The 57,671-nt window shown below is 38.5% G+C and carries 51 protein-coding genes, 1 pseudogene and 2 riboswitches (2 of these 54 running past the window's edge); of the genes and pseudogenes, 14 read left to right on the top strand and 38 right to left on the bottom strand.

Annotation, left to right across the window (positions count from 1 at the left end; all coding sequences use genetic code 11):
- Positions 1-2,480, top strand: partial view of a copper amine oxidase N-terminal domain-containing protein gene (locus LBYS11_RS07235; RefSeq protein ID WP_103117742.1) — the 3' portion only. The gene continues 619 nt to the left of window position 1, outside the view; only the last 2,480 of its 3,099 coding nucleotides appear in the window; its start codon lies off the left edge, out of view; the stop codon is at positions 2,478-2,480.
- Between the two features lie 151 nt (positions 2,481-2,631).
- On the opposite strand, the gene LBYS11_RS07230 is transcribed toward LBYS11_RS07235, so the two are convergent.
- The 7 genes and pseudogenes from LBYS11_RS07230 to ribE (LBYS11_RS07200) all read right to left on the bottom strand — a co-directional run bounded on the left by LBYS11_RS07230 (position 2,632) and on the right by ribE (LBYS11_RS07200) (position 9,136).
- Positions 2,632-3,477, bottom strand: coding sequence for a GNAT family N-acetyltransferase (locus LBYS11_RS07230; RefSeq protein ID WP_103117741.1), 846 nt, complete (start codon positions 3,475-3,477; stop codon positions 2,632-2,634).
- 13 nt (positions 3,478-3,490) lie between these two features.
- Positions 3,491-4,039 (bottom strand): histidine phosphatase family protein, encoded by a 549-nt coding sequence (locus tag LBYS11_RS07225; RefSeq protein ID WP_066037654.1) that lies wholly within the window; start codon positions 4,037-4,039, stop codon positions 3,491-3,493.
- 99 nt (positions 4,040-4,138) lie between these two features.
- Positions 4,139-5,446: an ATP-binding protein gene (locus LBYS11_RS07220; RefSeq protein ID WP_103117740.1), complete on the bottom strand. Its 1,308-nt coding sequence runs from the start codon at positions 5,444-5,446 to the stop codon at positions 4,139-4,141.
- A gap of 321 nt (positions 5,447-5,767) precedes the next feature.
- Positions 5,768-7,207 carry a spore germination protein gene (locus LBYS11_RS07215; protein WP_103117739.1) on the bottom strand — a complete coding sequence of 480 codons (1,440 nt, stop codon included), beginning with the start codon at positions 7,205-7,207 and terminating at the stop codon, positions 5,768-5,770.
- Between the two features lie 138 nt (positions 7,208-7,345).
- Positions 7,346-7,828, bottom strand: a complete 483-nt coding sequence (ribE, locus tag LBYS11_RS07210; protein ID WP_048389922.1) for a 6,7-dimethyl-8-ribityllumazine synthase — start codon at positions 7,826-7,828, stop codon at positions 7,346-7,348.
- A gap of 27 nt (positions 7,829-7,855) precedes the next feature.
- Positions 7,856-8,473, bottom strand: a pseudogene (ribB, locus tag LBYS11_RS07205) (3,4-dihydroxy-2-butanone-4-phosphate synthase); the annotation flags it as partial.
- Positions 8,474-8,497: 24 nt separating this feature from the next.
- Positions 8,498-9,136 carry a riboflavin synthase gene (gene ribE, locus LBYS11_RS07200; RefSeq protein ID WP_103117738.1) on the bottom strand — a complete coding sequence of 213 codons (639 nt, stop codon included), beginning with the start codon at positions 9,134-9,136 and terminating at the stop codon, positions 8,498-8,500.
- Between the two features lie 199 nt (positions 9,137-9,335).
- Positions 9,336-9,461, bottom strand: a riboswitch (FMN riboswitch).
- Between the two features lie 116 nt (positions 9,462-9,577).
- Positions 9,578-9,703: riboswitch (FMN riboswitch) on the bottom strand.
- Positions 9,704-9,923: 220 nt separating this feature from the next.
- On the opposite strand from ribE (LBYS11_RS07200), the gene LBYS11_RS07195 reads away from it, so the two are divergent.
- The 3 genes from LBYS11_RS07195 to LBYS11_RS07185 all read left to right on the top strand — a co-directional run bounded on the left by LBYS11_RS07195 (position 9,924) and on the right by LBYS11_RS07185 (position 12,679).
- The gene (locus LBYS11_RS07195) at positions 9,924-11,048 is read left to right on the top strand and encodes a YibE/F family protein (protein ID WP_103117737.1); all 1,125 of its coding nucleotides are present in this window, start codon (positions 9,924-9,926) and stop codon (positions 11,046-11,048) included.
- The gene (locus LBYS11_RS07190; RefSeq protein WP_103117736.1) at positions 11,045-11,821 is read left to right on the top strand and encodes a YibE/F family protein; all 777 of its coding nucleotides are present in this window, start codon (positions 11,045-11,047) and stop codon (positions 11,819-11,821) included. Before LBYS11_RS07195 ends, LBYS11_RS07190 begins: the two co-directional genes overlap by 4 nt.
- 240 nt (positions 11,822-12,061) lie before the next feature.
- Positions 12,062-12,679, top strand: a complete 618-nt coding sequence (locus LBYS11_RS07185; RefSeq protein ID WP_048389915.1) for an HAD-IA family hydrolase — start codon at positions 12,062-12,064, stop codon at positions 12,677-12,679.
- Between the two features lie 46 nt (positions 12,680-12,725).
- On the opposite strand, the gene LBYS11_RS07180 is transcribed toward LBYS11_RS07185, so the two are convergent.
- The 4 genes from LBYS11_RS07180 to LBYS11_RS07165 all read right to left on the bottom strand — a co-directional run bounded on the left by LBYS11_RS07180 (position 12,726) and on the right by LBYS11_RS07165 (position 16,398).
- Positions 12,726-13,550 carry a methyl-accepting chemotaxis protein gene (locus LBYS11_RS07180; protein WP_103117735.1) on the bottom strand — a complete coding sequence of 275 codons (825 nt, stop codon included), beginning with the start codon at positions 13,548-13,550 and terminating at the stop codon, positions 12,726-12,728.
- Between the two features lie 97 nt (positions 13,551-13,647).
- Entirely contained in the window at positions 13,648-14,628 is a 981-nt protein-coding gene (locus LBYS11_RS07175; protein ID WP_103117734.1) for a VanW family protein, read from the bottom strand.
- A 300-nt stretch (positions 14,629-14,928) separates the two neighbouring features.
- Positions 14,929-15,537: a CAP domain-containing protein gene (locus LBYS11_RS07170; RefSeq protein WP_103117733.1), complete on the bottom strand. Its 609-nt coding sequence runs from the start codon at positions 15,535-15,537 to the stop codon at positions 14,929-14,931.
- Positions 15,538-15,768: 231 nt separating this feature from the next.
- The gene (locus LBYS11_RS07165) at positions 15,769-16,398 is read right to left on the bottom strand and encodes a transmembrane-type terpene cyclase (protein ID WP_016995451.1); all 630 of its coding nucleotides are present in this window, start codon (positions 16,396-16,398) and stop codon (positions 15,769-15,771) included.
- Positions 16,399-16,555: 157 nt separating this feature from the next.
- On the opposite strand from LBYS11_RS07165, the gene pgeF reads away from it, so the two are divergent.
- Positions 16,556-17,320 (top strand): peptidoglycan editing factor PgeF, encoded by a 765-nt coding sequence (gene pgeF, locus LBYS11_RS07160; RefSeq protein ID WP_103117732.1) that lies wholly within the window; start codon positions 16,556-16,558, stop codon positions 17,318-17,320.
- 36 nt (positions 17,321-17,356) lie between these two features.
- On the opposite strand, the gene LBYS11_RS07155 is transcribed toward pgeF, so the two are convergent.
- The 10 genes from LBYS11_RS07155 to LBYS11_RS07110 form a co-directional block, all read right to left on the bottom strand.
- Positions 17,357-18,469 (bottom strand): Ger(x)C family spore germination protein, encoded by a 1,113-nt coding sequence (locus tag LBYS11_RS07155; protein ID WP_054550733.1) that lies wholly within the window; start codon positions 18,467-18,469, stop codon positions 17,357-17,359.
- Positions 18,466-19,548 carry a GerAB/ArcD/ProY family transporter gene (locus LBYS11_RS07150; protein ID WP_054550732.1) on the bottom strand — a complete coding sequence of 361 codons (1,083 nt, stop codon included), beginning with the start codon at positions 19,546-19,548 and terminating at the stop codon, positions 18,466-18,468. Before LBYS11_RS07150 ends, LBYS11_RS07155 begins: the two co-directional genes overlap by 4 nt.
- A 28-nt stretch (positions 19,549-19,576) precedes the next feature.
- Positions 19,577-20,971, bottom strand: coding sequence for a spore germination protein (locus tag LBYS11_RS07145; RefSeq protein ID WP_054550731.1), 1,395 nt, complete (start codon positions 20,969-20,971; stop codon positions 19,577-19,579).
- 153 nt (positions 20,972-21,124) lie between these two features.
- A complete protein-coding gene (locus LBYS11_RS07140; RefSeq protein WP_054550730.1) occupies positions 21,125-22,498 on the bottom strand; it encodes an amino acid permease in 1,374 nt (457 codons plus the stop codon).
- Between the two features lie 255 nt (positions 22,499-22,753).
- Complete coding sequence (locus LBYS11_RS07135) at positions 22,754-22,963, bottom strand: hypothetical protein (protein ID WP_016995612.1); 210 nt, start codon at positions 22,961-22,963, stop codon at positions 22,754-22,756.
- Between the two features lie 45 nt (positions 22,964-23,008).
- Positions 23,009-24,523: an NCS1 family transporter gene (locus LBYS11_RS07130; protein ID WP_103117731.1), complete on the bottom strand. Its 1,515-nt coding sequence runs from the start codon at positions 24,521-24,523 to the stop codon at positions 23,009-23,011.
- A 124-nt stretch (positions 24,524-24,647) separates the two neighbouring features.
- Positions 24,648-25,910, bottom strand: coding sequence for an NAD-dependent dihydropyrimidine dehydrogenase subunit PreA (gene preA, locus LBYS11_RS07125; protein WP_048389894.1), 1,263 nt, complete (start codon positions 25,908-25,910; stop codon positions 24,648-24,650).
- A 193-nt stretch (positions 25,911-26,103) separates the two neighbouring features.
- Positions 26,104-27,471: an NAD(P)-dependent oxidoreductase gene (locus LBYS11_RS07120; protein ID WP_054550728.1), complete on the bottom strand. Its 1,368-nt coding sequence runs from the start codon at positions 27,469-27,471 to the stop codon at positions 26,104-26,106.
- Positions 27,472-27,569: 98 nt separating this feature from the next.
- On the bottom strand, positions 27,570-28,973 hold the full coding sequence (gene hydA, locus LBYS11_RS07115; RefSeq protein ID WP_048389890.1) for a dihydropyrimidinase: 1,404 nt from the start codon (positions 28,971-28,973) through the stop codon (positions 27,570-27,572).
- A 44-nt stretch (positions 28,974-29,017) separates the two neighbouring features.
- Positions 29,018-30,262, bottom strand: a complete 1,245-nt coding sequence (locus LBYS11_RS07110) for a Zn-dependent hydrolase (protein ID WP_054550727.1) — start codon at positions 30,260-30,262, stop codon at positions 29,018-29,020.
- A gap of 140 nt (positions 30,263-30,402) precedes the next feature.
- On the opposite strand from LBYS11_RS07110, the gene LBYS11_RS07105 reads away from it, so the two are divergent.
- The 3 genes from LBYS11_RS07105 to LBYS11_RS07095 all read left to right on the top strand — a co-directional run bounded on the left by LBYS11_RS07105 (position 30,403) and on the right by LBYS11_RS07095 (position 34,640).
- Positions 30,403-31,572 (top strand): PucR family transcriptional regulator, encoded by a 1,170-nt coding sequence (locus LBYS11_RS07105; RefSeq protein WP_048389885.1) that lies wholly within the window; start codon positions 30,403-30,405, stop codon positions 31,570-31,572.
- A 172-nt stretch (positions 31,573-31,744) separates the two neighbouring features.
- Positions 31,745-33,106, top strand: coding sequence for an aspartate aminotransferase family protein (locus LBYS11_RS07100; RefSeq protein ID WP_054550726.1), 1,362 nt, complete (start codon positions 31,745-31,747; stop codon positions 33,104-33,106).
- A gap of 13 nt (positions 33,107-33,119) precedes the next feature.
- A complete protein-coding gene (locus LBYS11_RS07095) occupies positions 33,120-34,640 on the top strand; it encodes a CoA-acylating methylmalonate-semialdehyde dehydrogenase (RefSeq protein WP_103117730.1) in 1,521 nt (506 codons plus the stop codon).
- 92 nt (positions 34,641-34,732) lie between these two features.
- Here the strand turns inward: LBYS11_RS07095 and LBYS11_RS07090 are convergent, their stop codons facing one another.
- The 5 genes from LBYS11_RS07090 to LBYS11_RS07070 all read right to left on the bottom strand — a co-directional run bounded on the left by LBYS11_RS07090 (position 34,733) and on the right by LBYS11_RS07070 (position 37,984).
- The gene (locus LBYS11_RS07090; protein ID WP_048389879.1) at positions 34,733-35,050 is read right to left on the bottom strand and encodes a DUF378 domain-containing protein; all 318 of its coding nucleotides are present in this window, start codon (positions 35,048-35,050) and stop codon (positions 34,733-34,735) included.
- Positions 35,051-35,232: 182 nt separating this feature from the next.
- Positions 35,233-35,718 carry a methylated-DNA--[protein]-cysteine S-methyltransferase gene (locus LBYS11_RS07085; protein WP_048389877.1) on the bottom strand — a complete coding sequence of 162 codons (486 nt, stop codon included), beginning with the start codon at positions 35,716-35,718 and terminating at the stop codon, positions 35,233-35,235.
- Positions 35,705-36,619: a DNA-3-methyladenine glycosylase family protein gene (locus LBYS11_RS07080; RefSeq protein ID WP_066037634.1), complete on the bottom strand. Its 915-nt coding sequence runs from the start codon at positions 36,617-36,619 to the stop codon at positions 35,705-35,707. The genes LBYS11_RS07085 and LBYS11_RS07080 overlap by 14 nt, the downstream gene beginning before the upstream one ends.
- Complete coding sequence (locus tag LBYS11_RS07075; RefSeq protein ID WP_054550722.1) at positions 36,616-37,191, bottom strand: bifunctional transcriptional activator/DNA repair enzyme AdaA; 576 nt, start codon at positions 37,189-37,191, stop codon at positions 36,616-36,618. The genes LBYS11_RS07080 and LBYS11_RS07075 overlap by 4 nt, the downstream gene beginning before the upstream one ends.
- Before the next feature lie 25 nt (positions 37,192-37,216).
- Complete coding sequence (locus tag LBYS11_RS07070) at positions 37,217-37,984, bottom strand: isocitrate lyase/PEP mutase family protein (protein WP_054550721.1); 768 nt, start codon at positions 37,982-37,984, stop codon at positions 37,217-37,219.
- A gap of 297 nt (positions 37,985-38,281) precedes the next feature.
- Between LBYS11_RS07070 and LBYS11_RS07065 the strand changes: the two genes are divergently transcribed.
- Entirely contained in the window at positions 38,282-38,590 is a 309-nt protein-coding gene (locus LBYS11_RS07065) for a GGDEF domain-containing protein (RefSeq protein WP_233732535.1), read from the top strand.
- Between the two features lie 150 nt (positions 38,591-38,740).
- Here LBYS11_RS07065 and LBYS11_RS07060 read toward each other — a convergent pair whose 3' ends face one another.
- A complete protein-coding gene (locus tag LBYS11_RS07060) occupies positions 38,741-40,039 on the bottom strand; it encodes an MFS transporter (RefSeq protein ID WP_233732532.1) in 1,299 nt (432 codons plus the stop codon).
- Between the two features lie 22 nt (positions 40,040-40,061).
- On the bottom strand, positions 40,062-42,095 hold the full coding sequence (locus LBYS11_RS07055) for a CocE/NonD family hydrolase (RefSeq protein ID WP_054550720.1): 2,034 nt from the start codon (positions 42,093-42,095) through the stop codon (positions 40,062-40,064).
- Positions 42,096-42,418: 323 nt separating this feature from the next.
- Here LBYS11_RS07055 and LBYS11_RS07050 point away from each other — a divergent pair, with 323 nt between their 5' ends.
- On the top strand, positions 42,419-43,069 hold the full coding sequence (locus LBYS11_RS07050) for a TetR/AcrR family transcriptional regulator (protein ID WP_103119060.1): 651 nt from the start codon (positions 42,419-42,421) through the stop codon (positions 43,067-43,069).
- Positions 43,070-43,151: 82 nt separating this feature from the next.
- Here the strand turns inward: LBYS11_RS07050 and dinG are convergent, their stop codons facing one another.
- The 5 genes from dinG to panB form a co-directional block, all read right to left on the bottom strand.
- Entirely contained in the window at positions 43,152-45,923 is a 2,772-nt protein-coding gene (gene dinG, locus LBYS11_RS07045) for an ATP-dependent DNA helicase DinG (protein WP_103117728.1), read from the bottom strand.
- A gap of 182 nt (positions 45,924-46,105) precedes the next feature.
- Positions 46,106-48,256, bottom strand: a complete 2,151-nt coding sequence (locus LBYS11_RS07040) for a 5'-nucleotidase C-terminal domain-containing protein (RefSeq protein WP_103117727.1) — start codon at positions 48,254-48,256, stop codon at positions 46,106-46,108.
- A gap of 228 nt (positions 48,257-48,484) precedes the next feature.
- Positions 48,485-48,868: an aspartate 1-decarboxylase gene (gene panD, locus LBYS11_RS07035; protein ID WP_009370842.1), complete on the bottom strand. Its 384-nt coding sequence runs from the start codon at positions 48,866-48,868 to the stop codon at positions 48,485-48,487.
- Position 48,869: 1 nt separating this feature from the next.
- Entirely contained in the window at positions 48,870-49,724 is an 855-nt protein-coding gene (panC, locus tag LBYS11_RS07030) for a pantoate--beta-alanine ligase (RefSeq protein WP_103119059.1), read from the bottom strand.
- A complete protein-coding gene (gene panB, locus LBYS11_RS07025; protein WP_066037629.1) occupies positions 49,724-50,560 on the bottom strand; it encodes a 3-methyl-2-oxobutanoate hydroxymethyltransferase in 837 nt (278 codons plus the stop codon). The genes panC and panB overlap by 1 nt, the downstream gene beginning before the upstream one ends.
- A gap of 427 nt (positions 50,561-50,987) precedes the next feature.
- Here panB and LBYS11_RS07020 point away from each other — a divergent pair, with 427 nt between their 5' ends.
- Genes LBYS11_RS07020 through LBYS11_RS07010 form a run of 4 tightly spaced genes read left to right on the top strand, consistent with a single transcriptional unit; the run spans position 50,988 to position 52,742 of the window.
- Positions 50,988-51,308: a PadR family transcriptional regulator gene (locus LBYS11_RS07020; RefSeq protein WP_004232706.1), complete on the top strand. Its 321-nt coding sequence runs from the start codon at positions 50,988-50,990 to the stop codon at positions 51,306-51,308.
- The gene (locus tag LBYS11_RS23520) at positions 51,301-51,561 is read left to right on the top strand and encodes an HAAS signaling domain-containing protein (RefSeq protein WP_233732529.1); all 261 of its coding nucleotides are present in this window, start codon (positions 51,301-51,303) and stop codon (positions 51,559-51,561) included. Before LBYS11_RS07020 ends, LBYS11_RS23520 begins: the two co-directional genes overlap by 8 nt.
- The gene (locus LBYS11_RS23515) at positions 51,534-51,905 is read left to right on the top strand and encodes a hypothetical protein (RefSeq protein ID WP_233732526.1); all 372 of its coding nucleotides are present in this window, start codon (positions 51,534-51,536) and stop codon (positions 51,903-51,905) included. The genes LBYS11_RS23520 and LBYS11_RS23515 overlap by 28 nt, the downstream gene beginning before the upstream one ends.
- Complete coding sequence (locus LBYS11_RS07010; RefSeq protein WP_048389854.1) at positions 51,906-52,742, top strand: DUF4097 family beta strand repeat-containing protein; 837 nt, start codon at positions 51,906-51,908, stop codon at positions 52,740-52,742.
- A gap of 607 nt (positions 52,743-53,349) precedes the next feature.
- Here the strand turns inward: LBYS11_RS07010 and LBYS11_RS07000 are convergent.
- The 5 genes from LBYS11_RS07000 to dapB all read right to left on the bottom strand — a co-directional run.
- The gene (locus LBYS11_RS07000; RefSeq protein ID WP_103117726.1) at positions 53,350-54,333 is read right to left on the bottom strand and encodes a biotin--[acetyl-CoA-carboxylase] ligase; all 984 of its coding nucleotides are present in this window, start codon (positions 54,331-54,333) and stop codon (positions 53,350-53,352) included.
- 155 nt (positions 54,334-54,488) lie between these two features.
- A complete protein-coding gene (locus LBYS11_RS06995) occupies positions 54,489-55,661 on the bottom strand; it encodes a CCA tRNA nucleotidyltransferase (RefSeq protein WP_048389850.1) in 1,173 nt (390 codons plus the stop codon).
- A complete protein-coding gene (bshA, locus tag LBYS11_RS06990) occupies positions 55,648-56,793 on the bottom strand; it encodes an N-acetyl-alpha-D-glucosaminyl L-malate synthase BshA (RefSeq protein ID WP_004232695.1) in 1,146 nt (381 codons plus the stop codon). Before bshA ends, LBYS11_RS06995 begins: the two co-directional genes overlap by 14 nt.
- A 33-nt stretch (positions 56,794-56,826) precedes the next feature.
- Complete coding sequence (gene mgsA / locus LBYS11_RS06985) at positions 56,827-57,231, bottom strand: methylglyoxal synthase (RefSeq protein WP_004232690.1); 405 nt, start codon at positions 57,229-57,231, stop codon at positions 56,827-56,829.
- A 19-nt stretch (positions 57,232-57,250) separates the two neighbouring features.
- Positions 57,251-57,671 carry the 3' portion of a 4-hydroxy-tetrahydrodipicolinate reductase gene (gene dapB, locus LBYS11_RS06980; RefSeq protein WP_103117725.1) on the bottom strand. It continues 377 nt past the right edge of the window, so 421 of the gene's 798 nt are visible here — the last part of the coding sequence; its start codon lies off the right edge, out of view — the gene reads right to left on this strand; the stop codon is at positions 57,251-57,253.

The raw sequence follows: 57,671 nt of genomic DNA, 5'->3' as shown, positions 1-57,671 counted from the left end.
CTTCTAATTATTCGGTGGTATCGACTTCAAATGCGAATCGTGCCGTAACTTTATCGCAAAACTCGCGAGATGTGGACGGAGACTACATAAAAAATGATCAGTCTTATGTGGTTTATATACTTGCCATTGGTAAAGGTTCTTATTCTAGCGTATTATCAACTTCTTCTCCGAAGATTACTCTAACAAACATGTCTACTGTTACCGCAGTAACAAATGTGAAGATTAGCGATATTAACGATTTTGGCGATGGACGTGATGTCTCAGTTAGCTTTACTCGTCCACAAAATGATAGCAATACTTCCAATTACCGTGTGTTTATAGTAAAGACCAAGGATGCTAACAATTTTAGTCTTACCACTGCGAATAATTTATCCAGCAATTATTATACAACAGTGGACAAATCAGGAAGCAACGGCAGTACGTTGATAGCAACTCTGTCTTCCTCAACACGAGATACTTCAGGTGACTTTATAAAGAATAACGAATCCTACACAGCGTTCGTTATGTCTGTAAGTAATACGAATTCTGGCATGAATAAACTCTCGCCTGCTTCATTAGCAGTAACGCTTACTGTATCTACTCCAACTATTACACAAGTAGATGATGTTAATGATTTTGGCGATGGACGCGATTTGAGAGTTAGCTTCAACAAAGTGTCTGACGAATCTAATGTTAACTCTTACCGAATTTTTGTTGTAAGAGCTAACAACTATACGAACTTTACATTGACAAAAGCCAACAGTTTACCTAGCACTTATTACACACAAGTGAACAAAACAGGCAGCAATATTACTCAGGTGCTCTCTGCAGGGGCAAAAGATACTGACGGTTATGCCATTCAAAATGGCGTTAGCTATCGTGTATTTATTATGGCAGTAACTAATAACTCTGCAAATAATGTGCTTTCTTCAGCCTCCAATATGATTTCGCTGCTTAGCAACAATGTGGGTGCAGTGTCGAATATCATTGCCAGCGATGTGAGCGATTATGGTAACGGTCGTGACCTCTTTGTGTCATTCAATAAAGCTGTTGATGAGGCACCTATTAATCACTATCGAATTATGGTGGTACCAACAGCAAATTACAATAATTTTAGTCTGACGGATGCTAATAGCGTATCCAGCAGCAATTACACAACTGTTAATAAATCTGGGAAATCCACATATGAGCAAGCGTTATCTGAAAATACTCGGGATGTGCGCGGAAATACTATTAAAGAAGGTACGAACTACCGTATCTATGTACTGACTGTTGCCAATGGAAATACATTAGGAAACAATGCGCTAACTGCCGCAACGTCTACAGTTACACTAACTAAGAACTTCACTGTGCAAGCTGTAACTAATTTGAATGTTGCAGATATCGATGATAAAGGGGATGGCCGTGATGTGCAAGTAACATTCACGAAGCCTACAGATGAATCGAATGTTAATCATTATCGGATTTTAATGGTACCAACTGCATATTACAGTAGCTTTAATCTTTCACAAGCCAATAGTAGCTCTTATTACATCACAGAAAGCAAAGGTGGAAATTTAGCAGCAAATAGAACATTGGATGGGATTAGGGATGTACGAGGTAATTTTATTACAGAAGGAACTAGCTATCGCGTCTATGTACTGACTGTTGCAAATGGTAACTCTTTAAATGCCTACGCTTTATCCTCTCCTTCACCTGTGATTACAATTAGTAAAAGCAAAGTCGTTCAGGCAGTAAGCAATATTAATGTTAGCGATGTTGGTGATTATGGAGATGGTCGAGATCTACAGATTTCGTTTACAAAACCTTCTGATGAATCAAATATAGATAGTTACCGTATTCTAGTTGTGCCCGCATCAAAGGCAAATGACTTTGATCTGAATACAGCTATTAGAGCAACTAATTATACAGGTTGGAGTAAAGGCCTGTATAGTGTGAAATTGGGTGCTGATAGTAGAGATACAGACGGAAGACTTATAACGAATGGCCAAGAATATCGCGTATATATCTTGTCTGTAGGTGGTGGAAATTCTAAGGAAATGTATAGCTTATCCTACCCATCTTCCTACATTGCTTTGGAAGACCTTTCAGCCCCTGGATCAGTGGAGAAAGTAACACTCAGTCTTCAGGGCGACGGATATAAATATAACAATATAAACATTAGCTTTGATGTCAAAAATGGTCAAAGCGTAACGGAGTATAGAGTGTTTATGTTACCTAAGGATAAAGCAGATAGTTTCAAATTGCAGGATGCTATTAGCAATCCAAATAGCACCAGAATTTATCCGAATAATCTCTCTAACGTCAGCCAAGCGCTAAGCATACCAGTAGATGCATTCGGTAATCAACTTGATTCATCTACAGAATATGTTGCTAAGGTTCTGACTTTGGCGAAAGGAACTTCTTCGCTATCGAACACATCCAATAATTCGGTGCAACTCAATAAATCTCCTGATAATAACAATAATGAGGCACCCCAAGACCCTCAAATTAATCAATAGGTCAATTATTTTTTCATAGCTGGGACTCCTTATGACGCTTCATGTACCATAAGGAGCCCTTGTTGTTTTGTAATTACTTTTCCCTCTGCTTTTTACATACGTCGCTCTATTTCCACTCTTTATTGATTCGAATACTGAACGACAGCTTGGCTTATAGTTGCTTTGTCATCTGTACCTGCTCTGTTGTCACCTTTAATCCATGCTTTAACAAATAGCTCGTTGCTGGATTGCTCGCTAAGAAATTCACTGTCGTCAAATGGACTTTATGTGTTGTAATACTTGCTAAAAACTGTGTTATTAACTCTACATTACTTTCCTCTAGTATTACCATTTGATAAAGTAGAATACGCTCCACCTCACCATATTCATTCCACAATGTTTTGTATAGCATATAGCCAAGTGGTTCATTGTTATCATTATAAAACACCTTTGCTTCCCCATGCTTCACGCTCTGCCAGTTACACTGCCAAGGAACATCTTCCCGATAGAAAGATAGATGTGCTAGCTGCTCTGGGCGAATGGTCGCTATATGAAGGGCTACTGTAGATGTTACCTTGGCTTCATACTCGCCGCTTAAAAATAGTAATTGATTGGCAACCACATAACCATATTTTTCATACAAGGCAATGGCTACCTGATTTTCCTTAATGGCTTCTAACGTACCCAACTCTACATTTTCTCGCTTATAGATAGTTAGGGTTTCCTCCATTAATAGGCGCGAGACACCCTTACCACGATATGCTGGAGAAATACCAGTCCCACCATTCCAAGCTGTTTTTTGGCCATCGATGGTACGAAAGCCATTCATCACAATGGCAATCGGTTCCTCTTGATCAAAAACGACAATAGAATGCTCAGGAGATAAGCCCTCCCCCACTAGTCGCTGTAAAAACATTTCTGCTGTCATATTAATTTCAATAAAATAACCTTCAAAGCCTTTGTTCCATGCTTTCAATACTTCATCTAATGTACATTGTGCAACTGTTTTAATCTTCATACAATCCCTCTTTTCAAATGGAATCTAATGCTGCTAGATTTTCTAAGGTTAGTTTTCTCACAATCTCATAACCATGTCCTTGACCTTTAGGTTTTATGACAACCGTCCCCATATTCGAAATGATGCCCAGCCCTACATTTCTTGGAAAGCTATGCCCAATGATTATGTTGTTTATGCCCTCAGGTGGAATGATTTCCAGCATCGATGTAGAAATCGTTAATATACTGCTTTGCACTACTGTAGGAAGATTGCCACCTAACATAAAGATTTCAAACAAGAAGGGGTCAATTTGGAGATTGCTGTTGGGAAATGCCAAACGTGCTGTTTCAATGGTCCGACAAAAAGGACTGGTAGTGATGGTGGAAAGGATGGGAATTTGCCAATAGCGTAGCATTTGACCATAATAAATTGCCTCCCTACGACCTTGATCGGATAAATTCCGTTGATTTTGACAACTTTGAAATGTACCATATGCTTGATCTACACCAATAGTTGCTGTTCCGTGTCTTGCATATAAGGTTAGCCCACCTTTTCTCAATAACGCTAGGAGACCCTTTTCCATTTTCTTCATCTCCTTCATCATATCACTTTCTACTTTGTAATGTATGTGCTGTACATAGAAAAAAGCTCCCCACAACTTTTTGTAGGAAGCCTTTTTCTGTTATTTTATTGGAATTCTGACAATAGCAGTCGTTTCTAAATGTTTTGATGAATCAATTGAAATATGACCATTATATTTAGTGACAATTTCTTTGACAATAAATAAACCTTGTCCTCTTAGTCTACCATTCTCATGTTTTTTCGTTGAAAATCCTTGTTTGAATATGTGATCAGGATTCGCAATATTTGGCCCTGTATTGGTAATTTTAAATTCATACTGTGATTCATCTGCTGTACAGCAAATCTTAATCTTACGTTGTTCCTCAGGTAATTCAACAGCAGCATCAATCGCATTATCAATTAAATTGGATAGAATCTTGATTAAATCTGTCGTTTTAATCTTATTAAAATCATTTTGAGAAAGCGTAAAATCCATATCAATATGGTGATTTTGAGCCGTTAATTTCTTCGTTTGCAATAAGATGGACAAACCTGGATGATCAATATTTAATTTTAATGACTTGATCGCCTGAACTTCTTTTGATAGTGAGGATAAATATTGTCTCGCCTGATCTGTTTTTTCTAATTGTAATAAACCATGTAACACTTGGATATGGTTCGTAAAATCATGACGTAGGGACGACACCGAAGTAATCAATGTTTTGATTTCTGCTAGATATGTGTCCTCTGTAGCGCCAACTTCCTTCGCTACCTCTTTTTGATACCATCTTTGTAAAAATAAAAAAGAACCGATGACAATTAAAATAAGTACACCATTAAAAATAAAATTAAATAGGTTGTCTTCAATGACTTTACCCTTAATACCATTTAGCGTATCTGCACTAATGTCAATGCCTAAATACCCGATAATTGTTCCATTATCATCTTTGATGGGTGCACCAACAGATAAATAAGACCCATGTTCAGAATCATGAATTACCTCTGTAACATAGGTTTCACCATTATAGGCCTTTTCAACATGCTTTGCAGGGACAGTACAAACCACGCCAATACCGAAGCCCTCTTTCATTTCTTTTGGCATCCCTGTAATCATGGCTATAGATACTTCAGGATTATCCACCTTTAAGGTGTAAACAAATAGTGCACCTAATTTTATCCTTGCATCGTTTAAATAATTTCTTACTTTCCAATAATAATCATTTTCCTGTGGATTATTTAAAAATTGCTGATAGGCATCCGTATCTATGGATGCAGCAATAGAATGGGCTGCCTCTAAGCTTTGATTGGCAATCGACTCTTCAACGGTCTTTTTTATTTTTACATAGGATGTAAAGATGTTTAAACTTGTAAACAAACATAATAAAATCGTTGATAGAATTAATATTAGTTTTATTTTTCTATTTTTCATAAAAAACGGTACTTCCTCATCTATAAATATTCTAGAATATTATTATATTATAATTAACTCTATTTTTTGTTTGTAAAGCAAACATTGCTTGTATATCCTACATAAATTAAAACACAAAATCAATTTTTATTTTATTCATACCCAAAATTACACACTGTAACAAATAGTTTAATAATCCTTGACAAGAAAGTAAACTAAAAAGATAAGTAATAACTTTTTATGTCTCATTTCCTATTTAAATGGAAAATTGAAAAAACCACTAAAGCAAAGGTATCAAAAAAAGATCAGGTATCAACAATACCTGATCTCATCACAATATGCTTATTTTTTACTTGAAGTCCGTGTTTGATCTTGCGGCTTAAGAAAGGTAGGTCGTTTACTATAGCCCTTTGGAGATAGTCGCAATAGGGACTTACGTATATTGCCCTTTTCAAAATCGGCACTAAAGTTTACGTATGGCACTCCCAAGACTCTCATATTCGCAGTGTATAAAAGGATGAAAAACACGGATATAAAAAAACCAAATAAACCAAAAAACGCCGAAGCCATAATAATGATTAATCGAAAAATACTCATAGCCGTCACAAAGGATTGATTGACCAATGTAAATGCAGCGATACTGGAAATGGCAATCACAACAATCATTGAGGGGCTTGTAACACCTGCTTTAATCGCTGCATCCCCAATAATTAGTCCTCCTACCACACTAACTGAGCCACTGACGGCACTCGGAAGACGTAAGTTGGCTTCACGAAACAATTCAAACATAAATAGCATCATTAAAATTTCTAGAATGGTTGGGAAAGGCAATCCCGTTCTCGATTCGACAACCGTTGCCAGTAGTAGAAATGGAAGCTGTTCTTGATGATATGTCGTCAATGCAAGCCAAAAACCTGGCAGTAGCATACTTATTAATATCCCGACAATTCTGAGTAATCGTTCCATCGAGCTAACAATGAGTGGGTACTCATTATCCTCTGCTGATTTAAAGAGCAACATAATATTTGCAGGTGTAATTATGGCATAGGACACACCATCAATCATTAAGAGTATTCTTCCTCTAATTAAGGCCTGCATAGCAAAATCAGGTCTCCCTGTATAATCATGTCTTGGAAGAATTGTCGCTGTCTTTTCAATTTTTTCCATTAATAAGTCGCCATTGATAACAATATCCGTGTCAATTTTTTGTAATTGAAGTCGAATTTGTTCCAGCATATTTAAATTCACAATGTCTTCCATATATAGTATGGCTACGGTTGTTTTAGAACGCTTACCAATTTCTAATGTCTCTACACTAAAAGAATTAGTCGGTAATCGTTTTCTTAATAAAGCAATATTAATAAAAACATCTTCAATAAAGTCATCTCTAGGTCCCTTTACTACTAGTTCTAATGTTGTTTCCCCAGGCTCTCGATTGGGTCTTTTTGAAATATCACTAGAATAAAGTAATTGATTTTCTTCAAAATACAGTAAAACATGGCCTTTATAGACCCTAGTTACCGCATCCTCTTTCGATAAAATCTTTTGTAAATAGGGAATGTGTAAATGCTGTTCAATTTCTTCCTCTAGCATGTCCTCCGTGACATTGCTTAACAAAGATTGAACACGTTGAACAACCACAGTTTGAAGAATTTGCTCATTGACCATTGCATCACAAGTTATAAAATGTACTGTATATTGCTGAAAATTATATTGTTGGAAAATCACATCAGCAGAGCGTTGAAATAGTGATTTCAACATTTTCAAATTAATTTGTTCCATTGATGAAATACTTCTCATCTCCTACTGAGCCAGCTCAAGATTAGTACATTTATGAAAACAATCACCTTCAATAAATACACTTAAGCATATTTTTCCCATGGTTGTTCAAAATATTCAAAGAAACAAATGTTGTGACGACTATTCAAATTGTCCTGATCCAATCATTTTCTTTAGATTTGCCATCTCAATTGCAGACATTGCCGCATCATAGCCTTTATTACCAGATTTCGTTCCTGCACGTTCAATTGCCTGTTCAATATTTTCGGTAGTAACAATTCCAAAAATAACAGGTACATTCGTTGACAATGACACATTGGCAATGCCTTTTGCCGATTCATTACAAACATAGTCATAGTGTGTTGTAGAGCCACGAATAACAGTACCTAAACCAATAATAGCATCATATTTCTTGGTTTCTGCCAGTTGTTTCGCTATAAAAGGAACTTCAAAAGCTCCTGGCACCCATGCAACATCAATAGATGCAGAATCAACCCCATGACGAGTTAAACCATCCATTGCCCCATCCAATAATTTGCTAGTAATGAACTCATTAAAACGACCCACTACTACTGCAATTTTCAAATCCGTTCCAATTAATTGTGCTTCAAATGTTTGACCCATTGTTCCTTCTCCTTTTTACATAGAAATTTTAGTTTTATTAGTGGATAATTGTTTACGATAAGCAACCAATGCTTCTATCGAGATCATTTTTAAGCCATGATGTGCAGCGTAATTTGTTAGTTCTTCAAACCGAAGCATGTGCCCATCATCACCCATAATTTCGCAAATAACACCTGCAGGTACGCTATGACAAAGCTTCGCTAGATCAATAGTGGCCTCCGTGTGCCCTCTCCGTTCCAGCACTCCTTGCTCTTTCGCAATCAACGGAAAAATATGGCCTGGTCGACGAAAATCAGTTGGCTTAGCTTGCTTTTCTATCATTCTTTGTATCGTTAGCGCACGCTCAAAGGCGCTAATCCCTGTCGTTGTTTCTACATGATCGATACTTACCGTAAATGCGGTTTGATGGTTATCTGTATTGTGCTGAACCATTGGATATAAATCTAGCTTTTGTGCAAGCTGCTGCGAAATCGGCGTACAAATTAAACCTCTACCATTGGTTGCCATAAAGTTGATTGTTGCTGGTGTGATGAATTCAGCGAGTGCCAGAAGATCTCCTTCATTTTCTCGATCCTCATCATCAACCACCACAATCATATTGCCCTGCCTTAAATCCTCTATGGCTTCTTCAATTGAATGTAGCACGATGATCAACTCCTATTCTGTGATTTAAAAACCATGTTGTGCTAAATAATCTCTTGTAATAGCTGGCGTTGTTTGCCCCTTTTTTAATTGCCCTATAATGTATTTTCCAACTAAATCGGTTTCGATATTAACGATTGCTCCAACCCTCTTCATACCTAAAACGGTTTCTTTGTAAGTATGAGGAATAAGTGAAATTGTGACACTCTTGGCTTCAACATGAAAAAGGGTTAAGCTTGTGCCATCAATTGTTATGGAACCCTTTGGAATACAAAAGTTGGTTAGTTCCTCTGACATTTCGATATCAATATAAACGGCGTTTGCTACTGGACGTTTTCGCAAAATTTTGCCGACTCCATCAACATGACCAGCAACAAAATGGCCACCAAATCGTCCATTAGCAGGCATGGCACGCTCCAAATTAACAGAATCGCCTATTGCCAGCTGCTGTAGATTTGTTGCTTTGACTGTTTCAGGCATAACATCCATCGTAAGCTGCTGTTGTGTGAAATTTGTCACTGTTAAACAAACTCCATTGACCGCTATACTGTCACCAAGCTTGACATCCTCCGTTATCTTAGCTGATTGAACCGTAATTTCCATACTGTCCCGATCGCTTTGCACGGCTTTTATGATACCAATATCCTCTACAAGTCCTGTAAACATTCCATCACCTACTCTACTTTATTAGCACTTCTATCCTTTACTTTTAAAGTTGATCCACCTGTTTTTGTGCCTTATCCTTCTCCCTTCTCTCGTTAGCAATAAAAAATAAAAACCCCTTTACATCAAAGGGGTTTTGGGAGTATAAGACATCAACAAATAAGCCTATTTGAAAACAATTTTTTCATAGACTGTCATCTCATTCGTTCTTCTCCCATCCAGACTATCACTGTCGGTTTTGGATTTGCACCAAATCAGCTTGCGCTCACGGACTTTGAATTGCTTCATCACCGCCGATTGGGAATTTCACCCTACCCCGAAGAACATCTTCTATTCGATTGTAGCTAAATAAAAAAACTTCCCACAAGATGATTGGGAAGTTTTGTAATAAATGCATAGTCAAATAAACCTTCTAAATTAGTATCAATTTAAAAAGTTCGCATTTTTACCCTTCTCCCATCCAGACTGTAACTGTCGGTTTTGGATTTGCACCAAATCAGCTTGCGCTCACGGACTTTGAATTGCTTCATCACCGCCGATTGGGAATTTCACCCTACCCCGAAGAATATTTTTATTTAGCTAGTCTTACGATAACACTATTTTATTATATTATCCATCCTTCTTTTTAAATTTTTTTCGAAGCATAAATTTTAAACAGCTCTGACTCGACTTGAAAAATGTAAAAGATATTATTAAAATGATGACATTTAACCTGTTTATGGAACTTCTTAATCAAAAAAACGTTCCTTTACAAGTGACTATTCAGTCTAGCAGTTTGGAGGTCATTTACTTGACATTTTTTAAAAATATACCTTTTAAACAAGCTATTTTCTATGCCCTATTAGCACTCTGTTGTGGGGTTTCGATCGTTTTCGTACATCATAACGAACAATTTTATGATCGACCGATAGCGGAAATAACGCAAGTGGATGTAACAGCATCAGAACCGATGACAGATATGTATGAAAATGAGGATTTTTTGTTTACACAGGAGATTATGGCCATTATCAAAAATGGTCAGCATAAGGGGCAATTCATTCATTTGACGAATGACTATTCTTCATCTGGTGCTTTTGATCAAGAATACCATGTAGGCAATGAAATCTTTGTCACGCTAGATGATCGCACAACACAATCTGTTTTAACAGGAACCATTCTCGATTTAAAACGAGATCAAACCATGGTAATGATTGCATGGATTTTTATTTTTGCCCTACTTATTGTAGGTAAAAGACAAGGCTTATTTTCTATCATTAGTTTGAGTGTCAATGCTGTGATTTTATCATTCGCATTAGATCTTTATGTGAAGCATGGGGGCGTAAGCCTGTTATTAGTCAGCGGCATTTGCGCCCTGCTATTTACGATTATTTCGCTACTACTTATTAGTGGATTGCATACAAAAACATATGTAGCCATCGTGTCCACACTTTTAGGCACTGTTATAGCGCTTATCATAAGCTCTATTGTAATGTGGTTGACAGGTGAAAATGGTCTTCGTTATGAAGAAATGCAATTTTTAACACGTCCCTATCGTACCGTCTTTATGGCAGGTTTATTTATTGGCTCACTTGGGGCAGTAATGGATGTTTCTATTACAATGGCTTCCTCAATTTTTGCTTTATACGAGCAAGATCCTACAATCTCTGTCAAGGCTCTTAAATCTTCGGGACATGAAATCGGTAAAGATATTATGGGTACCATTACAAGTATCTTATTCTTTGCCTACCTTTGCGGCTCCATACCTATGATTATTCTCTATTTAAAAAATTCTTCCACATTAGGGCTTACATTGTCCTTAAATCTTTCTTTAGAATTAGCCCGTGCCTTAGCAGGGGGTATTGGTGTTGTCCTTACGATTCCTATCAGTCAGTATACCGCTATATTTTTCATTAATCGAAAGAGGGTTCAAGGATGAATGTTGTCGTCTTATTAGCAGTTATATTATTCGTGTTAATGGTACTTGTCGGCGGTAGACAGGGGATACGCTCATTTCTTTCTTTATTCCTAAACTTTGGTGTGCTCTTTGTCACCATTTTTTTAATGACAAACCCTAAAAATAGCCCCATCATCTTGACGTTTATTGCCTGTACGGTCATTAGCTCTATTAGTCTTTTCTATATCAATAAAACAAACAGTAAAACCATTACAGCCTTTATCTCGACGATGGTGACGATAGGTGTGTTACTACTCTTTATTACCTTTGTAACGGAAAAGTCGATGATCCAAGGGTTTGGCGAAGAATCAACTGAAGAAATCAGCATCTTTTCTCTCTACATTGGTGTTAATTTTGTGCAGATTGGTGCATCAGTCATCATTATGAGTACGATTGGTGCCATTATGGATGTAGCCATTTCCATCGCTACCTCTATGCATGAGATTTTTTATCGCAATCCTTCGATTAGTAGAAAAAAATTATTTACAGCTGGCTTAAGCATAGGAAGAGATATATTAGGAACCGATACTAATACGTTATTTTTTGCTTTCTTTGGTGGCTATTTAAGCTTATTAATCTGGTTCAAGGACCTCTCCTATTCGATTGGGGAAATTATTAACTCCAAGGTTTTTAGTGCCGAAATGACAACCATTTTTTGTGCAGGAATCGGCATTGCATTGATTATTCCGATTGCCGCCTGCATCAATGCTTTTTATTTAATTCGAACACGCGAAAAAACAGAAAAACTTTTATAAAAATTACCAGTACCTATCATAAAACACAATAATGTCGAGGTGTCTCAATGGACTTTTGAGACACCTCCTTTTGTTGTACCATTTTCATTGCAATCGCCGTATTTTCTGATAATATTTACCATAAGATGTTTACGTACGCTCAAAATGGTTGTTATTTCAAGAATACTAGATGCCCATTCCATGTAACATTTTTTAGCATAGAACGTCAATACAACGAGATGAAAAAGGAGAAAGTTTGCAATGAAGCATATTATCTTTGATTTTGATGGGACGCTTGCAGATTCTACTGCTGTGTTTGCCTCAGCATGGAATACTTTAGCCCAAAAATATAAATTTAAAGGCATTGAATTAAAGGAAATTGATACATTAAAAAAATTATCAATTTCAGAACGCAGTAAATTATTCGACTTTCCAATGTATAAGTTGCCTATGATTTTACCGCAATTTTATAAATTGTATCGTCAATCATTAAATGATGTTCATCTTTTTGAAGGAATGAAGGAACTATTAATAGAGATTGATAAAAGAGGCTATAAAATCCTGATTATTTCCTCAAACTCTAAAGAGAATATTTTAGAATTTCTTAAAATGAACGGTATTCATTGTGTAGCGGATGTACTTTGCTCCAACCGCATTTTTGGTAAGGACAAAGTAATGAAAAAGTTTTTAAAGGAAGCAAATGTCGACTCGTCTAACGTCGTATACATTGGAGACGAGCAAAGGGATATTGTTGCTTGTAAGAAAGCCGGTATACCAATTATTTGGGTGGAATGGGGTTATGATGCCAAAGAAGTCGTGCAAAATGACGAACCTGAATACAGTGTCTCAACACCACAGGAAATTTTAGAGATCATTTAATCATGAAAAAGGATAATAGCACTTGTCTATTATCCTTTTTATATGCCTATCCTTTGATGTCACTAATTTGCATTAGCTTTTCTGCTGTACTATTAACCCCTTTGTAGGCATCTGTTAATTCATGCATACTCGCAGCAAACTGCTGTGTAAACGCAGCAATTTGATTTGTTGATGCATTGACCTGATCGATGGATTGTTTAATATTTTCTAGTTGCACAGTTATGCTATCAGCACTTTCTGTACTACTCTGGGACATTTTTTGTATTTCAGAAGCGACCACCGCAAAGCCACTCCCATGCTCACCTGAACGTGCTGCTTCTATCGATGCGTTTAGACCAAGAATTCTCGATTTCATAGCTAAATCTTTTACTAAATGGACAATCACATTAATTTGTTCAATATCGCCTGTCATCGATTCCGCGAAATTAGATAGCTCTTCCAAACGATTGGATACATCCTTACTGGCAGTGGCTAATCCTTCATTTGTAGCTGTCATTTCTTCTACAGCACTCGAAAGCTCAGTTGCCAATAGACGCATACTATCCATTTTTTCGTTGGAAATAATGGCACTTACTACGCCAATAATACGTCCTCCTTCAAAAATAGGCTGGGCAGAGGCGATATAGGCCATACCAAAACCTTCTGCGCTACGCTCCTCTTTCACAAATTTTCCTGAACTTAACGCTATTTCTGTTGCTGTACCTCGATATTTATGTACTGGGTCACCAACCCCAACTTTTAAGTCAACCTTTTTTCCTGGTTTGTAGGCAAGCACTTTTTCCGTATCTGCCACGATGACACAAGCATCCTCTGGGTAAGTTGCTTGGTATAAATCAATCGAATCAATCGTTGCTTGTAGTTTAGGATGCATTGTCTTTTCCCCCTAAAATTTTCTGAATTGTATCAATTTAACTATATCATGCGATCCGAAAAAAGACACCAATGTCCAGTGGTGTCTCCTTACAACATTATGGTTTTTTCAATAATTCTACATATTTTTCTGCCGTTCGAATTTCAATTGTTAGAGAATTCTCTCCATAACTTGCCTTAATTAAAAATGGTACATCATTTGAGTTTTGAAACCTAAAATCTAACGTATCATAAGAAACCGTAGCATCTCTTCCTTTTGGGACATATCCTACATCTAACGAATGATGATGGCGCTCGACATATTTGATGGGAATTTGGTCAACTGCATTAAACAAGGTGGAAGAAGTTTGACAGATTCCACCACCAATTCCCATGACTACCTTCTTATTAATAATTTCAGGTGCGGGTTGATAGCCATTTGCCTCATCTCTTGGACCTACAATTGTATTAAAAGAAAAATAATCGCCACTGCCTACGATCACATTATGAATGGCTCTGGCAGAAAGCTCAATATTTTTATTTCTTCCTAAATCAGCACGATTGAAATATGTCGTATAAGATGCAACAACTACTTCCTCTAATAATGGAAGGTCCTCAAAATAATAGCCACTTTCTGTTATATAGAGCGGCATTTCTACCTGACCCCCAGTCGCAGAAGCTTCGATTATACGCTCCACTAGCTCACTTTCCTTTAAAATGATTTGCGGCTTCCCCTTGATCACTTGCCCGTTTTCATCCAATCGATCAAGCATCATACGCTGATCATAGCCCTTTGATGTGTCTGTTCCTCTCGCCCATTCCCTTGCTAATTGCTCTAGATGTTTTTGATAGGCTTGTGGGTCTGTATCAAAGCCAAATTCCTTTGGAGATATCGTTTTAAGTACCTTACTCGTAGTTGGATCAACAACCTCTACAATAGGATCAATCATTTGTTCTTGTTCATATGTAACAGGTTGCTGTACTTCCTCACGTTGTTGAATTTCTTGTTCTAGCTTGTTATGATGGACTGCTTCTTTTTCACAACCTACTAGACCCATCATACAGATAACGCAGCATGTAGCTAACCACTTCTTTTTCAACCATAAACACCACCTCTATCTTCATACTACAGAGACATCTTATTCGTCTATTGCTCATAGTGTGTTGTTTTTTGGTTATTTTATTTGTCAAGGCAGCAAAAACTCGCTACATTATCCTTAGCCTGACATATCTAAAGATAGTTTGATGTGTATTCTTGTACTTAATTAACCTTTTAATGATTTAGGGGGATTAATTCTAGAAGAAGTAATATACGCTTCCAATACGGTATACTTTAGAATTTAACGCGAAAAAGAGCATCTACTAGCTATCACAAAAGCCAATAGATACTCTTTCTTTTTTTATTTTTGAATAAACATTTGTGTCCAGTAATTACCTTCCTGTACATAGCCTACACCAATATGTGTGTAGCTTTTATTAAGGATATTGGCACGGTGTCCTTCACTGTTCATCCAGGCCGTTACAACTTCCTGTGCGGAGCGTTGGCCCTTCGCGATATTTTCACCAGCAGATTTATACGTAATACCGAAGTTTTTCATCATGGTAAAAGGTGTACCATATGTTGGACTTGTGTGGTCAAAGTAATTTTTATCCTGCATATCTTGCGACTTATATTTAGCAACCCTTGATAGCTCCCAATCTTCTTGCAATGCTGGAAGACCTGCTTTTGCCCGTTCTGCATTGACAAGTTTCACAACCTCTTGTTCAACTGTTGCCTGTTCTTTTACAGGGACGTTAATTTTTTGACCTGGAGAAATTTGATTTGGGTTAGCGAGTTGTGGGTTGGCATCAATTAATTCCTGTACACCCGTTTCTGTTTTTAATGCTATTTTCCATAGCGTATCACCAGATGTCACTGTATAGGATTCGGCGGCCATTGCCGCAACTGGCACTAATAATGAAGTTGCTACTACTGAAGCTAGTGCTACTTTTTTTAATTTTTTAAACATGTTAATCACCCTTCCTAATTGCTCTACCATTATCGTAAATAGTTTCTGAGCCATAATCATCACAAAATATTTGGAAGGATTTTTACAATTGTATGACAAGCTCGCCATATGTTTGGTTAAAGCCCTTTCTTTCGCTATTCTTTCCCATTGGAATTGTCATCAAGTTGCAATATGTTTGTAATTGGCATACATTACTAATAGATTCAGTGATCAATTGCTGCACAAAATATCCTATTTTGCTAATTGCTTACGCTGTAATCGATAAATTAAGAGAATATAGAGCCAATCATAAAAGAGCGTTGCTACAGAAATAATGGTAATTAAAGGTGTGCGGAAGTATAGATAAAAGCCAACCGCTGCAAATAATGTACCCACCATCTTACAAACTGCTATCCCCATGGATTGACCAGCTAAATTCCCTCTTTGCAAGAGTAAAGCAATAAATAGTCCTGACATCATAAGATTTTGAAAGAATGCTACGTACTTTCCTTCGAAATCTTGAAATTCATAGACTATACCTAAAATGATCAGCATGCTAAAGATTAACGTGATCAAAAAGGAGAAATACAATAGCTTTTTTGATAGCATCTTTCGATATTCATTTGGAGCATAACGTAAAAATTGCATCAAAATAAAGACATCCAATACAAACCAAATCAGCGTAATATAGCGTTGCAGGTCATTTTGTGGGTAGAAAAAGGCAAAGATAAATTCCCATGAAATATTGGCACAAATAGCGACCATAGGCATGCCATAGGTTTTATCTTGCCATCCTTTGTAAATAACAAGTATATATGTAAAAATCCAAAAAAGACCCATTCCTACTTGGCAAATTAATAATATGTCTTGTTCACTCAACATTCACGCTCTCCCCCTCTCTAGCATTCCTTCTACTATATGAGGAAATCGATTCTTTATGTCTAAAAGTTTGATAGACGGGTAAAAGAGTGCTAAATAGTAAAAAACGGCAACCTATACATTCCACAAGCGATCCTATATAGTAAAACGAGGTGATTAAATGAAAATAAAAATGTATATAGATAATGAGCAATTTATCGCAGGAACGACCTTAAAAGATGAGATGGAGATTGAACACAATAATATGGCTTTGCATAGTTGCCATGATGTTCAAGCTATCATTAACAATCGTCAGCATTTAGCTGCGACATTGAACTGTGATTTACAAAATTTTATTTGTACAGAGCAAACACATAGTGCGAACTTTCATAAAGTCACATTAGCCGATCAAGGACGAGGAGCTGCGCAAATGGATACAGCGGTGAAGAATACAGACGCGCTTTATACACTTGAGCCTAACTTACTATTATGTAGTTTTACAGCAGATTGCGTGCCCGTTATTTTTTATAATGCTGTGAATGGACTCGTCGGTGTGATTCATTCGGGATGGCAAGGAACAGTCAAAGAAATAACACCCAAACTGTTTCAGCATCTTATGAATGAAGAACAGTGTCGACCTGAGGACTTTCATGTTCAAATCGGTATGGCACTGAGTCAGCAGAAATTTGAGGTAGACACAGATGTATATGAAAAATTTCACAGTCTTGGTTATGCCGAAGAATTTATGTATTACAATGCAGAAACGAAAAAATACCATATTGATAATCAGCAGACAGTCAAAAAGCAATGTGAGCTTGCGGGTATTCCAGTGAATCAAATACAAATTGATGAAACCTGTACATTCCTTAGTCCCGATGGCTTTTCTTATCGTCAAGATAAACAAGCTGGAAGACATTTAAGCTTTATTATGCGAAAAACACAATAACAGCAAAGACCCTTCTTATCGAATGGGTCTTTGCTGTTATTTTAAAGTACCTGTACTAATAATGGACGTTTCTACATGGACCTTCACGTCTAATTTTCTAATAAGCTCTCTTGTTTTTTTCGATGTCCATTTTCCATGATGATACATTCTAAATTCTTCACTTAAGCCAGCTGGATCTACCTCTGTTTTATTTAATCGCGCTAAAAATTCACTAATATCCTGTTCCAGCTGTTTATTCACATCTTTTTCCAAATCACTAATGCTTTCAACTGTAAATAAATGTGATTCTCTTTCTCCCTTATATTCGCTTAAAGTACCCTTTATTTTTAAGAAAATCGTTAATTTGGGTGATTCCATATTTTTATTACTCTCTTTTTTCACACTGCTCTCGATTAAATCAATCATTACCTTTTCTTCTCCATGTCCTGCATTTAAATCAAGGTGCAAAGGAGCAAGATTTTTCTGTCCACTTAAAGCTTGAATAACTAGTGCTTCCTCAGGTTTAATTAATTCATGCATCTGATTCCCTTTAAATATGGCAACGCCTTTAATCTCTAATTTCTCCTCTCGTTTTTCAACATAGGGTAATACTGTATCCACTACAGGATTTGTAATCGAGTACATAAAATCATGAATATTGGTATTGGGGTTAAAAGCAGTATTGATACTCGGCTCTAATAGATTGTTCAAATAAAAATTAATACTTGGCTTATCAGGATAATCTCCTTTTAAAATCGCTTCCGCATTATCCTTCACAACAGCTATCAATACTTTATTACCTACTTCCGCATTGCGATATAAGTGCTGAACAATTTTTCGAACATTCCCTTTCCGCGCAAAATCTTCGTTTACTAAGACAACTCGCAATTGATTGAAGACTATTTTCTTATCGGATTGCTTTTCTATTTCCACGATGCCGCTTGATACTAAATCTGTTGTGATAGAAAAAGTTTGTGTGTCTTTTTCTGCGTCTGGAGAATATTGGGGGATCGCTACTGTGAGTCTCATCTGATTCTCATCGATATAGTCAAAAGCCATCGAATCTACCATCCCAACATCCTCTAGAGGAACTTTTATTTCTTTTTTAGAACAGCCTGCAAGTAAAACGAAAATCAAAAAAGAAATGATGCATAGACGTTTATTTTTCATACCTGCACCTGCTTTTTTCGAATAACATATATCAGGATTAAAAACACTGGCCAGCTTACCAGCACATAGCCTACATAGTTACTTGCCATAAATAATTTTTCCTGGAATTCACGCGAAAAGGGCATTTTTACAATAAAGAAAATGATCAAGGCGATGATATACAACTGATAACTTTGCTTTTTCTTTTTAAGGAAGGTATCCATACCCCTTTTTGCACACCATACATAGGCTGTAATCGAGGATAAGATTAGAAAAACCCAAAGCGTAATGCCAATGATATCGATTCGCTCAATAAAGGTAAATTCTCCTGCCTTAAATAGGTTTAATACTGAAAACTCTACATTTTTTAATTGCCACTCTGAATAATACATGACGCTAATAGCTGTTGTGATAAAGCATAAAAATATACTAATCCAAATACCGATTAAGGAATGACGAAATGCCTTTTTTTGATCGATGATATATGGAAAATAAAATAGAATTAATTCGTAACCAAGGATAGAAAAATATCCTTGCTTTAACGCTTCATAAAATTCCTTAGGCGTAAAATTAAATAGAGGCAAAAAATGACTTGGATCACCTTTTTCAATGGCCCAGCGCGTAAAATAGAATAATCCAATGGTAATAAAAAATGTCATTATACAAAATCGTGCAATAGATTTAATACCCCCACTTACAATATAAATAAGTAGAAGTAAAAAGCAAAGGACAGGCATGGTGATGGTTTGTTCCTGCAATGCTGTACTTTGAATTAAGTGCATATAATTACTAATAATCCCTGCACTAAAAACAATAAATTGAATAATGACGAGTAGATTTATAAATTTTCCGAGCCATTTTCCCAATAATATTTCATTCATTCGAAATAAATCATCATTGGGAAACTTTGAACAAAGCCATACCATCGCAAATAGTGTCAGGCTAGCAATCACACCAAAGAGAAGAGGCATAAATGATTGTGTGTAGCCCATAGGACTTAATTTCTGAGGGAGCGAAAGGATACCGGTACCAATCATAATACTTTGCGCTAAGAAGATGACATGATAACGATTTAACACCTTTCCTTTTGTTGTATTCAAAGTTAACCACCTCATTCTCATTCTGACACTATTTTTTCTGTACTTTTGAAATACCAGTCTTACTTCTTATATATTTAGTTGGAAATCGGATGACACTATCCAATAAATCGCTTGGCTTTCTTGGAATAGCAGGTGTCATATAATGCGTTCCTAAGGATTTGAGACTTAATAAATGGTGGATTAACCACGCAAAGGCGAGCATCTGTCCAAACAAGCCAAATAAACCTGCTGATAAGATAAAAATATAACGAATAAATCGGCTAGTATTACTCATTAAGAAAATAGGCGGTAAGAAGGAAAGTAGTGCTGAGGTAGCGACTAACACAATGAGTATATTACTTAGTAATCCAGCTTCTACGGCCGCTGTACCAATTACAATACCTCCTACGATACCAATGGTTTGTCCGACTTTGGCAGGCATTCGAGAGCCCGCTTCTCGTAAGACTTCAATTATAAGCTCGATAAATAATACCTCAATCAGTGGTGGAAATGGTACCTTACTTCTTGATTCTTGAAGATTTAGTAATAATTCGTATGGCAAAATTTCTGGATGAAAGGTTAAGGCTGATATATACATTGGTGTAATCATGATCGTTAAGAAAAAACCAAAAAAGCGCAGCATCCTTAATAAAGATGCTGTTGTCCAACGGTTGTAGTAATCCTCAATCGACACGAACATTTCAAAAAAAGAAGTGGGACAGACAATGGCTAGTTGACTATTATCCATAAAAACGACGATTCTACCATCCAGAAGATAACGGCAAATACTATCTGGACGGACTGTCATGTAATATTGAGGAAAGGGCGATAATGGATTATCCTCAATTAATTGCTTCAACACGGATATATCCGTAAATAACGGATAATCTACCTGGTCAATACGGTTTCTTAAATCATCTAAATTTTCATGGCTCACGATATTATCCATATACATAATCGATATTTTAATATTGGCTTCTGACCCAACAATTCGGTTTTCATTTTTTAGCATGGAGCTTTGAATCCGTCTTCTCACTAACGATATATTCGTTTCCAGTGATTCTGTAAATGCATCCTGTGGACCAATTACAGTCGACTCTGTTTCCGTATCCGTAATGGCCCTTGTAGGCGCACTATACGTATCGATACTTAATAGGGCGTTGGTTTCGTGAAAAAAAAGAAGGGTTTGCCCAGCATTCAATTTTTTAACGACACCTTTCACATCTTTCGGGTCCACATATTGAGCCATTTGATGAATTTGTTTCAAATTATTAGCTAGTGGAATCGTCACCATGGTTTGTAAGGTCATTTTTTCGATGAGTGAGGAGAAATAAATGACCGTCACATCCCCTTCTTCTGTAGCGATCATTTTCAGTTTTACGTCATCGACTTCGTTAATCTCCTGCTTTAATTTAGTGACAATCTGCTCGGGTATCTCGTTCATTTTTGCTCCACCCCTTTTGTTCCGATAAATACCAGTCCATATCATTCATTTTTTAGTAGTTTGCCTTTTTATCATTTAATTATGTAAAAATTGTGCTAGCAAAAATAGCCATACAAAAAGGATGCATCCCAATTAGAGATACATCCTTAAAGGTTATTCTATAGAATCTTTGCTGTATCGGTTTTTACCAATACCAAATACGTAGTAGCTAATGGTTACAAGAATCAAGAAAATAATGCCCACTATTAATGACACGCGTGTATCATCATTGAACCACATGCCGACTAGTACCATGATTAAAAAGATAATTGTTACATAGTTTGTAATCGGTGCGAACGGCATTTTAAAAGGATGCTTTGCTAGCTGCGCTTCCTTTACTTTTCTAAAACGAATTTGACTTATTAAAATGATAAACCATGGAATCATCCCTGGTAAAACACTTGCACTATACACATAAACAAATAAGTTTTCAGGGGCAATATAACTTAAAATAACACCAACGACTAAGCCAACTAATACGCCCGCTGTTCCAAATAAAGGCACACCATTACTAGAAAGCTTTGCGAAAAATTTTGGTGCTTGTCCATTCATAGCAAGTGTATATAACATACGTCCAGCACTATAGATTCCACTGTTACACCCTGACATTGCAGCTGTGATGACGACGAAATTAATAATACCTGCGGCAGCTGTGATACCTACCTTAGCAAATGTCGCAACGAAAGGACTACCAATTGTGCCAAGCTCATCCCAAGGATACACTGTAACAATGACAAAGATTGCACCGATATAGAAAATTAAAATACGCCAAATAATGCTTTGGATGGCATTCGTAATCGTTTGTTGAGGATTTTTTGCTTCTCCTGCTGTAATCCCAATGAGCTCCACCCCTTGATAGGCAGCAACGACTAAAGATAAGGCAAAGAAAAATCCTGTCCAGCCACCTGTAAAGAAGCCACCGTGACTCCAAAGATTGGATAAGCCGATTGCTATTCCATCATTGCCAAAGCCAAAGAAGATGAGTCCGACCCCTGCAATAATCATTAAAATAATCGTAACAATTTTAATCATCGCAAACCAGAATTCAAATTCTCCAAACGATTTGACAGAAATGAAGTTTGCCACACCCAAAATCACCATTGCAATTAGACCAGGTATCCAAGCTGGTAATTCTGGATACCAATATTGCATATACGTTCCTACTGCTATAATTTCAGACATCCCAACAATAACCCATTGGAACCAGTTACTCCACGCTGTTAAATACCCTGCTAAAGGATGAATATATTTATAGCCAAATGTGGCAAAAGAGCCTGTACTTGGCTCCATATAAAGCATCTCACCCATTGCCCTCATAATGAAAAAAATAAAAATACCTGCAATACCATAGGCAAGGAGTACAGAAGGTCCTGTCCATTGAATAGCACTTGCTGAGCCCATAAATAGCCCAACACCAATCGTACCGCCAAGTGCAATCATTTGAATATGACGTGCTTCTAATCCTCTTTTCAATTCCTTATTGGCCACTCCATAACGCCTCTTTTCCTGTTGTTCTTTCTACGATGTTTTTACTTTAAAATAATAATCAATTTTTCTAAAAAGACAAATGTATTTTTAGGAAAAACAAAAAATATTACTATTTTAATAGAATAACAAAAAATAGGTAATAACGACGATTTAATTGATGTTTGTACGAAATATGATGTTACTTCAACATAATTAAAATCAGAAAATTCAAAAAACTCTATTCCGTTCAAGTCGAAAGGAATAGAGTTTACTTCGTTATTGTAATAAAGTTTGTTCCTGTAATTTTGCAGAAAAGTATTTACGTGCATCTGCTGTTAGAATTTGTAGCAAAGTCACTTCTTCTTGACGTGCAAACTCTACAAACATCCCACTTAAATTTTCGTAGACATATTTGATTTTAAAGCCACTATCTAAATAATGATCTACTTTTTGAATTTCCTCTGTGCTTTGTTGGAATTCAGACATGCCATCACCTCACCTTCTTTTGAAAATGTCTTGATGTTGTCTCACTTACTCGGCACCCTTCATCTCTAACAGAGGATCTGGTTGCTCCACCAGTTCATCTTCATCCGGAGTCGCCGTTGGAGCTGTTGGCTGGCCAAATATTTCGTCTAAATTATGTCCGACAGTAATACCTAAATATTTGGCATCACTTGGATCATCTAGCTCAGCTTGTGGATACTTTTTAAACCACCAATACTTCGCTAATACATAATATACAATCGCGCCTACAGCAAACCCTACTAAAGAAGAGTAAGTTGAAAATATATTGGCAACTGCACCACCGATTACCCAAGCGATTAATCCAGCCATATTAAAGCCCTTATAATATTTAAATTGCCCATCTAATTCATAAAGCTCTTTTACATCTACGCGCCGTTTACGAATCAGGTAGTAATCAGCAAATAAAATACCTACAATCGCTGTTAAAATACCGCCAATGATTAATAGGACATTGACCATGACATCAAATAGACTCCAGGGCTGTGCAAGAATACCAATAATCCCTGCAATAACTACCCCTACCCAGAATGGCACTTTCGGTCCACCGATATTAGAGAAAATAGTAGCTGCTGGTACAACGTTGGCAGAGGTATTTGTCGACCATTGTGCTAATACAATCATCAGCAATAGAATTCCAAGAATAAAGCCGCTTGCACTTTGCTGTAAGGCATTAATTGGGTCTGCCGAGGCAACTGCCATATAGCAAACTGCACCAATCGTAACAATGAATGTGTTTGTAATGGGCATGACAATTAAAGAGCCTACAAGCTGTGTTTTATTACGCTTGAACCAATTACGCTCATTTTTGGGTGCTTTAAAGAAACGGGACAAGGATGGCATATCTGCTGCTAAGGTTGCCCAAAAGCCCATATTTGCCATCACCACTACCATAAAGGCGGTAAAAGCAGCGAAGCCTGTTGTTGGGGTTTCCACCCACGTCCAAATATTTTTTCCCTGAGATGTTGCATTATCTGCCAATGTGTAATACATCCAACAAGAAATTAAAATTATGACAGGGGCTGCTAAATCAGCAAAACGCTCAATGGATTTAATACCAAGAGATGTATTAAAGAGTTGAAGCGCTGCAAACACAAGGAAGCAGATAAACCAATTATCAAAGCCAAACAATAAATTTAAAATTCCGTTTATCGCTAATGCACCAAAATACGTATTCAAACCAAACCAACAGGCAGCTGTAACACCACGTACAAGGGAAGGTATATGAGTACCGAATGTGCCAAATGGTGCACGCATATAAACAGGGAAAGATAATCCATGCTCTATTCCGATGTCACCAATTAACGTCATAAAGACGCCAATTAAACAAGAACCTACCAATGTTGCCACAATCACCATTGGTAAGGATAAATTCATGATAGCCGAACCACCAATGGCAAAAGCCGCTAATACAATTGCCATTCCTATCCAAATCACCGCAAAACCAAATGTTCCAATATTTCTTTGTTGATGTGTCACTGGAAGTAAATCTGGGGATTTTAAATAATTCCCTTCACGTTCCATAATGTTTCTCTCCTTTTTTTCTAATTTCCGTGACAACCTACTTGAAGTGCCTTCCTTCACCCAAAATGCTGAAGGAAGGTGGAATTTCGATTTTAATCTTTATTCAAAAATGAACAACGGTCCTTTATTTTGATAGACTGCTAAGAAGTGATTGGCGTTCATTCCATGTCATTGGCGGAATTGTAGATGGGCGTTCAACCATTGAAATGGCTCCATCGACAGGACAAACAATTGAGCATAAATTACAGCCTACGCAGTCTTCCTCACGAACCTTTAGCATTGGGCGACCATCCTCCGTATAAAGGTCAATACATTGATGGGATGTATCCTCGCAAGCAATATGACACTTATTGCAATTAATACAAACATCATTATTAATTTCTGCGACAATTTTATAATTTAAATCTAAATCACCCCAGTTTGAATACCTTTGTACAGAGCGACCAACTAAATCCATGACTGAAGCTAAACCTTTATCATCTAAGTAGTTATTCAGCCCATCAATCATATCCTCCACAATACTAAAGCCATGATGCATTGCTGCTGTACATACCTGTACGCCTGTCGCACCCATTAAAATAAATTCCGCTGCATCTTGCCAATTGGAGATCCCCCCGATGCCCGAAATCGGTACATTGACTAATGGATTACGAGCACATTCTGCAACCATGTTCAGTGCAATTGGTTTAACTGCTGGACCACAATAGCCCCCATGAGCTCCTTTTCCAGCCACATGTGGTACTGTATTCCAAGAATCTAAATCAACACCAGCTAAACTGTTAATCGTATTAATCATACTCACAGCATCTGCTCCACCTCGTGTTGCCGCTTCCGCCGTCACGGTAATATCCGTAATGTTGGGCGTTAGTTTAACAATAACAGGTGTACGCGCCGCTTCCTTTACCCAGTACGTTTGTTTTTCCACCAATTCAGGGACTTGACCAGAGGCAGAACCCATGCCTCGTTCTGCCATCCCATGTGGACAACCAAAGTTAAGCTCAAGACCATCAACCCCCACATCTTCTACTCGTTTCACAATTTCATGCCATTTTTCTTGCTTTGGTTCCACCATTAACGAGGCAATAATTGCGTGATTAGGAAATTTCTTTTTCGTCTCATAAATTTCTTGTAAATTCACTTCTAATGGTCGATCCGTAATTAATTCAATATTGTTAAAGCCTGCCACACGTTGGCCATTATAGCTAACTGCTGCAAAACGGGAAGACACATTTAAAATCGGTTCTCCTAACGTTTTCCAAACTGCGCCACCCCAGCCCGCTTCAAATGCACGTTGTACTTGATAGCCTGAATTCGTTGGTGGAGCAGATGCTAGCCAAAATGGATTCGGCGATTTGATGCCCGCTAAATTAATGCGTAAGTCTGCCATATAAGTTCCCCCTCTATCCGTACTAACAATCTTTTGTCAACTGAAAGCATAGTGCCAGATACAGGCTGTATGACCTCCATTTCAAAACATAGGCTAATGTAATCATTCAGATGGGGGATTAACAGCCTGTATAAACCCGATTGGTGAATCTAACAATCAGTGGAGGAAGAGCCTCCCTGATTGAAGGTTCACTTTATGCAATCTCACTTGGTTTTCTTAAACATTCATGAATCTTATATGCTGCATCTTTTCCTTGCTGTACAGCGGTCACTACCATCGCTTCACCCTGTCCATTACCAAAGACAACATCTCCACATGCAAATACTTTGTCATTGGACGTTTGCATTGTTGTCTCATCAATGTCTACGACACCATTTGTATGAGCTAAACCAAAGGCTTCAATTAACGATACAAAACGAGTTTGCCCGATGGCTTTAATAACAGCATCCACTTCAATGATAAAATTGGAGCCCTTTACTTCTTCAGGGCGTTGTCGACCATCAGGACCTGCCTCACCAAGCTTCATTTTCACACATTCAATGCCTGTCACCTTTCCTGCTTCATTGCCAATAATTTTTTTAGGTGCAGTTAGCCATTTAAATTCCACACCATCCTGCTTGGCAAATTCATATTCAAATTTGTATGCTGTCATTTCTTTTTCTGTTCTACGATAGAGAATTTGTACATTATCTGCGCCTAAACGCACCGCACTTGTAGCACCGTCTATCGCCGTGTTTCCAGCACCGATTACGGCTACTCGTTTCCCTACAATATCATTTGTAAGCGGTCCCATTTTTGTTTTTCGAATAAACTCAATAGCATCATGTACCCCTTCTAAATCTTCCCCATCAATGCCCAGATTTGGGACAGCACCCATACCGACAGCTAAAATCACACTGTCATACTGAGCCAAAATTTCATCAGCAGAAATATCCACACCTACAGCTGTATTCGTTTGAATGTCCACACCGAGCTGTTCAATCTGCTCTACTTCCCAATCTACGACATCATTTGGTAATCGGAATGCTACAATCCCATAGCTTCCTAAGCCCCCTGCCTTCGCTTCAGCCTCATAAATAGTTACTTGATAGCCTAAACGACTGAGCTCACGAGCTGCCGACAAACCAGCAGGACCTGCCCCTACAATGGCTATTTTCTGTCCATTATGTGGACCTGCCTTAAATAGCTGAGCATTGGTTTCCATTGCCCAATCCGTTGCATAACGTTGTAACTCACCAATTTTAATTGGCTTTGTTGAAGAATTTAAGACACACGCCCCTTCACACAGTTCTTCCGTTGGACAAACTCTTGCACAGCTTGCACCAATTGGGTTTGCTTCTAATATAGTCGTAGCAGAACCCTTCATATTACCAGATGCAATTTTTTTTATGAAATTTGGTATTTGAATACTTGTTGGACATGCTTTAATACATGGTGCGTCATAGCAATACAAACAACGATTGGCTTCCTCAATAGCCTCATTCTTTGTCATCTTACCTTTTAATTCCACAAAATTACGTCTAAGCTGCACGGTCATTGCATTTTCTTGAATCGGAACCATTTCCACATCCCCCTCATGTGTTCATTTTTTCCGTACCCTAATTACGAAACCGATTGTTTTGCTCTCCAGTCAAAACAATCGGTCTATCCTGTAGGAAGCTAAATGTTTAGAGCTTCCGCAGTTACTGTTTTTAATGGACGTTTAATGTATCGTCCACTGCCAAGTACACCTACAAATTCTTTATTTTTAATGACATATTCCCCACGTACGAGTACACTAACAGGCTCACCTGTTACTTCCCAGCCTTCATATGGGTTATAGTCCACATTCATATGATGTGTTTTAGCTGAAATTTGACGCTGTGCCTCTGGGTCAAAAATGACGATATCCGCATCTGAACCAATTGCAATCGTTCCTTTTTGCGGGAATAAGCCAAATATTTTTGCGGCACTAGTAGAGATCATATCAACAAATTCATTGATGGAAATTCTGCCTTTTGCCACGCCCTCAGAGTATAAGATACTGAAGCGGTCTTCAATGAATGGTCCGCCATTTGGAATTTTCGAGAAATCATTTAAGCCTAATTGCTTTTTACCTTTAAAGCTAAAGGAGCATTGGTCTGAGCCAATCGTTTGTAGCTGTTTTGCCTTTAAGGCATTCCATAAATGTTCTTGATGATATTTAGGACGAAGTGGCGGTGACCAAACATATTTGGCTCCTTCAAAGCCTGGTTGCGCTAATGCGGATTGATCGAGCGTTAAATACGGTGGACAAGTTTCACCATAAACATCATAGCCCTTTTCACGAGCGGCAATAATTTCATCTACCGCTTCTTTACAAGTCACATGCACCACATAGAGCTTCGCACCAGCTATATGCGCTAATTCGATAGCACGCTTTGTTGCCTCTCCTTCCAATTCCGCTGGACGAGTTAGTGCATGATAGATCGGTTCCTTATGTCCAGCACGTCTTGCCTCCTCTACTAGCTCATCTATAACAGAGCCATTTTCACAATGGACCATCACTATCGCACCAAGATCCTTAGCGATTTTAAAGGCTTTAAATAATGTACGATCTGTGGCTTGGAATTCTTTTGCATAAGCCATGAAGACTTTGACAGAAGTAATGCCCTCTTGCTCTAATAATTGTGGTAATTCAGCTTCGGTTTCAGGTGTTAGATCACCAATCATCAAGTGGAAGCCATAGTCAATAGCAGACTTTCCTTTTGCCTTGTCGTGCCATTTCTCTACGGCTGTCGATAATTTTTCTTCTCCTGCTGTTAAACAGAAATCTAAAATAGTAGTTGTCCCACCAAAAGCCGCTGCAATGGTGCCTGATTTCCAATCATCATCCGTCACCGTGTTATTGAATGGCATGTCTAAATGCGTATGGGGATCAATGCCACCAGGCAATACGTACTTGCCTGTAGCATCAATAATTTCAGCGCCAGCATCCGTTAAATTTTGTCCAATTTGAACAATTTTACCGTTCTCAATTAAAATATCTGCCTCAAATACATCAGCAGCAGTTGCTACTCGTCCACCTTTAATGATTTTTTTCACTATGCCTCTCACCCTTCATCACAAAATTAGAGAATGCTTGATAGTTAATGCAGTGTATATGTTTCGCCCATACTAAACTTCGTTTGTAGCGTTAACACCGTTTCCAATAAAATATCTGCGCCCTTTGCACAATCTTCAAAGGCTGTTTCCTCTTCTTCACAATGACTCTTCCCTTGAATGCTTGGAACAAAAATCATCGCGGAAGGAACCATACTTGCCATATACTGTGCATCATGTCCAGCGCCACTAAACATACGATGAGATGAATAGCCAAAGCTTTGACAAGCTCTTTCTACTTCATTGCAAATCGCACTATCAAAATACACGGTATCTCTGCCCCATAACTTGACAGGCTGAATATGGCATCCGCCCGCTGTCTCAGGAAGCGCGTTGAGAATATCCTCAACCTGTTGCATGACCTCTGGCTTTTGATGACGTGAATCAATTGTAAATGTCACCTTATTTGGGATAACGGTATGAATATTCGGGGAAACATTCATACGACCAAAAGTAAAAACAAGTTGTTCGTCAATTTTTCCTAATTGTTCATATAGCTCTTTAATGATGGTTGATGCCACAATCATTGGGTCTTTACGCATTGACATTGGGGTTGTACCTGCATGGTTTGATTGCCCACTAATTGTAATTTCATAGCAGACCATGCCTAGCACACCTTCAACCACACCAATTTCCTGCTGTTTTGCTTCTAATACTGGCCCTTGTTCAATATGCAATTCGATATAAGCAAGTGCCTCCTTCAGACGATTGGCTTGCTCTCCCTCATAGCCACTTGCTTGTAAAGCTTGTTGAAAACGAATGCCGTTTTTATCCGTAGATTGGAGCATTTTTTCTTTGTCAAATTTTGAGGTGATGACGCCTGAACTCATCATGGCTGGATCAAAACGTGCCCCTTCTTCATTCGTGAAATTGACAATCGTAAGAGGAATGTCCACTTCGATATCATTTTCCTTTATTGTTCGAATGGCCTCGATCGCTGTTAGTACACCTAACACACCATCAAATCTTCCACCTTTTTCTACTGAATCTAGATGGGAACCCATGACAATGGGTGGCACATTCTTTTTACCAGGAAGAGTGGCGTAAATGTTGCCCATATCGTCCACCTGAATATCCATTCCTAACGTTTTGCAACACTCACAAAAATAGTTTCTTGCTAATACATCCTCATTCGAAAGAGACAAACGTGTGACGCCACCATTTTCGGTGGCCCCAAATTGACTAAATTGTTCAATTAACTCTTGCAATCGTCTACTATTACATTTATACATATGCAAGTCCTCTCTTTCACAGTAGTTAATAAACATTCTAAAATAGATAAAATTTGTGAGATATGGATAGTAAACTAAAAAAATATGTGCAACTGCACATCATATATGGTAAGTTATGTTCATAATTAAGGGGGGAACGTATGGGGACGATTCGTAAAATTGTAGAGGGAGTTCATTTCCCAATGCTCACATTAGTCGCTGGACATAGTGGTACGTATCGCAGAGTTACTGGTATTAATGTTGTGGAAAGCAGTGATTTAATCATGTTTTGTAGACCCAATGAATTAGTCGTCACAACAGGTATTAATTTAGATGCGCAGCAAGACTCCTTGGAACATCTTGTCAAACAGGCATACACAAAAAAAGTAGCTGGCTTTATCATTAATACAGGACCATTCATTCCTAGCATTCCAGAAGCCGTCATCTCTTTTGCCAATCAACATGATTTCCCAATTTTTCAAATGCCATGGAATTATCGCATTGCTGATCTATTAAAAACTACCTTTCAATTTATTGCCAATCACCATCAAGAGCTTTCTATCGAAGAAAAGGTTCTTTTCAATCTACTATTTCATTACAAACAAAACACTAACACAATGAAAGATCAACTAGCACAGCTAGGATTTCCTCAAGGAAGAGAATTAGCGATCATAACTTGTACAACCATTGGCTCCAAAGCAGCTATTGACCGTTATGAGGTCATGATCCAATTCGCTTTTCAAAATCGCTATCAACGCTTCTTAAAATTAAAGCATAAAAATCACCTCATCTTTTTAATTGATAAAGCACAAATCAATACACCTAATATACCCTTCTCAAAAGTTGTAGAAGAAATCTATGAAAAAATCACGCTAAAAAATGGTTACTTGGATATTATTATAGGCAAAGGTAACTTTCATAAAGAGCTAGAAAATGTTCGCCAAAGCTATGATGAGTCCTTAACCGTCATCCATTTAGCACAGCTTCATAACAATCGTTATTTGTATAAATACAAAGAAATCGGTGCCTATAAAATATTGATGGCTGTGAAAAATCAGCCCCTAATGAAATCGTTTAGTCAGGATATTTTAGGACAACTTTACCGCTATGATGAACTACATGGGACAGACTATGTACCTTTTTTACGTATTTTTGTTGAGGAAAATGGCAGTACAAGCAGGATTAGTGAACGTCAATTTATACATCGAAACACCGTCCTCTATAAAATTAAGAAAATTGAAATGCTATTAGATATGGACTTAAGCAATCCCTTTACGAAGACTAATTTGTATATTGCCTTTTTAATTGAGGATGTCTTAATGCATCAATAGCCTGTCACAACATTAAATTAACTGAATTATCTTTCTCATTAAATACTCCTTCTAAAATTCTTGAAGCATACATATAAAGTACAAATGGGGGCGACTGCGCATTTTTGTTGTCCACATCTGAGGAAAACATATGCATGCTAATCAACTACCTGTTTAGAAGGAGTGAAGCTTCGTGACAAATGTAACAAGTCCCAATTGGCAAGTAAAAGATGAACAATTCGTATGGCATTCTATGAAGCCCTACAATCCAAATGCAACAATGATCGTCCAATCCTCTAAAGGGGCATGGATTACTGACATTGAAGGCAAGCGTTATTTAGATGCAATGGCAGGTTTATGGTGTGTGAACGTTGGCTATGGACGTGAGGAGATTGCCAAAGCTGCCTATGAGCAATTGCTAGAAAATACGTATACCCCATTATCTGTTGGGCATATCCCTGCTATTCAATTAAGTGAAAAAATTAATGAGCTTTTAGGGGATGATTATGTCGTCTTCTTCTCCAATAGTGGCTCCGAGGCAAATGAGGCAGCCTTCAAAATAGCTAGACAATATCATCAACAAAAAGGTCACGTCAATCGAACGAAAATTATTTCTCGTTACCGGGCCTATCATGGTAGCTCGATGGGTGCTCTTGCAGCAACTGGACAAGCTCAACGAAAGTATAAATATGAGCCACTGGCACCAGGTTTTTTACATGTCACTCCACCTGACGCTTATCGTGCCAATGAAGACCATATTCAAAGTAAGGACCCTTGTGCATTACCATCCGTCCAAGCAATCGATCATGTCATGACTTGGGAAATGTCAGATTCCATAGCAGCAGTCATTATGGAGCCTATTATTACTGGCGGTGGTGTAATTATGCCCCACGACAGCTACTTACAGGGAGTTAAAGCTGTTTGTGAGAAGCATGGCGCACTACTCATTGTCGATGAAGTCATTTGTGGTTTTGGTCGTACAGGCAAAGCTTTTGGATTCCAAAACTACGGCATCCAGCCTGATATTGTGACTATGGCAAAAGGCTTAACCAGCGCTTATATGCCACTGTCTGCTACAGCTGTTCGTCGTGAAATTTATGAGGCGTTTGCTGGAACTGAGGAATATGACTTTTTCCGTCATGTCAACACATTCGGTGGATCACCAGCAGCATGTGCCGTCGCATTAAAAAATATTGAAATAATGGAAAAGGAAAATTTATTTGCCCACTCGGCTGCACTAGGTGCTACATTACTCACTACATTACAGGAGCAATTAAAGGAGCACCCGAATGTTGGGGATATTCGTGGGAAAGGCTTATTAATTGGCGTAGAGCTAGTACAAGATAAAGATAGCAAAACACCGCTCGACATTACACTTGTGAACAAAGTGATCACACAATGTAAGGAACAAGGGTTACTCATTGGGAAAAATGGGGTAACCGTGGCAGGTTTCAATAATGTGTTAACCTTATCTCCTCCTCTGATTATTTCCTCAGACGAGACGAATTTCATTGTTGAAAAATTTGTACAAGCCTTACATTCTATTAAACTGTAGGAGGAATAGCTAGATGGTAACAAATACAGACATACAGGATTTAGGTCATTTTATCAATGGACAAACAGTTCAAGGGAAAAGCGGTCAGTTTTCAGATGTTTACAACCCAAGCACAGGTACTGTCATTGCTCGCGTACCTTTGGCAACAAAACAAGAGGTACAGGAAGCGATTGCTGCTGCCCAAGCGGCTTTTCCTGCTTGGCGTGCCTTATCAGTTGGTAAACGAGCTGAAATTATCCTTAGATTCCGCCAACTCATAACAGAAAATATCGATGAACTAATTGATATGATTTGTACAGAGAGTGGCAAAACGATTGAGGATGCCAAGGGCGAAATTACTCGCGGTTTAGAATCTGTTGATTTAGCTATCAATGCCCCCCATTTACTTAAAGGAGAGTATTCGGTGAATGTTGGTGGTCATATCAATGCCTATTCTCTGAAAGAACCATTAGGCATTGTAGCGGCTATTTCACCATTTAATTTCCCTGTCATGGTACCGCTAGCAATTACAAGTATGGCGGTGGCTGTAGGAAACTGTGTGATTCTCAAGCCGTCAGAGCGGGTTCCTTGCTCAGCATTATTTTTATCAGAGCTGTGGAAAGAGGCAGGCTTACCAGATGGGGTTTGGACTGTTATTAATGGAGACAAAGATGCTGTTAATGAGCTGTTATGCCATCCTGCCATTGAAGCGATTTCCTTTGTAGGCTCTACGCCAGTTGCAGAAGCCATTTATGCTACAGCCTCTAAACATGGGAAGCGTGTCACAGCACTTGGGGGAGGTAAAAATAATATGGTGGTTATGCCAGATGCTGACTTAGAGCATGTAGCAAATGCCTTTTTAGGGGCTGCATATGGAGCTGCCTCCCAGCGTTGTATGGCACTGTCAACCATTATTCCTGTTGGGGAGGATACAGCCAATAAATTAGTGGGTATTCTTGCCGATAAAATTGCCAAATTAAAAGTGGGTCCCTATACAGATGCCGAAGTTGATTTTGGACCAGTCATTACTCAGCAATCAAAGGATGCCATCATTGGCTATATCGATCGTAGCCTAGAAGAAGGCGCAACATTGGTCTGCGATGGGCGAAATCCAAAAATTCCCAAACAATCGAACGGTTTCTATCTTGGACCTACATTACTCGATCATGTAAAGCCTGGAATGGAAATTTATGAACAAGAGGTTTTTGGACCTGCACGTAATGTCGTCCGCGTGGCATCATTAGAGGAAGCTATAGCCCTTATTAATGCCCATGAATTAGGAAATGGTGTAACCATCTTTACGAACAATGGTGCAGCAGCTCGAAAGTTTACCACTGAAATTGAAGTAGGTATGGTAGGTGTCAATGTACCCATTCCTATTCCAGTAGGCTATCATAACTTTGGTGGCTGGAAACGTTCAAGATTTGGTGAGGGGCATATGTTTGGACCTGACCAAGTACGTTTCTTCACAAAAGCGAAAACCATTTCAGAAAAATGGATAGAACAAGGGAATGACGTTACCTCTTCCTTTGCATTTCCAAGTAATCAGGACTAATCCTAAAAAATAAATATTCGCGTAGTCAATAGCTACGCGAATATTTTGAAAAAACTGACGCGCCAACATGGTCACTAGTTTTTACAGTTTAACTATTTGTTCTCTTTTTTCTCTTCCGTTTTTCTTACTTCTGAGAAATCTGTTTCTTCTCCAGCCTCCATGCCATAGCTAGGATTTCTATCCATACGAGTAAATGTATCTACATCATCCTCGTCTTCAAATCGCTTTACAAGAATTGGAATCGAAATTAGCCCAGCAAGACCAACGAGTGCATAAACCCAACGAGATAAGACCGCCGTTTGTCCACCAAATAAATAAGCCACTAAATCAAATCTAAAGAATCCAATGAGTCCCCAGTTGATTGCACCTATAATAACTAGTACTAAGGCGATTCTATAAAGCACGCTCATGTGTACACCTCCTTTATTTTCAATACTCCAAGCTATATTTCTTAGCAGGGAGGTGTCATAAGAAGCGATAAAATGACAAAGACTAGTCATTACAACCGCCATTTTGACGGTCTTATTTTTTGCAATAACCTCTTTTTTATACCGTGTACAAATGGCGAAATGACGTACTCTGATGAATGGCGTTACTTGGATAAATTTTTATGTGTCTGCTCATGCTGAAGCAGCCATTCTTTACGCCACATCCCGCCTCCATAACCTGTCAGCGTTCCATTGGAGCCGATAATTCGATGACATGGCACAACAATGCTGATATTATTTTTACCATTCGCACTACCAACAGCCCTTACAGCTTTTTCATTGTTAATAGCAATGGCGATATCCTTATATGAAGCCGTTTCACCAAATCCTACACTCGGTAAAACATGCCAAACAGCTTGTTGAAAATCTGTACCTCGAAAAACATAAGGAAATGAAAACTCCTGACGATCACCTAGAAAATACTCATGCAATTGCTTAACACATTCTAGTAAAACTTCAGGTGTGTCTTGCTGAGGAGCATTGACGACCTGCTCTCGCTCTGCAAAGTTAATGGCATCAATTGCTGTATCACTTCCCTCAACTTCTATAATCCCAATTGGTGATGAATAATCTAATTTATACCGTTTCATACAATGACCTCCATAAATAAAAGGTGGCATAAGCTTGCCAGCCTTGCCAATGTTCCGCATAGTTCTTTAATTCTTCAATTGTTGGTTTTCGTTCTAATGCTAGTTGTATTTTTAAAGCATTATGTAGACCTACATCTGCTATAGGAAATGCTGTCGGTTGTTGCAGACATTTCATAAGCACATAATCTGCTGTCCATGCACCAATTCCTCGAATGTCCATTAATCGTTTTTTCATGGCTTCGTAGTCCTCTTGTTGCCACAGCAAATTTTTTGTCAATTGTCCGCTTGCGATAATTTTGGCAATATCAATAATGTATTCTGATTTCCTCCGTGTAAATTGGAGGTGGATTAAATCATCTACCTCAATAACGGCTATTCTCTCTGGCGTTGGAAACAGCCAGTAGCTTTGCCCCTCAAAGTAAACATATTCTCCAAAATGCTCGACAAATCTCTTTTTTAACATATAGGCAAAAGTTAAATTTATTTGTTGACCAATAATTGCCCAAACTAATGCTTCAAATAAATCAGGAATCCCGATTAACCGTAATCCGTTATATTTCTTCACAAGTGGCTTTAGGATTTGATCGTTTTCAGCCATCTGGTAATACCCCTGCAAATCCTTTGTTAAATCAAACCACTCTGCGATATATTGTGCGATGATCGCCTGTTCATGGCTAGCTGGCTGTTTCATTGGAAATATTACTATTATTTTATGTGCTTGTTCAGTTATTTCACATAAAATAAATTGTTCATCAATCTTCAATAATTTGTAGAGCACATCATCCTTTATATGGTGAAGTATTTCGTGATGTGAGCGCTTTAAGAACTGCAAACACTCTCTATAATTAAATGCTTGTGGTAACTCGATAACTAAATAGCCAACATCGTTTGTCCATTTCATATCATGTCCCCCTGCAACGATAGGTTACGGTATTCTGTAGGCGAACAATTTTTCAGCCGTCGAAAAACTTTATAAAAATTAGATGGGCTTTGAAAGCCAGCTTCATAACATATTTCTAAATTTGTAAAGTCGGTATGTTTTAATAGATGGGCAGCCTTATCAATTCTGATTTTCTCTAAATACGTTCGAGGCGTCTCAGCAGTCTCTTGTTTAAATAGTCGTTCAAGGTGAAAGGGACTGAGGCCAACATGCTCCGCCATATCCTGTAAAGTCACTCTTTGTTTATATGCGTTCATAATAAAAGTCGTGACATTTTTAATCAATTGCGTGTGTGGGGAATGTTCTATTTCAGGCTGACATCGTTTACATGCCCGATAGCCAGCCGCCTCTACCTTTTGGATATCTTCATAAAATTCAACATTCATCTTTTTCGGCTTTCTGGATTTACAGGAAGGACGGCAATAAATCTTAGTAGTTTTAACCGCTGTATAAAAAAGCCCATCATAGGTTTGATCACATGTTATAATCTTTTCCCACTTTTCCTCAAAAGATAAATTGATGGCATTGTCCACGATTATCTCACCTCATTCCCATCGACTATATATATAACGCAGAAGTATCTTGGTCTTTTAATAATTGTGCAGCATGCTGTGTTAAATGCGCAATTATTTTATCTGAAAGTGCATTTCCAAAGCTAAAGCGTTTCACCCCTAATTCTTTTAGTAGCTTGACATTCGTTAAACTAGGTAATGAAAGAAGATTGATGGGCGCATTTATATTACGAGTCATCGCGCTTATTTCATTGGCATCTGTTAAGCCTGGGATAAATATACCACTTGCTCCGCTCTCAATATAAGCTTTTGCTCTTGTTATTGTTTCTTCAAATGGTTGCTCTAATTGAAAATACGTATCTGTTCGAGCATTAATAAAGAAATCTTTATAGCCATGATTATCTAATTCTTTCCTCATGTTTGTTAATAAATAACAGTGTTCAATTATGCTTCTTAAGCCTGTTTGATGTTTAAAGGAATCTTCAATGTTAATCCCTGCTACTCCCACATCTGCCGTTCTCAAAACATTGTCGATAATACTTTGTTCATCATGGCCATACCCCGCTTCTATATCTGCTGATACGGGTATCTTGACTTGCTCTGTAATGGATTGAATAATTGTTAAATGTCGTTGAAAATCGATTTGTTCACCGTCTGCATAGCCAAGTGAGTTCGCTATGCCCCAGCTTGTTGTGCCGATTGCTTGAAAACCTGCCTTTTCTAATGTTAATGCTGATATAACATCCCAAGCATTTCCAATAAATAATAGCTCTTGTGAAAAATGTAAATCATAAAATTGCTGAATTTTTGACATAATATAAGCCTCCATGCTGTTTGTTAGACATTATATTATCAGGAACCACCCTTTTATTTCGTCCTCAATCTTGCTGTTATGGTCTATAATAATGTTTTAGCAAATAACATGGAAAATACAATAGTCAGAAAAATAAATTTATTCACACTTATTATCCTAGTTATGTTCGCTCTCATCCCCCTGTTAGTGCAATAGCCCAACAGATAAGCTGCTAGATCCTATTGTGTTAGGACAGCATTTAATTCCAAAATGGTCTCCATCGAAGATATATTGAGTGGTGTCCATGATCATTCTTTTGTGGCTAGTAATCAATCGTATCCATTCTTCTGGCATACGAGAGATACTATTTGGTTACGTTTATCCATGGATAATATTTTAATAGATAAAAATGAATACCATTGGCTAGAGTTAACAGATAAACTAGATAGCATTGATATGTATATCATTATTGGAGTGACTTGCTTTGTGAGGGGTGATACAATTCATTCCTTATTATCTAGATGTGACAAGGCTTTATATCAGGCCAAACACCATGGTGGAAATCGTGTGGAATTTTTACTGGATCATACAAAACCGGAGACAAAAACAGAGGCGTCATTACCTTGACGCCTCTGTTTCTCTGTTTACATATTGATTTGTGAATAATCAACTTGTATAAATAGTAAAAAACAATTCGCAGCCTTTTTAGCTATCCATCATTATGTTTAAAAAAGCTGGCTTTGGAAGAAACCAATGTTAGTTCTAAATTAAATTAAATTAAGTAAGTGCCTGTTCCTTGGAAAGCTTTCGTTGTAAAGCAATTTCTCGGCGTTTTTCTTTCGTCACACGCTGCCAAATGACTACTGTAATGAATCCAATAATAGCTAAGCCTAATAAAATACCAAAGAATACTTTATAGCCCGCTGTGCCACCCCAGTAATCTAAACAAGCACCCGCAATAATTGGCATAAAGATTTCACCACTATAACCAATTATCATCAGTGGCATGGACACAGTCCCTGTTGATTCTACTGGATAATCGCCTTCTACTAGAATTGCAAAATGCATCGCTTGCAAAGCATACATAGATGTATAGATAATCCCAATGAACACTAAAAGCATAAGGATAAAAGAAGCTTTTCCTGGTAATAAAATGAGCCCTACTAAACCAAATGCTAATAAAATATAGCCGATTAACACCATATTCGACACACCAATCCGGTCTCCTATGATTCCTGCACTAAAACTACCAATTGGACGACAATATTGCGAGAAGTAGCCCAAAGCCGCAGCAATTAACGTAGACGCACCAAATGCGGCCGTTGCATAAGGTGTAATGTAATAATAGCTAATAATCATCGCGTAGGACGTAAAGATAAGGATAGTCGCAAGCCAGGTAGTTGGCATCTTCAACACTTTCCAAAGGACTTCCCAATCAAACGTTTTACTGCTCTCCCTATGCTCTGGACTGACAGTCGCTTGATCTGGATCTTTATACAGCATCATAATCATGAGGCCCAACAAAAGACAAATCACAGAATACACCGTAATAACTGCTGAAAGAGCCATTTTATCACTCATATGTTTTGCAAAAAAAGCAAAGATCCCTAAAATCACAGCAGATTGAATAATGTTGGTTACACCACGTCCGCCTTCAAAAAATCCAAAAGCTTTTCCTTGTTCATTTTCAGAGCCTAAAGAACGAACCGCTTTTACTAATGCTCCCCAGAACGTCATAATGGACGTGATTCCCCAAGCAGCATGAATCAGTAGAAGTACTGGATAGGGTGGATACAATAATAATGTAAACCCTAATAATCCTGTGGCTACTAAAGAAATGGTTAATAAATATTTCGTTTTCCAACGATCTGCACAAAATCCTCCAAAAATATAGGAAATTAAACAACAAACACCATACGCACTACCAAGTGTCCCCATTTGTGTATTGGTTAAATGAAATGCATCCAGAAAGACATCATAATAGTAGTTTCTAAAATAAGGCAATGCGTAAATTAAGGCACCTGAAACAGCTAAAATAACTAAAGTAGCTGTATTCTTTTTTAACTTAGCTTCCATATGTTTACCCCTTATATGTTATTTACAAGCCATGACGTTTAATTTTTTGATTCCATTCCTTATGGAAGACTTGTTTGTCATTTTCTTTGATGACCATTTCCCCAACAATTTGGAAGTTTTCCTGATCGGATGTTTTGGTAACCGTAATATCCGCGTCAATCCACCAGCCTTCACGACCAATTTTCATCTTTTGATAGATTGTATACTGAGCTGACAGTGGATCAGCATTCGTTAAGGTTAATTCTCGTTTCAAATTATGTTCTACAGTGACATCAATATCATCAAAGCGATAAATACCTTCACCAAATACGCCTCCAACCCCATCTGTAATGCATGTCCATGTATCTGTTAAAATATCATAGGATATAGAACGATCAACTCTTCCTTCTTGCAGCGTTGTGATTGGCGTTAATGGTGCACTTTCAGCATTCATATTAGGTCCTACTACCTGCTGACCATGGAAGGTTGGCAATGATAAGGTAGCCGTTTCTAGATTTAATGTCAATGTAGCGTCTTCTGGCATTGGCCAAAACATCGGCCAAAACGTTGTAGCTAAGGATAGGCGTAAACGATGCCCCGCTTTAAATTGATGGCCACAGCAATCTAACTGAACAAAGGCCTTCACTTTTTCACCAGGTGTTAACAGGTCAACATGATCATGCCCATTTAAGTGTGTCAGGTTCATCACGCCATAGGATACACGAGTGACAGCTCCATCAGGTGCTACGTCTGATAGCTGTGCAAATAGCATTGCATGTGGTTTGTCACTCATTAATTCCACTTCAAATTTTGGATAGCCCACAATCTCTAAGGCTTTCTCTAGCCTATCCGTTTCAAAAACCATGGCCATTCCATCATCTAATCGTTGGTCTGCTGGACTTTCACCTAGTACGCCAGCGCCCATCCATTCACCAGATAAAAGACCATGATTTTGAGGAGTTTTTAGTAGGACTTGCTCTTGTTGCTCACTGCGGTTTTCTACTAGTTTTCCATGTGTCAGTTGATACACCTTAGTTTGTATCGATTCCGCTGCTGGCCACGATTCTAAACCAACCCAATAGCCTTTGCTGATTGGTTTCTTAACGGATGGCTCCATGCTCTCTTCTACCCAGACATTCACCATTGGTCCATCCATTACATCGTTGTCTATTCCTTTTAACCAATGATCCCACCATTTCACAGCTTCTTGTAGAAAGCCCATTGCTGGACCCGGTACTCCATCGTGGGGATAAACATGTGCCCATGGGCCAATGATGCCTTTTCTCGGAACAGAAAGCCCTTCCATTAAACTTAAGACTGTGTTTGTATAGGAATCTTCCCAGCCATCTAGCGCAAAAACTGGGATTTCTATGTCTTGATAATTTTCACAAACTGAACCATGTTTCCAATAATCGTCTCTTGTTTGATGCTCCATCCATTGTGCCATCCACAAAGGCATATTTTCTAATCGTTCCATCCATTTATCACGCCAGCTATCGCCAACAATATGTGGATCAATTGGACGTAACTGGTAGGCTAACATAATAGCACCCCACCAGAAGTTATCGTTTAACAAGCAACCGCCCTTATAGTGAATATCATTGTTATAACGATCATCTGTAAAGCCTACGGTAATAATCGCCTTTAACGCCTTTGGTCGACGAGCTGCTACTTGTAGAGAATTAAATCCGCCCCACGATTTCCCCATCATCCCAATATTGCCATTACACCAGCTTTGGTTAGCAATCCATTCAATGACTTCAAGGGCATCATCCTGCTCTTGCTTTAGATATTCGTCCTTTAATAAACCATCTGACTCACCTGAACCTCGCATATCCACTCGCACAACAGCATAACCATGTCCTGCAAAATAACCGTGCATAGGCTCATCTCTTGCTCTTGTCCCATCTGTTTTACGATAAGGAATATACTCTAAAATGGCTGGTACTTTCTCTCCCAATTTTACATTTGGTAGCCAAATACGACTTGAAAGCCTTGTGCCGTCTGCTAACTCGATCCATGTGTTTTCAATCGTTTCATATGTACACTCAAATTGTGTCACAATTTTTTTACTCATTGTATAATCCTCCCCTTGTGTCTAAGTGCAAGACTCCTAGTTATAACATCCTCTTCGTCTAATTATTCCGAATCTTGATTATTCAGTAATCATGATTATAAAATAATTGTGATTAGTATATCACCTGAAATTCTAATGCACAACTCTGAAAATGACAAAAGCTAATGCTATAATGAAAGAAGATAATTAAAATTGCTATGCTATAATAAGTTTAAATCAGCTACAAGAAGGTAAATATATACATTTGATTAATGATTTTACAGTAATTAATTGTTTGTTAGGGGGATATTACTTTGAAGAAAAAGGAAATACAAAGGAGTCGTATGTGGAAATACTTTGTAGATGCCACTGCGGAAATCATCGAAGAAGAAGGGCTGGAAAATGTCACAATCCGGAAGGTTGCTGATAAAGCAGGTTACAACAGTGCTACTATCTACAATTATTTTTCAGAAGTCTCGCATCTTCTATTTTTTGCATCGATGAGATGCATGCAAGACTATACCAACGAAGTTGCTCGCTACATAGAAAGAGGCAAAGATCCTATTGAAAAATACTTATTGGCTTGGGAGTGCTTTTGTCAATATTCCTTCAAACAACCTCAGATTTTTCACGCAGTCTTTATCATGGATTTAGGGGAAACGCCAGAAGCACTATTGGAAAATTATTATAATTTTTACCCCAATGATTTAATCAATATCCCTGATGATTTAAAGACCATTTTATTTCAACACAGTTTAACGAAACGAGGGCGTTCTATGTTAGAGATCGCTTTAAAAGAAGGCTACTTAACTGAAGGCAATGTTGATGCCATCAATGAAATCACACTATTAATTTGGCAAGGTATGTTTACAAACCTATTGAATAATCGCAAAAGTTATGATGCCAAACAAGCAACGGCAATCACTATGAAATATATTACAGAAATCGTTCGTAATGCTAACCTTTTTGATGAGCAAACTAAAAACAAGCAATGAGAATCATACTAGCAATTGCCTTTCTTTAAACGCTTCTACAATACGTAAAAACCCCTTCTAGCAATGCTAAAAGGGGTTTCTGCTATTTTTGCCAATGATTTAGTTCCTTTAACAATTCGGGTAGCTGCAATTTCTTTACATCGATAGGTGGTAATGCCTTAATAAACTCTTTCCCATATGACTTACTAGTAATTCGTCGGTCTAGGACAATAAAAGCTCCTTTATCCTGCGAAGAACGTATTAATCGACCAAAGCCTTGCTTAAACCTCATGATCGCTTCTGGTAAGGAAAGCTCCGTAAAGGAATTGCGGCCTAGGGTAGTTAGATGCTTTGCCCTCGCCTTAAAAACAGGCTCTTCTGGTGAAGAAAATGGTAATCGTACGACAATAACAGAGGCAAGTGCATCTCCTGGAACATCTACCCCCTCCCAAAAACTGTTTGTACCAAATAGAACGGCATGACTAAATTTTTGGAAGGATTTTAGAATGCGCATACGGCTACCGCCTGTAACACCTTGTGCAAATAGCATGTAATCATCTAATAGTTCACTATCTTGGATAAGCTCAACTGTTTTTCGTAGCATATCCTGTGCTGTAAAGAGTACAAAGCAACGCCCTTCTGTCATTCGAACAGTCCGCGTAATTGCATGGGCAACAGCCTCAATGTATTCTTCTTGGCTGACATGCTGAATATCTGGCATATCGGTGACGATAAATGCCTTAGCCCCAGCATAGTAGGCTGGTGGAGCTTGTAGTTTCAAGACTTCAACATTATCAGAAATGCCTAACTGCCGTGTAACAAAGCGCTCATTGCCTGGTACCGTTAATGTGCCTGATGTCCAAACAATACTTGCTTGCTGACGTAATGGTGCTAATACTTGTTCAATTATCGGCGTCACATTGACAGGCTTCTTAAAAACATGGAGACTGCCAGGGACACTCCGTACATCAAATTCTAACCAAACAGAATTGCCTTCCTGTGGTGACAGAAAAATATCGTCCCATTCAGCAATTTTTATCTTCACTTCTCGAATCCAATATTGCCATTCAGATAATACATATTGATCGTTTTTATCTAGCTGCTCAATCGCATTTTCGAACGACTGTGTAATGCTAGTAGAGAGATCCAGCCATTGCTGGGTTAGTTTGCTTACTTGTGCAAACGTTTCTTTCGCAAATGAAACATCCTCTAAAAACAAGGTGCATTTACTACCTGCTTGTTTCCCTTTCATTTGCTGTTGCAATTTTTGAATAGTTCTCTGGATTGTTTCATCAAATGTCCGCTGCAAACGTATAAATTGTGCATCAAGATGCTGTAAATTTTGCATGGCTACTCGCTGTTTTTTCTTCGCTGCCTGGCAAAACTGTTGAAATAGAGCCGTGTCCTCCATCGTACCAATTTGTCCAAAAATATACTTCCATTGTGTATAGGAGAAGACTACTTCATCCTGCTGCATAGCTGCCTGAATAAATTGATGCGCCTCGTCAATAATCCAGCCATCTATTTCTGTAAAAAGTGGTGTTTGCCGCACTAAATCACTTAAAACCATGGCATGATTCGTTACAATACAGTCAGCAACTGCACTGTTCTTTAAAGCTTGCTCATAGAAATCAAAGCCCTTTGAAGGCTTGTCATTCGGTATTTTTCGGATTTTCTCTAAAAACAGTTGTCCGCCACCAGAAACATTGAGCTCGCTCAACACACCAGTCTCTGTTTTGGTCAACCACACAAGTATTTGTAAAATAGTAAATGTATCATCATAGGATTCATCAGCATATGCCATACATTGCTCAAAGCGATCGAGATCAATATAATGCTGCATTCCCTTCAGCACACACAAATTCACCTTTGTCCCAAGGATTTTTTCGATCTTTGGTAGCTCTTCTTCTACAAGCTGTTCTTGTAAATAGGAAGTATACGTACTGATGGCAATCTTTTTATTGACAGCACGGGCAAATAAGATGGCTGGAAGTAAATAGCCAGCAGTTTTACCAATACCTGTAGAAGCTTCAATCACGCACTCCTGTTGTTCATGTAATGCCCGCCAAATCGTGTCCATCATGTCAAATTGTGCAGGACGTTCCTCAAAATTTGGCAGTGCCTTTGACATTAACGTTATTTTCTCATCTACTGATTGAGGGTAGGCAATCGTTTCTGTCACATGCTCATGCTTATTTCGGCCATTGCCAATCGCAAAATTACGGTAATAATGTACATTTTCGCGGCCCGTCGTATGCTGGCGCTTAATTTGCAACGCCTCAAAAAAAAGCTGAGAAATATTTGATTTTAAGCGAAAGGAACGCTTATGCATCTGTTCAAGTGTAAGCTGTGGTAAACTTAGTAGCTCCTTCCAGCAATGCTTGAATAGCTCCGCTGTCGCGCGAGCATCGTCATCCGCTCGATGTGCATTTGCTAACTCAATATTTAAATCGGCCGCTAAATCCCCTAGCTTAAAACCAAGGGACATAGGGAACAAAATTTTAGCTAGCTCCACCGTATCCATTTTTTTACCTTGCCATTTCGGTAGTCCAGCACGTTTAAACTCTGCTTGTAAAAAGGATAAGTCAAAATCTGCATTATGTGCAACAAATACACAGTCAGCAAGTAGCTCATATATGTAATCCGCATGCGCTTCAAATGGGAAGGCATCCTTTACATCCTCATTCGTTATATGCGTTAAATCTTGAATGAAAGTTGGAATAGCTTTCCCCGGATTTATGAACTTCGTATAGGTACGCTCAATTTCCCAATCCTTCATAATAACAATGGCAATTTGAATCATCCGGTCCCCATTGGCTGGTGAATGACCAGTTGTCTCCAAATCTACAATTGCATATTTTTGACTTTCCATCATACATCTCAACTCACAGTTCACATTAGATAAGTTGAATTTTATCATATTATTGGCTCTGCGGCATCCTTTCTCCTCTTTGTTGAATCACCGCATCCATACAAAAAACGCAACCTTGGAGAAATCAATCCCCTAAGGTTGCGTTGTGGAATCGTTATGGAGTGCTTACTCAAACAACGTTACGCTTATTGTTTTTTTGCTACATCAACAATACGATCTTCAGTTGTTGTTTTCACTTCTTTAAGTGACACTAATTGCTCTTGAAGGTTTTCCCAATCAGATAAGCCTAAATCTGTAACACGACCTTCTTCATATGCTTTAGCAAACATATCAAAGCCGTCTCCACCTTTAGCTGTGAAGGCATTAGTCGCCACTGTATACGTTTTACCATCTTCTAAAGCAACATATTTACCAGTCGCTTTATCTAAATATTCGATGGAAACAACACGTGAGCCAACTTCTTTTGAAGAGTCATATTGTAGTTTTGCTCCACCAATGTGTAAGAAGCCACCGTTTTCTTTTGGCGCATTTTTCAGGGATACTTCAAATGCTGCTTTAAGCTCTGCACCTGTAACATCCATTAATGCTAAAGTGTTACCAAATGGTAATACTGTAATCACTTGACCAACTGTAATATTGCCCGCTGGAATTGCAGCACGAATACCACCGCCATTTTGTAATGCCATTACAACCGTTTTATCAGTATATTTTTGTGCTTTTGCTAGCATACCGTCTGTAATGATATTGCCTAAAGCTGTTTCATTGCTACGAACACTGTTCAGATTGTCTTCAGTTGCACGAGGATTAGCTAATTCCTCAGTAATTTTTACACCGATCTCCTTGTTGCTAACTTCATTTACTTTTGCTGTAAATGGCTCAAGGATTTTCACTAACGCTTCATCTTCTACAACTTTACCAAGATCGATTAATTCTCCTTCATACTTAGTGACAATGCCTTTTCCATCAAATGTTACATCAAGTGTACCTAAGTAATTTACATATTCATTAGCTTGTACGATTAATGTAGCATCTTTTGCTTCACCAACTGTATTTGTATCCACAACAAATGGTTTTTCTAATTTTGTATGGTCATGGCCACCGACGATGACATCAATACCTGGTACATTTTTAGCTAATAAAATATCATTATCTACATTTGGATTATCATTATAGCCAATATGTGTTAAAGCGATAATTTTGTTGACACCCATTCCTTCAAAGGCTGCCACTGCTTTTTTCGCTTCATCAATATAATTTGTAAATGTTATTTTATCAGGAGAAGCAATATCCATCGTTTCCTCAGTCGTTAAGCCGAAAATACCTACTTTTTCTCCATCAATTTCTTTCACAATACCAGAATAGATTTTACCATTCTCAGGCTCACTTGAAACTAAATCTGTAAATAAACCTGTGAATTTAGCATCTGCTGAGAAATCAGTATTAGCATCTACAAATGGGAATTTAGCGCCTTTAACAAAATCCGCTAATGCTTGATGACCTTCTGGTGATGAGCCTAAATCAAATTCATGGTTACCAAATACCATCGCATCAAAGCCAATTTCATTTAATAGTGCTAGGTCTGCTTTTCCATGGAACTCGTTGAAGTATAGTGTACCACTAAATGCGTCACCAGCATGTAATGTTAAAACATTTTTCTTCGTTTCACGTTGTTCTTTAACTGCTGTTGCTAATTTTGGTAATTTATCTGCACGAGCATGTGTATCATTCACATGTAAAATCGATAATGAGAATGCATCTGCTGGTGTTTCAGGAGTCTCTGGAGTTTCTGGAGTCTCTGGTGTTTCTGGGTTTGATTTTGTTAGAGCCTCAGCAATGAATGTTGCCAGTTGTCCACGTGTAACTTTTTCACTAGCCTCATGATTTTTTGCACTTTCTAGCTCTGGTAATGTTGGGATAGATGCTAAAATTTTTGCTAAATCACCATGTGTAATTGTTTGGTTTGGACGGAAAGTATTATCTCCATAGCCTGTAATGACATTTAATCCTACAAGGGCTGCAATTGAGCCATAATAAGGATTTGATGCACTAATATCCGTAAATTTTGGATCCTCTACTTCTTTTGTATCCAATTTTAATGCGCCTGCAATCATTTTTGCCGCTTGTCCACGTGTGACATTTGTATCTGGTTTGAATGTACCATCTGGGTAACCACTAATAATCCCTGCTGCATAAAGTGTAGAAATGCCTTCAAAATCTGCATGACTTTCCTTTACATCCGAAAAAGGACTTGCTGCTGATGCTGGTACTACCGCTACCGCTGTTACAGCCAATGCTGCTGCAGTTACTGTTAAAAATTTGTTACGTTTATTTTCCATGACAAATGATACCTCCACTAGTAAAATGATGTACTAACAACTAAATTCTACATAAATATGACGCAAAATACTAGAACATTTGTAAAATTATAATTTTGTTAACTAGTTTAATAGTAATAAAAGCAAATTTTTGCCAGTAACTTTTGATATAAACGTAATCGCAAAAAAGGAGGATTGGCTATTCTTTGCCATCCTCCTCTCTAGTATTAATTTATTCTATGGCTGAATTCACATCACAGTTGCTTCTGGCTCGTGTGCGATCATTTCCTTAATTGTATTGCCCTCTCCCATGATGGCTACAGTTGGTTGATGGTCTTTTGCCTCATGATTATCCACATACACATAGGAAATAATAATGACAATATCACCACGCTGCACAAGTCTTGCTGCTGCACCATTAACACAAATGACACCTGATCCTCGTTCACCAGCTATAATATATGTTTCAAAACGAGCGCCATTATTGTTATTAACAACATGTACTTTTTCGTTTGCCAGCATACCTACTGCATCTAAAATATCTTCATCTATTGTTATGGAGCCTACATAGTTTAAATCTGCCTGTGTCACTGTTGCACGGTGGATTTTACTATTCATCATCATACGTAACATACTATAGTCCCTCTTTCACAGTAAAAATACAATTATCGATTAAACGTGTTTTACCTATATAAACAGCTGCTGCCAACAAAACTTGCTGAGTTGCAGTTGTCACTGGTGTTAAATCTGGATATGTTAATAATTCAATATAATCAATGCGGCCATGTGTTCTTGCATGAATATGAGCTTTTGCTTTCGCAAGTGCTTTTTCAGCATCACCATTCGCTAAAAAGCTATCGCGAGCCAACTGTAATGCCTCATTGATCGCTGGAGCCTCTTGTCGCTCTGACTCACTTAAATAGACATTACGGGAAGATTTCGCTAAACCGTCCTCCTCGCGTACAATTGGGACAACACGCATTTCTAAAGGGAAATTAAAATCACGTACCATTGTCGCAATAATCGCAACCTGCTGTGCATCTTTTTGACCGAAATAAGCTCTTGTTGGCAGTGTTAAATGAAATAATTTAGAGACAACCTGTAAAACACCATCAAAATGACCAGGACGACTTGCACCACAAAGAATGGTAGCCTGCTCACCTGCATGTAGACGAATCCCTCCATCTTGAGGATACATTTCTTCCACACTTGGTGCGAACACAATATCAACGCCCACAGATTCAGCTAATGCAGTATCTCTAGGCAAATCACGAGGATAACTTTCAAAATCCTCATTTGGCCCAAATTGTGTTGGGTTGACAAATATACTCATCACAACGACATCATTTTCTACACGAGCTGTTTGTGCTAATGTTAAATGACCTTCATGTAAATAGCCCATTGTCGGAACAAGTCCAATCGTTTTTTGAGCATGCTTAGCTGCTTGAATTTCTGTGGCTAATGCCTGTATGGTCGTGATGACTTTCATCATTTAACGCCTCCATATAGCTGATCTAATGCTTCCTCTTTCATTGTGAAGAAATGCTTTGGAGCTGGGAAAGTACCCGCTTTCACTGCTTCTACGTAACCCATCATCCCCGCGCTTGCTTCTTTGCCCATATCAGCAAATTGTTGAACAAATTTCGGTACATGGTGCGAACCGTAGCTTAGCATGTCATGATACACCAGCACTTGTCCATCAGCCTCAATACCAGCGCCTATGCCAATGGTTGGAATAACAAGACTAGCTGAAACAATTTCTGTCAGCTGATGAGGGATACATTCCAACACGACTGCACATGCTCCAGCCGCTTCGCATTGTTTTGCTTCTTCAAGCAGCGTAGCAGCCTGTTCAGCTGTTTTTCCTTGTACCTTATAACCACCAAGCACTCCCGCTGATTGAGGCAACAAGCCTAAGTGAGCTACTACTGGAATACCAGCTGACGTTAATTTACGAATGACAGGTATAACTTCACCTGCCCCCTCAACCTTTAAAGCATCTGCTCCTGTTTGTTGCATCATCGCAATGGCTGTTTTGAGTGTCTCATTGACATCGCCATGATAAGAACCAAAGGGCATATCAACGACTATAAACGTATCCTTTGCCCCTCGTCTTACTGCTTTTGCATGATGGACCATATCCGCTACAGTTACAGGCATTGTAGAATCATAGCCAAGCACGACCATTCCAAGTGAATCCCCGACTAGTATCATCTCAACGCCAGCTTCTTCCGCGAATTTAGCAGCTGGATAATCATAGGCCGTCACCATCACGATTTTCTCGCCTGCCGCTTTCATCTTTAAAAAATCTGTTGTCGTTTTCATTTTGTAGTCCTCCTTTTTTAAAGGAAGAAAACAGAAAAACCCTTCTGGCCGAAAACAGACAGAAGGGTAGTGTGTCGTTCAATGATAAAAAGACCCCTGAAAGAGGCAATAGCTTACAAAATGAAAGCTATATTTGAACGTATCGTTTTCTTCCGTCCCTGTCTAAAAGATCAAGGCAGATATTTGATAGTATAGTCTATTGCGTTTTTGAAGGTGCCGTTCACAATGGATACTGCCCTTCGCACATACTATAACAGATTTTCCTATTAATCTTCAAATATTATTTTCTTACAATATCTTCGTCTAACAACATTGGAAAAAATTTTCTTTTAGAATTGACAATCAATGTTATACGTCATATACTATCCACATACTATATGTCATATAATATAAAATGAAGTATAGGTATTACATGTGAGGTGAAAAGATGACATTTCAGCTTGGTTCAGCTTTACTTGATGCTTGTGTACTGGCTATTGTCGAGAAAGAGGACGCCTACGGTTATTCTTTAACACAGCAGGTACAATCAGTCATGGAGATTTCAGAGTCTACACTGTATCCTGTATTACGCCGCTTACAAAAAGCGCATTACTTAACAACGTACGATCAACCTTATCAAGGTAGAAATAGACGCTATTATCAAATTACGGAGCAAGGACGTATACGATTATTAGAGCTATTAAAAGAATGGCAAATGTATAAGGAAAAGGTTGATTGTGTACTTTTAGGAGGGAATTTAGATGGATAGAGCAAGCTATTTGAAACAGCTACGAGGAAAATTACGTCGGCTTCCTGCGCATGAGTTAGACGCTGCGCTTGCCTATTATGAAGAATACTTTGAGGAAGCTGGAGAGGAAAATGAGCATCAGGTCATTTCACAACTTGGCTCTCCTTCACACGTTGCCTCACAAATATTAGCTGATTTCGCATTAAAGGATTTAGAAACCTCCTCGGCAAAATCAACAAAAAGAATATGTCTGCCATTTGGCTCATTATTCTAGCTATACTGTCTGCGCCCCTTTCATTGCCATTACTTGCAACAGCCATTGCACTCATTTTTTCATTTGGCGCAGTCATTATCAGCTTAATCTTTGCTATTGTCGCAACTGTTATTAGTATTTTTGCTGGTGGCGTTGTGGCGATCATTTCAGGTTTCTTAATTTTAACAGAGCATTGGCCGACCGCACTGCTCTTTATGGGTGTCGGGTTAATCGTAACGGGCTTGGGTGTCCTACTGTTCCCAGTTGTTGCTCGTGTTATCAAGAAAACCGTTGTTGTCTCTGTTGAAACATTAGGCAGACTGTTCCATAAAATGACAAAGAAGCAAAAAAAGGGGGACTTCTAAATGACGTCAAAAAATACCCTTATAGCCATGACAATGATTGCATTAGGCATTCTACTCGCATTGATTGGCTATTTTTCAGGGGGTCGCTGGCTGATTCTTAAAGATTCAGAGGGTCTTTATGTCCCAAGTAATACTAAATTAATAAGTCAGTCTCATGCTTTAGATGCATTCACAAGCATTAATATCGTAAATGATTATGGAGATGTGGAGATTGTTGCAAGTGATAGTGACTATAAATTAGACACAAAGGTCCATGAGCAAGAAGATGTAACATATCATATTGATAACGGAACTTTAACCATCGAAACAATGGCAAAGAAAAAGGATGGTTTTCAATTTGGCTTCGGTAACCTCTCTTCCCCTTCAATCAAACTCTATGTCCCAAAAGATACAAAAATAGAGGCGATTGTAATAGACAGTAATTTTGGCGATACAGCCATTCATGGGCTCCAGTATCAGCAGCTTAATCTCATCCAGGATTATGGAGATATTACTTTCAACAGCACGACGGGTGACAAAACAGAGATTAGGCAGTCCTTTGGTGATTTGACGCTTCAGCAACTTACTAGTAACGGCTTTACTATTGAGAGCGAGCATGGAGATATCGATATAGATGGCACATTAAATGGGCAAACAACCATTACCTCTAGTTTTGGCGATACAACGATTCACTTACAAAACAAACAAAGTGATATAGGCTACGCTCTCAAAACAGACTTCGGTGATGTGACCATTAATGATGAAGAACAAAATGGCACCGTGACTCAGGTAACGAAGGGTGAGCACCAACTGAATGTTTCCTTATCACATGGTGATATAGATGTGTCACTAAAATAAAGAATAGTCAATAAAAGAAGCTGCAAGTACAGGACGTTACTTGCAGCTTCTCATATTGTTGAAAAACAAAACCATTAATAGAATTTTTGTGAAAGGTGAAAATGGTTTCCTTTGCAGGCTACTTTCTTTCCTGTGGGCGAGCGCCGATCCCACGGGAGTCAAGTAGCCTTCCACTTCAACCTACAAAAGTGTTACCTTTTAGCAAAGGTTTTCAAATAAAGTGAAGGTGTTCACGACTCTTTATGAAGAGGTGCTGTTACGCATGACTTCCCCACATTGAAAATAAAAGTCTATCGATTCTCTAATAATACAAATAATGGATTATTTTGTTCGCTACGGCCAGTATGAAAGATAAAGCAAAGACACTTTTGCAGAATGGTTGATTGGAGTGGAGCCAGCGTCACTCCTAGGGGATTTAGCGTCACAGATGAGACCCTAGAGCGAACGTAAGTGAGTGAAGCGGCTCATCGGACGCCCCCTGGAAAGGACGCTGGCGGAACGGAAATCAACCCCTCACCTTGCAAAGTTGCTTTTTCTGCCGTTGACATCATCTTTTTGCAACAACATGAGAAGCCGCAAGTATAGGACATTACTTGCAGCTTCTTTTTTATAATATTTTGATGTCTCCCGCATAGATCGTTCGAACCGTTCCATCGTCCTGTGTCAGTTGCAGAACACCATCGTCTGTAATACCACTGGCAACCCCTTCAAAACGTTCGCGTATCGTCGTTACCTCTATACGTTGACCAATTGTACAAGACATTTGCTGCCATAGTGTCTTTAGACTCGCAAAACCTTCTTTAACGTATAGTTCTGTAAATTGTTCTAAATAGTGTAAGATAGAGGCCACAAGTGCTGCACGATTGATTTCTTCTCCAGCTTCTAATCGTAATGAAGTGGCAATATCCGCAATATCAGGTGAAAAGTCAGCTGCTGCTTGGTTCGCATTTATGCCAATTCCAACAAGTAAAGCTTGCACAAGATCCGCCTCTGCTTGCATTTCCGTTAAAATCCCCGTACATTTTTTGCCATTAATCAATAAATCATTGGGCCATTTAATCGCTGGCTCTACATGTTTATATAAGGTTTTAATGGCCATTGTGACAGCTACTGCCACCACAAGTGTATAGGATGAGGCCTGTTGGGGCGTAACATCTGGCCGAACGATAACGGTCATCCAAATACCTGTCCCATGTGCAGACTCCCAAGGACGAGCCATACGACCACGCCCCGCTGTTTGCTCCTCACCAATAATAATTGTACCGTGTGGAGCTCCTTCCTGTGCAAGCTTATGCGCAATTGTTTGTGTTGAATCAACTACATCGTAATAATGGATCAAACGTCCAAAATGCTCTGTCTTTAAAAAAAGCTTAATCTGTGTGGGGCTCAAGCTATTTGGTACACCTGTCAATACATACCCCTTTTTCTTAATTGTATCAAATGTATACCCTTCCTCTTGTAATGTTTGCATATGCTTCCAAACAGCGGTTCTTGAGACACCAAGAGAATCTGCTAATTCCTGACCTGAAACCGCTTCTCCATCAGCAGCCAATATTCTTTTTAAAATTTCGTCCTTCATGGAAATTGTCATCTTCACATCAATCCTTTAGTTAACTGTACTCTTGTTATGTAACTTATTTTGTCTTAATCATACTGTAAATTAACGTAAATGACCACCAACGATAGGAATTTAATGAAGCCGTCTCCCATTTCAGGAGGCGGCTTTTACCTATCATGTATTCGGCTTTAAGTAAGATCCTGTTGCTCCAACCAACTTTTAATCTGTTGTCGATCATTTTGAAGTTCATGATGAAGAATGGCTGTCAGCAGATCCTCCAATGAGGCTTTTACCCACGGCCCACCCTTTTTGCCAGACCATTTCAGTAAATCAGCACCATTCACCGCTAATTCTTGCTTATGTTGAATCGGTAGCTTTGCCTGTAATTCTCGGATAGATTGTTGAGGTATCAAAGCGTCTAATTGGCGAAGTTGGGCAAAATATTGTGCAGCCTCTAGTTCTTGCTCTGTGTAGTAAAAATAATGGCGATTTGTCCAACCATCTTTTAAAGCGTCATAAGCGGTTAAAACGGAATTAATAAACGCCATTTCCTTATTCGATAATCGATAATCGCGCACTACCTCACGCCATGCTGCTCCTTGTAGTAAGGCAAAGTATGCCCAGCCAAGAAGGGCATCTTTTGTTTGGAAATTATGCCATTGTGCAGTTTGAAAATCACCTGTTAAATAGGCAGTTAATCCACTGTCCTCTAGTTTTTGTATACCCCCAAAAACTGTTTGTCCTACCCAAAGCTTATCAAGCTCTGCTTTAATGCGTTCTTTTGCAATAAAGCCCAAATCAGCAACCCTTTGCTGGATGGCTGCGAATGTATTCGCCTCGATCGTAAAATCAAGCTGTGCAGAGAAGCGAATCGCTCGCAGCATCCTTAAAGCATCTTCTGCAAACCGTTTTTCTGCCTCTCCTACCGCTCGTATAATGCGCTTTTCAATATCTTGTTGTCCACCATAATAATCTACAAAAGAGCCATCACGCCGCATGGCAATGGCGTTCATTGTAAAATCTCGGCGTTGTAAATCCTCTTTTAGAGATCGAACGAAATGGACATTCTGTGGTCTTCGATGATCTGTATATTCCCCATCTGTCCGATAGGTAGTCACTTCCACAGGTCCAGCGGGTACGATAACAAGTACCGTCCCATGCTGAATCCCAATATCTACAGTCTTTTGAAACACAGTTTTTACTTCTTCAGGCAAGGCATTTGTAGCCACATCTACATCATGGGCAGGACGATCGAGTAAAGCATCTCTTACAGCACCACCAACAATAACTGCTTCAAATCCTGCCTGTTCTAATTGCTCAATGACTGAATAGGCTGCCTGCCATTCTTTATTGTTTTGCATGATTTCTTTCCGCAACCTTCTCGTACAGATTTTCATATTGTTCCACAATTTTGGATGAGTGGAATTTTTCACTTACTGCACGGATGGCCGCTTCTCGGAAGCGCAGTAATTGTTCCTCATCTTGCAATAAATGGGTTGCATACGCCGCAACTGCCTCTGTATCCCCTAATTCCACGATATAGCCGTCAACACCATGCTCAATGACTTCTGGAATACCACCTACATTTGTTCCAATACAAGGTACACCACAAGCCATTGCCTCTAATAACACCAGTCCAAACGATTCTTGCTGTGATAATAATAGCTTTAGATCACTAATCGCATACAGTTCAGCTAAGTTTTCTTGTTTCCCTAAAAATAAAACATCCTTCATATACGGACTTCCTTTTACTTGGTCCATGACACGATGCTTTTCTGGGCCATCACCTACTAATAAGAGCTTTGCTTTCATGTTGGCACGGATTTTCATAAAGGCGTCTACAATGTGTGGAAGGTTCTTTATTTTACGGAAGTTTGATACATGAATGAGGACTTTTTCATCTTCTTGTATACCAAATTGCTCTTTTAAGTTTCCTGAATTTCGTGGGAAGTATTCGCGTTCGTCCACAAAGTTATAAATCGTTTCAATTGGTTTTACTGTATCAATCAGTTCATAGGTTTGTTCTTTTAATGCCTGTGACACGGTTGTCACAATATCAGATTTATCAATCCCATACTTAATGGCCTGTGAGAGCGTAGAATCTTGCCCAAGCACCGATATATCTGTGCCATGAAGGGTTGTAACGATGCCAATGTCTCGGCCGCTCATTTCACGTGCTAGCACCGCACATACTGCATGTGGGATGGCATAATGCACATGTAGCACATCCAACTCTTCATCCTTGATGACGTCTGCCATTTTACTCGCTAATGCAATATCGTATGGAGAATATTGAAATACTGAATAATTATTAACTTCGACTTCATGGAAAAAGACGGTTGGATAAATTTTATTCAATCGAAATGGTACGCTTGAGGTGATGAAATGAATTTCATGTCCTCTTTCTGCAAGCATTTTGCCTAATTCTGTTGCAATGACACCAGAGCCACCAACTGTAGGATAACAGGTAATGCCTATTTTTAGCTTTTTCATTCGATGATCATCCTTTCTGAATCACGTCTTTTGTTAATTGCGTCTTTCTTGTATCAGTCTCCAATCCACAAAGCCTTCCTGTAGGCCTTTTAGTAATATTTCTGCTGTTCCCATATTTGTTGCCAGTGGCACTTGGTAAACATCACAAAGACGGATTAGTGCAGAAACATCTGGCTCATGTGGTTGTGCTGTTAAAGGATCACGGAAAAATATCACCATGTCCATATCATTATTGGCAATCATTGCGCCAATTTGTTGGTCGCCACCAAGTGGCCCTGAACGAAAACGTGTAACTTCCAAACCAGTAGCTTCGATGACACGTTGTCCTGTTGTGCCGGTAGCATATAGTGTGTGTTCTTGTAAAATATTTTGGTAAGCAATAGCAAACTGTACTAAATTATCTTTTTTACGATCATGTGCAATCAATGCGATTTTCATATAGCTTCCATCCCAATCTTTAGATGATGTTTTCTAAACCATAAACAAGCTGATCCATTTTCATAACCTCTTCTATGCAAAATGCAACACCCGACATAAAAGAATTACGGTTTAATGAATCATGGCGAATCGTTAGTAGCTGCCCATCCCCTCCAAATAATACTTGCTGGTGTGCCACTAAACCAGGTAAACGTACGGAGTGAATGCGCATACCGTCAAAATCTCCACCTCTTGCACCTTTAATGGTTTCTTTCTCTTCTAGATGCCCTTGTGCCTTTGACGTACGGACCTCTTGTATTAACTGTGCCGTTTTCACCGCTGTCCCAGATGGTGCATCAAGCTTCTGATCATGGTGCATCTCTATAATCTCTACATCTGGTAAGTATTTGGCTGCTTCTTTTGCAAACTTCATCATTAGGATAGCACCAATCGCAAAGTTT

It is taken from the genome of Lysinibacillus sp. YS11 (assembly GCF_002896375.1).
Classification (GTDB): Bacteria; Bacillota; Bacilli; order Bacillales_A; family Planococcaceae; genus Lysinibacillus; species Lysinibacillus capsici.
Note: the sequence above shows the minus strand (reverse complement) of the source record. Positions and strands in the feature narration are given on the sequence as shown.

Excerpts from the sequence above, each read along its gene's own strand:
- LBYS11_RS07230 (WP_103117741.1), bottom strand. The coding sequence starts at position 3,477 with ATGAAGATTAAAACAGTTGCACAATGTACATTAGATGAAGTATTGAAA.
- LBYS11_RS07225 (WP_066037654.1), bottom strand. The coding sequence starts at position 4,039 with ATGGAAAAGGGTCTCCTAGCGTTATTGAGAAAAGGTGGGCTAACCTTA.
- LBYS11_RS07220 (WP_103117740.1), bottom strand. The coding sequence starts at position 5,446 with ATGAAAAATAGAAAAATAAAACTAATATTAATTCTATCAACGATTTTA.
- LBYS11_RS07215 (WP_103117739.1), bottom strand. The coding sequence starts at position 7,207 with ATGGAACAAATTAATTTGAAAATGTTGAAATCACTATTTCAACGCTCT.
- ribE (WP_048389922.1), bottom strand. The coding sequence starts at position 7,828 with ATGGGTCAAACATTTGAAGCACAATTAATTGGAACGGATTTGAAAATT.
- ribE (WP_103117738.1), bottom strand. The coding sequence starts at position 9,136 with ATGTTTACAGGACTTGTAGAGGATATTGGTATCATAAAAGCCGTGCAA.
- LBYS11_RS07190 (WP_103117736.1), top strand. The coding sequence starts at position 11,045 with ATGAATGTTGTCGTCTTATTAGCAGTTATATTATTCGTGTTAATGGTA.
- LBYS11_RS07185 (WP_048389915.1), top strand. The coding sequence starts at position 12,062 with ATGAAGCATATTATCTTTGATTTTGATGGGACGCTTGCAGATTCTACT.
- LBYS11_RS07180 (WP_103117735.1), bottom strand. The coding sequence starts at position 13,550 with ATGCATCCTAAACTACAAGCAACGATTGATTCGATTGATTTATACCAA.
- LBYS11_RS07170 (WP_103117733.1), bottom strand. The coding sequence starts at position 15,537 with ATGTTTAAAAAATTAAAAAAAGTAGCACTAGCTTCAGTAGTAGCAACT.
- LBYS11_RS07165 (WP_016995451.1), bottom strand. The coding sequence starts at position 16,398 with ATGTTGAGTGAACAAGACATATTATTAATTTGCCAAGTAGGAATGGGT.
- pgeF (WP_103117732.1), top strand. The coding sequence starts at position 16,556 with ATGAAAATAAAAATGTATATAGATAATGAGCAATTTATCGCAGGAACG.
- LBYS11_RS07155 (WP_054550733.1), bottom strand. The coding sequence starts at position 18,469 with ATGAAAAATAAACGTCTATGCATCATTTCTTTTTTGATTTTCGTTTTA.
- LBYS11_RS07145 (WP_054550731.1), bottom strand. The coding sequence starts at position 20,971 with ATGAACGAGATACCCGAGCAGATTGTCACTAAATTAAAGCAGGAGATT.
- LBYS11_RS07135 (WP_016995612.1), bottom strand. The coding sequence starts at position 22,963 with ATGTCTGAATTCCAACAAAGCACAGAGGAAATTCAAAAAGTAGATCAT.
- LBYS11_RS07130 (WP_103117731.1), bottom strand. The coding sequence starts at position 24,523 with ATGGAACGTGAAGGGAATTATTTAAAATCCCCAGATTTACTTCCAGTG.
- preA (WP_048389894.1), bottom strand. The coding sequence starts at position 25,910 with ATGGCAGACTTACGCATTAATTTAGCGGGCATCAAATCGCCGAATCCA.
- LBYS11_RS07120 (WP_054550728.1), bottom strand. The coding sequence starts at position 27,471 with ATGGTTCCGATTCAAGAAAATGCAATGACCGTGCAGCTTAGACGTAAT.
- LBYS11_RS07110 (WP_054550727.1), bottom strand. The coding sequence starts at position 30,262 with ATGTATAAATGTAATAGTAGACGATTGCAAGAGTTAATTGAACAATTT.
- LBYS11_RS07105 (WP_048389885.1), top strand. The coding sequence starts at position 30,403 with ATGGGGACGATTCGTAAAATTGTAGAGGGAGTTCATTTCCCAATGCTC.
- LBYS11_RS07095 (WP_103117730.1), top strand. The coding sequence starts at position 33,120 with ATGGTAACAAATACAGACATACAGGATTTAGGTCATTTTATCAATGGA.
- LBYS11_RS07090 (WP_048389879.1), bottom strand. The coding sequence starts at position 35,050 with ATGAGCGTGCTTTATAGAATCGCCTTAGTACTAGTTATTATAGGTGCA.
- LBYS11_RS07085 (WP_048389877.1), bottom strand. The coding sequence starts at position 35,718 with ATGAAACGGTATAAATTAGATTATTCATCACCAATTGGGATTATAGAA.
- LBYS11_RS07080 (WP_066037634.1), bottom strand. The coding sequence starts at position 36,619 with ATGAAATGGACAAACGATGTTGGCTATTTAGTTATCGAGTTACCACAA.
- LBYS11_RS07070 (WP_054550721.1), bottom strand. The coding sequence starts at position 37,984 with ATGTCAAAAATTCAGCAATTTTATGATTTACATTTTTCACAAGAGCTA.
- LBYS11_RS07060 (WP_233732532.1), bottom strand. The coding sequence starts at position 40,039 with ATGGAAGCTAAGTTAAAAAAGAATACAGCTACTTTAGTTATTTTAGCT.
- LBYS11_RS07055 (WP_054550720.1), bottom strand. The coding sequence starts at position 42,095 with ATGAGTAAAAAAATTGTGACACAATTTGAGTGTACATATGAAACGATT.
- LBYS11_RS07050 (WP_103119060.1), top strand. The coding sequence starts at position 42,419 with ATGTGGAAATACTTTGTAGATGCCACTGCGGAAATCATCGAAGAAGAA.
- dinG (WP_103117728.1), bottom strand. The coding sequence starts at position 45,923 with ATGATGGAAAGTCAAAAATATGCAATTGTAGATTTGGAGACAACTGGT.
- LBYS11_RS07040 (WP_103117727.1), bottom strand. The coding sequence starts at position 48,256 with ATGGAAAATAAACGTAACAAATTTTTAACAGTAACTGCAGCAGCATTG.
- panD (WP_009370842.1), bottom strand. The coding sequence starts at position 48,868 with ATGTTACGTATGATGATGAATAGTAAAATCCACCGTGCAACAGTGACA.
- panC (WP_103119059.1), bottom strand. The coding sequence starts at position 49,724 with ATGAAAGTCATCACGACCATACAGGCATTAGCCACAGAAATTCAAGCA.
- panB (WP_066037629.1), bottom strand. The coding sequence starts at position 50,560 with ATGAAAACGACAACAGATTTTTTAAAGATGAAAGCGGCAGGCGAGAAA.
- LBYS11_RS07020 (WP_004232706.1), top strand. The coding sequence starts at position 50,988 with ATGACATTTCAGCTTGGTTCAGCTTTACTTGATGCTTGTGTACTGGCT.
- LBYS11_RS23520 (WP_233732529.1), top strand. The coding sequence starts at position 51,301 with ATGGATAGAGCAAGCTATTTGAAACAGCTACGAGGAAAATTACGTCGG.
- LBYS11_RS23515 (WP_233732526.1), top strand. The coding sequence starts at position 51,534 with ATGTCTGCCATTTGGCTCATTATTCTAGCTATACTGTCTGCGCCCCTT.
- LBYS11_RS07010 (WP_048389854.1), top strand. The coding sequence starts at position 51,906 with ATGACGTCAAAAAATACCCTTATAGCCATGACAATGATTGCATTAGGC.
- LBYS11_RS07000 (WP_103117726.1), bottom strand. The coding sequence starts at position 54,333 with ATGACAATTTCCATGAAGGACGAAATTTTAAAAAGAATATTGGCTGCT.
- LBYS11_RS06995 (WP_048389850.1), bottom strand. The coding sequence starts at position 55,661 with ATGCAAAACAATAAAGAATGGCAGGCAGCCTATTCAGTCATTGAGCAA.
- bshA (WP_004232695.1), bottom strand. The coding sequence starts at position 56,793 with ATGAAAAAGCTAAAAATAGGCATTACCTGTTATCCTACAGTTGGTGGC.
- mgsA (WP_004232690.1), bottom strand. The coding sequence starts at position 57,231 with ATGAAAATCGCATTGATTGCACATGATCGTAAAAAAGATAATTTAGTA.